Below are 50,349 nucleotides of genomic sequence, written 5' to 3' on the forward strand. Positions count from 1 at the left end.
CGGCTTCCAGCCGTTCTTGCGGATATATTTGCGGCACTGGCCGAGCGCATGGATGTGACTGTGCACGGTCCTGACCTCGTCGCGCCTGACGCCGGGCAGAACCATCAGCTGGAAATGGATCGGCAGGAAATATTCGCCGACGATGTGCAGCTTCGATTCCGGCAGGAGGTGGTGGATGTCGGCGACGCGCCCGGCAATCGTGTTCTCGATCGGGATCATGGCGAGGTCGGCCTTGCCGGTCTCGACCGCATTGAAAGCATCCTCGAAGGTCGGGCACGGCAACGGCTCCATATCAGGGAACATGTTGCGGCAGGCGGTGTCGGAATTGGCGCCCGGCTCGCCCTGGAAGGCTATTCTGTTGGTTTTTTCAGGCATGCCAAATGTCTCAGGTTGACCAGATGTCTCAGGTTGAAAGGATGGTTCTGGCGCGTTCGAGATCGTCCGGCGTGTCGACGCCGAACGGCGCCGACTGCACGATCTCGGCATCGATGCGCATGCCGGCCTCCAGCGCCCGCAACTGCTCGAGCTTCTCGCGCCGTTCCAGCGGCGACGGCTTCAGCGCGACGAAGCGCTCGAGCGCTGAGCGGCGATAGGCATAGAGGCCGATGTGATGATAGAGCGGCCCCTCGCCCCATGGCGCGGTGGCGCGGGTGAAGTAGAGCGCCCGCAGCCGTGTCTCAGACAGCGGCGAGCCGACGATCTTGACGACATTCGGATTGGTTTTTTCCTCGTCGCGGACGATCTCGATGCCGAGCGTGGCGATGTCGACTGTCGCATCCTCAAAAGGCCTCAGCGCGGCATTGATGATGGCCGGATCGATGGTGGGCAGGTCGCCTTGCACGTTGACGATCGTTTCGATCTTGTGCCCGGGATCCAGCGTGGCCAGCGCCTCGAAGATGCGGTCTGAGCCCGATTCGTGGCCCACCCGCGTCATCACCGCCTCGAACCCGTGCGCGCGCACCGCCTCCGCCACGCTTTCAGTATCGGTGGCGACCACCACCCGGCCGAGCCCGGCTTCGGCGGCGCGGCGGGCGACATGGACAATCATCGGGACGCCGGCGATGTCGGCCAGCGGCTTGCCCGGCAGGCGGGTCGAGGCCATGCGGGCCGGGATGAGAATGAGCGTGGACATCGGGTGATGAAGCGTCCGAAAAAGAGGAAGGGAAAAGTGGCAAAAGGTCTCACTGGCAGCGCCCTTATAGGTGTTGCAACGCCAGAGCAAAAGACCTAGTTTCCGCCCGATTTGACCGCCTCGCGGGGTGGTTCACGATTACCGACGGACAGAGTGGACAGATCGGTCCGCCGGAAAAGGGAGCCTGGGGCGTATGGACTCTTTCGAAATCAACAAGCTGATCGGCGGCCTGCTCGGAACCGTGTTCGTCGTCTTCTCGATCGGCATCATATCCGATGCGCTGTTCGCCTCCCCCACACCGGAAAAACCCGGCTTTGCCATCGAGGCGACCGAGGAGCCTGCCGAGGGCGGCCCGGCAGCCCCCGCTGCAGAAGCCAAGCCGATCGCCGACCTTCTGGCCAACGCCAATGTCGAGGCGGGCGCCGCCGTGTTCAAGAAGTGCCAGGCCTGCCACACCGGCGAAAAGGGCGGACCGAACAAGGTCGGCCCCGACCTCTGGGATCTCATCGACCGTCCCGTCGCCGAGCATGCGGGCTTCGCCTATTCGGCCGGCATGAAGGAGTTTTCCAAGGGCGGCGCCGAGAAGTGGACATACGACAACATCAATCACTTCCTCCTCTCGCCGAAGAAGTTCGTGAAGGGCACGGCGATGGGCTTCGCCGGCCTGCCGAAGGACGAGGACCGCGCCAACGTCATCGCCTATCTGCGCACGCTGTCGGACAGTCCGAAGCCGCTGCCGACGGCTGGCGCTTCAGCAGCCGCACCGGCCGAAGGCGCGGCGCCGGCCAAGCCGGCAGAGGGTGAAGCACCGGCCGCCCCTGCGGCGCCTGCTGCTCCCGCACCAGCTCCGGCGCAATAACGCAATTGTAATCGAAACATTCCTTGAAAAAGCCGGGTTCAGCCCGGCTTTTTCAATGGGAAAATCGCATGTGCGGCGACAAAGCCGGGCTGTCGCGGTTTTCATGAGCGTCAAATGAACTAGATTGTCCGCTAACAGCTATCGCGCAGAGGAGAAGGCATGACGGTTGGCCGAACGTTTCTCAGATCGATGCTGGTTGTGGCGGCTTTTGCCGGCGGCCTGCAAGCAGCCTTCGCGGACGAATGGCGCACCACCTCGTCGCTGATCGGCGAATCCAAATATGGCAATAACTTCCAGCACTACGACTACGTCAATCCGAACGCGCCGAAGGGCGGCACGCTGAATTCGGTGGTGCTCGGCACGTTCGACAGCTTCAATCCCTATATCGTCCAGGGTTCGCCGGCAGCCGGTTTTGCCCAATTCGGCGGCGGCTTGCTCTACGACACGCTGATGGAGCAGGCGACCGACGAAGGCAGCGTCAGCCATCCGCTGATCGCCGACGCCTACAAACATCCGGACGACTATTCCTCTGCGACCTACCGTCTTGATCCGCGGGCCAAATGGCATGACGGCAAGCCGATCACCACCGACGACGTGATCTGGTCGTTTCAGGTGCTGAAGGCCAACAGCCCGATGTACAGCCGCTATTTCGAGAATGTCACCGAGGCGATTGCGGTTTCCGACCGCGAGGTGGAATTCCATTTCGACCAGAAGGGCAACCGGGAGTTGCCGAAAATTCTCGGCGATCTCGTCGTGCTGCCGAAGCACTGGTGGGAAGGCACCGACGCCACCGGCAAGAAGCGCGACATCACCAGACCGACCTTGGAGCCGCCGCTCGGCTCGGCCGCCCACAAGATCGCCAGCTTCAAGCCTGGCTCTGAAATCATCTGGCAGAGGGTTCCGGACTACTGGGCTGCCAAACTGCCGGTGAAGATCGGCCGCGAGAATTTCGACAGGCAGCGTTTCAGCTATTTTCTCGACGACAATGCGGCCTGGCAAGCCTTCACCAAGGGCGGACTGCATGACATCAGGCCGGAAAACAGTTCGAGGCGCTGGAACACGGCCTATAATTTCCCGGCAGTCCAGGCCGGCGACGTCATCAAGCAGGAATTCAAGACCGCCTCACCCGAGCCGATGCAGGCCTTCATGCTCAACACGAGGCGTCCGCTGTTTGGGGATCGTCTGGTGCGCGCCGCGCTGACTTACCCACTCGATTTCGAGACCATGAATCGTACCTTGTTCTTCGGTTCCAACACCCGTACCAGCAGTTACTTCCAAGGCACCGAACTGGCATCGAGCGGCCTGCCGCAAGGCAAGGAGCTGGAAATCCTCGAGCAATATCGCGACAAGCTGCCGCCCGAAGTCTTCACCCAGGAATTCAAGCTGCCGGTCTACGATTCGCCACAGGCGGAGCGCAAGTATCTCAAGACTGCGGTCGATCTCTTCGCCAAGGCGGGCTGGGTGATCAAGGGCGGCAAGATGGTCAATGCCAAGACGGGCGAGCCCTTCAAGTTCGAAATCCTCGGCTGGAACGACACCGACCAGGTCCTTTCCAGTCCCTACATCGCCAATCTGCGCAAGATCGGCGTCGACGCCACGCTGCGGCTGATCGACCAGACCCAATACATCAACCGCATCAACAATTTCGACTTCGACGTCACCATATCGCAGTTGGGACAGTCGGATTCGCCGGGCAACGAGCAGCGTGATTTCTGGAGCTCCAAGGCCGCTGACACGCCTGGATCGCGCAACTACGCCGGCATCAAGAATCCGGTCGTCGATGCGCTGGTCGACCGCGTCATCTTTGCCACCGACCGCGACGATCTGGTTGCTGCCACCCATGCGCTCGACCGGGTGCTGCTGTGGAATTACTATGTAGTGCCGCAACACCATCGGTCGGCGGTCTGGATAGCCTACTGGAACAAGTTCGGCATCCCCGAGAAGCAACCGGCCTATAGCGGCGTCGACCAGAATTCCTGGTGGATCGATCCGGATAAGGAAAAGGCGCTGGCGGCAAAATACAAGAGCGGCAATTGATGGCGGCGCTCCCCCGCCGCGCCGCTCTGGCCCGCCGCGACTTTCTGGCCCTGGGCGCCGCTGCCACGGCGGCAGCTTTGCTGCCCGGCCGGGCCTTCGCCGCCGTCGCGACCGGCGTAAAGCTGCACGGCCTGTCGGCCTTCGGCGACCTCAAATATTCCCCAGGTTTCAGGCATTTCGCCTATGTCAATCCGGACGCGGCCAAGGGCGGCCAGATGAATTTCGCACCGCCGAACTCCACCTTCAATCAGAGCTTCCTGACGTTCAACACGTTGAATTCGCTTGTGTTGAGGGGGGAATCGCCGCCGCGCACCGAACTCTGCTTCGATTCGCTGATGGCAAGCGCTCTCGATGAGCCGGATGCGGTCTATGGCCGGCTTGCCGAGTCCGTTACCTTGTCGCCGGACCGCAATGGCTTCCGCTTCAGCCTGCGACCGCAGGCGCGCTTCCACGACGGCTCGCCACTGACAGCGGAGGACGTCGCCTTCGCATTGAAGCTTTACAAGGACAAGGGCCATCCGAACCTCTCCCAGGCGTTGCGTCATATGACGGAGGCGGTCGCAGTCGATCCGGCAACCGTCGACCTCACCTTCAACGGCAAACAGTCGGCGCAGAATATCCTTGCGGTCGTCGCCATGCCGATCGTGTCCAAAGCCTTTTATACGGTCAATGATTTCGATGCCTCGACGATGAAACCGCCGCTCGGCTCCGGACCTTACAAAATAGGGCGCGTGGCCGCGGGACAGACCGTCGAATATGAGCGTGTCGCCGACTATTGGGGCAGGGATTTGGCCGTGAACCGCGGCCTCTACAATTTCGACCGCATCCGCATCGATTTTTACATCAATCGCCAGGCTGCGTTTGAAGCCCTGAAAAAGGGGGACACGCATTTTCGCGAGGAATTTACCTCGCGGGCATGGGCGACCGGTTACGATTTTCCGGCGCTGAAGGACGGCAGGGTCGTCAAACGCGAATTTCCCGGAGAGAAAACGCCATCCATGCAGTCTGTCGCGCTGAACCAGCGTCGTCCGCAATTCCGCGATGTGCGCGTCAGACGGGCGATCGCCAATTGCTTCGATTTCGAATGGACCAGGCGGGTTCTGTTTTACGGCGCCTACGAGCGCTCGCAATCGAACTTCGAACGGTCGGATTACAGGGCCGAGGGCCTGCCCTCGCCCGAGGAATTGGCCCTGCTGGAGCCGTTCCGAGCCGAGTTGCCGCCGGAAACCTTCGGCGAAGCGGTGATGCAGCCTGTCTCCGACGGTTCGGGCCACGACCGCAAGCTGCTGCGCGCGGCTTCGAGACTGCTTGCCGAAGCCGGCTGGAAGCGAGCCGGCAATTTCGTCGTCAATGAAAAGGGTGAGCGGCTGCGGGTGGAAATGCTGGCTGAGGACGATGGCATCGTTCGGCTTTTCACCCCGTGGTCCGAGAACATGAAAACGATCGGAATCGACGCTTCGATCCGGCAGGTCGATTCGACGCAATATGAACAGCGGCAGAGCAATTTCGACTTCGATTTCAACCTGCTCGCATGGTCGATCGGGGCGACGCCGACTGCCGACGGCCTGGAAATCCTCTATGATTCGCGGATGGCGAAAACGCCGGGAATGCGCAATTATCCCGGTACGGAAAGCAAAGCCGTCGACGCGCTGATCGAGGCAGCCGGCAGGGCGCAGAGCCGGATAGAACTGGTCACGGCGCTCAAAGCGCTCGATCGGGTCTTGCGCGCGCGGCTAGACTGGATTCCAACATATTATCTCGCGAATCACCGAGTGGCCTATTGGGACATGTTCGGCTTTCCCGAGCAGAAGCCCGATTTCGGCTTTCCGGTCGAGGCGCTGTGGTGGTTCGACAAGGACAAGGCGGCAAAGATTGGCAAAGCCTGAGATTTTCGCTCAAGCAAGGCAGAGAGCCTGATGGGCGCCTATATCCTGCGCCGCATCCTGCTGATGATCCCGACCCTGTTCGGCATCATGGCGGTGTCCTTCGCCGTCATCCAGTTTGCACCGGGCGGGCCGGTCGAGCAGGTCATCGCCAGGCTGACCAACCAGGGCGGCAGCGATCGGCTTGGCGGCGGCGGTGGTGACGCCGGCGCCACCAATGTCGACGTGGCCGGCGACGTCGGTTCGAAATATCGCGGCGCGCAAGGGCTCGACCCCGAATTCATCGCCAAGCTGGAAAAGCAGTTCGGCTTCGACAAGCCACCGCTCGAGCGCTTCGGCATGATGCTGTGGAATTATTTCCGGTTCGATTTCGGCGACAGCTATTTCCGTGACATTTCGGTGATCGAGCTGATCCTGGAGAAAATGCCGGTGTCGATCTCGATCGGGCTATGGATCACGCTGCTGTCCTACCTGATCTCGATCCCGCTCGGCATCCGCAAGGCAGTCAAGGACGGCTCGGCATTCGACGTATGGACCAGCGGCGTCGTTATCGTCGGCTACGCCATTCCAGGCTTCCTTTTCGGCATACTGCTGATGGTGCTGTTTGCCGGCGGATCGTTCTACGACTGGTTCCCGCTGCGCGGCATCACGTCCGACAATTGGGACCAGTTGTCCTGGCCGGCGCGGATCGTCGACTATCTCTGGCACATGACCTTGCCGCTGACGGCGCTGGTGCTGTCGGCCTTCGCCACCACGACGCTGCTGACCAAGAATTCGTTCCTCGAGGAAATCCGCAAACAGTATGTGGTGACCGCGCGCGCCAAGGGTCTGTCGGAACGGCAGGTTCTCTACGGGCACGTCTTCCGCAACGCCATGCTGATCGTCGTTGCCGGCTTTCCGGGCGCCTTCATCTCGGCCTTCTTCACCGGGTCGCTGCTGATCGAGAACATCTTTTCGCTCGACGGCCTCGGCCTGCTCGGTTTCAGGTCGGTGGTCGAGCGCGACTACCCGGTGGTGTTCGCCAACCTCTATATCTTCTCGCTGCTTGGCCTGATTGTCGGGCTCCTGTCCGACCTGATTTATACCTGGGTCGATCCGCGCATCGACTTCGAGCGGAGAGACGTCTGATGGCCGGGGCCGCAGCCGAAACGGCGCCGGGCCGGATCGCCCGACCCTGGCTGTCGCCGCTCAACCAGCGGCGCCTGCAGAATTTCAGGGCCAACCGGCGCGGCTATTGGTCGTTGTGGATCTTCCTCGTGCTTTTCGTGCTGTCGCTGTTTTCCGAATGGATCGCCAACGACAAGCCGGTCCTCGTTTCCTACAAGGGCGAGATCCTGTTTCCGGTCCTGGTCGCTTATCCCGAGGAGAAGTTCGGCGGCTTTTATGCGGTCACCGACTATCGCGACCCGGTCATCCAGGACGAGATCAATGCCCATGGCTGGATGATCTGGCCGCCGGTCCGCTACTCCTACCGGACCGTCAACAACGCCATTCCCGAGGCCGCACCGACCAAGCCGTCCTGGCTCTATGACGTCAAGACACGCTGCAACCAGTATCCGCAAGGTGCGGCCGACCCCAATTGCGTCGTCGGCAACTGGAACTGGCTGGGCACCGACGACCAGGCGCGCGACGTGCTGGCGCGCGTCATCTACGGTTTCAGAGTCTCGGTGCTGTTCGGCCTGATCCTCACCGCTGGCTCGGCGGTGATCGGCGTGACGGCCGGTGCATTGCAGGGCTATTTCGGCGGCTGGACCGACCTTCTGTTCCAGCGCTTCATAGAAATCTGGTCGGCGATCCCGGTGCTTTATCTCTTGCTGATCGTCGCCGCCATCCTGCCGCCCGGCTTCTTCATCCTGCTCGGGCTGATGCTGCTGTTCTCCTGGGTGGCGCTGGTCGGCGTGGTGCGAGCCGAGTTCCTGCGCGCCCGCAACTTCGAATATGTCAACGCCGCGCGCGCGCTCGGCGTGCCCAACGGCACCATCATGTTCCGGCATCTGTTGCCAAACGCCATGGTGGCGACGCTGACCTTCCTGCCGTTTCTGCTCAGCGGCTCGATCTCGACGCTGACCTCGCTCGACTACCTTGGCTTCGGCCTGCCGCCCGGCTCGGCCTCGCTGGGCGAGCTCCTCAAGCAGGCGCAGCGCAACCTCAACGCGCCATGGCTGGGTATTTCCGGCTTCGTCGTCATCTCGCTGATGCTGTCGCTGCTGGTCTTCGTCGGCGAGGCGACCCGCGACGCCTTCGATCCGCGCAAGACGTTCAGATGAGCGAAGCCCCTCTCCTCTCCGTGCGCAACCTCAGCGTCGCCTTCGCGCAGGAAGGCCGCCAGTCGATGGCCGTCGACCACATCTCCTTCGACATCGCCAAGGGCGAGACGGTGGCGCTGGTCGGCGAATCCGGCTCCGGCAAGTCGGTCACGGCGCTGTCGGTGCTGAAGCTGCTGCCCTATCCGGCCGCCAGCCATCCGTCGGGAAAGATCCTGTTCCAGGGCGCCGACCTGCTCGCCACCGACGAGAAGGCATTGCGCCGCGTGCGCGGCAACAAGATCACCATGATCTTCCAGGAGCCGATGACCTCGCTCAACCCGCTGCACACGATCGAGCAGCAGATCGTCGAGGTGCTGACATTGCACCAGGGGCTGGGGGACCGCCAAGCCAAGGCGCGCACCCTGGAGCTGCTCAACGAGGTCGGCATCCGCGAGCCGGAGAAGCGGCTCGACGCCTACCCGCACCAGCTTTCCGGCGGCCAGCGCCAGCGCGTCATGATCGCCATGGCGCTGGCCAACGAGCCGGAACTGCTGATCGCCGACGAGCCGACGACGGCACTCGATGTCACCGTGCAGGCGCAGATCCTCGAACTGCTTGCGGAGCTGAAGAGCCGCAAGGGCATGTCGATGCTGTTCATCACCCATGATCTCGGCATCGTCAGAAAGATCGCCGACCGGGTCTGCGTGATGACCAAGGGCAAGATCGTCGAGACCGGGCCGACGAAAGAAATCTTCGCCAAGCCGCAGCACAGCTATACGCGGCATCTGCTTGCTGCCGAACCGAAGGGCAAGCCGCCCGCCGCCAACGCTGCCGCCAAGCCGGTCATGACCGGCCAGGACGTCAAAGTCTGGTTTCCGATCAAGAAAGGCTTTTTCCGGCGCACCGTCGACAATGTAAAGGCGGTCGACGGCATCGACGTCGCCGTGCGCGCCGGCCAGACGCTCGGCGTCGTCGGCGAATCCGGCTCTGGCAAGACGACGCTCGGCCTGGCGCTGGCCAGGATGATCTCGTCGACCGGGACCATTCAGTTCAACGGGCGTGATATCAACGAGCTGAGTTTCAATGCCATGCGGCCGCTGCGGCGCGAGCTGCAGATCGTCTTCCAGGATCCGTTCGGATCCTTGAGCCCGCGCATGTCGGTCTCCGAGATCATCGAGGAAGGATTGAAGATCCACGAGCCGAAACTGTCGCCCGATGAACGCGACAAGCGCATCGTCGAGGTGCTCGGGGAAGTCGGGCTCGAACCCGCCACGCGCAATCGCTATCCGCACGAGTTTTCCGGTGGCCAGCGCCAGCGCATCGCCATCGCCCGCGCCATGGTGCTCAACCCGCGCTTCGTCATGCTGGACGAGCCGACCTCGGCGCTCGACATGAGCGTGCAGGCGCAGGTGGTCGACCTTCTGCGCAGCCTGCAGGCGAAGCACGACCTCGCCTATCTGTTCATCAGCCACGATCTGAAGGTCATCCGTGCGCTTGCCAACGACGTCATCGTCATGCGCAATGGCAGGATCGTCGAAGCCGGCCCGTCCGAACAGATTTTCGAACGGCCGCAGACCGACTATACCAAGGCACTGATCTCGGCCGCGTTCAGGATCGAGACGGCGCCGGTCGGCATCGTCAGCGAGTAAGGCCGTACCGCATAGAGGAAAAAAGAATCCGCAATGGAAAAAGGCCGTGTCCTGCTTGCCCTCACCGGTATCCATCCACGCCGTTGGCGCGAACTCTTGTCGGCCGAACGCGAGGTGGTGCTCGAGCCGGACGGCGCCAGCGATCCTTCGATCACCTATGCGGTGGTTTGGAAGCAGCGGCCGAACCTTCTGTCGTCGCTGCCCAATCTGCGCGCTGTCTTTTCGATCGGCGCCGGCGTCGACCACATCTTCGCCGATCCCACTTTGCCCGACGTTCCGATCGTCAAGGTCGTGGCCGACAACCTGACCCAATACATGACCGAATATGTCGTCTGGCGGGTGCTCGATCACCATCGCCAGGGCATGCTCTACCGGTCGCAGCAGCAAAAGAAGATCTGGCACGAGCCGCCGCAGCGGCCGGCCGGCGACATCTCCGTCGGCATCATGGGGCTCGGCACGCTTGGCCGCGCAGCGGCGTCGGTGCTTTTGTCGCTCGGCTTTGCGGTCAATGGCTGGTCGCGCAGCGAGCGGCCGATGGAAGGCGTTTCGACCTATGCCGGCGAGGCAGGATTGATCCCCTTCCTCAACGCCACCGACATTCTGGTGGTGCTTTTGCCGCTCACGCCGCAGACGCAAGGCATCATCAATTACGGCGTGCTGAAGGAGTTGAGGAAACGCAACGGCCTCGGCGGCTCGGTGCTGATCAATGCCGGACGCGGCAAGTTGCAGAAAGACGCCGACATTCTGCGTGCGCTGGAGGGCGGCACGCTCAAGGAAGCGAGCCTCGACGTGTTCGAGGTCGAGCCGCTGCCGAAGACCAGCCGGCTGTGGAGCCACCCGAAAGTGTTCGTGACGCCGCATGCGGCGGCGACCTCCGATCCCGTGCATCTGGTGCCGATCATGCTGCGCCAGATGGCCGCCTTCGAGCGCGGCGAGAAGCTTGAGAATGTCGTGGATCGCAACGCGGGATATTAACCCGGCTTGCCACATTCGCGGCGGGCGATCGACCGGTTCATGGCGTCGATCCGGCCGCTGGCCTGTTCGAGATCGCGCTGGGCCTTGGAACGGGCGTCCGGCGTGAACGGGCCGAGGCCCACCCCGGGATCGGAGAAAGACGGCTTGGCATCCTGCGGAAGGCGGTATTGCTGCGCCAGCCGGTTGCGTTGCGCCAGCAATTGATTGCAAGGCACGCTATCATATTGCAGCGAGGACTGGACATTCGCGTCCTGCCGCTCGGCAATCGAGGTGCCAACGCAGCCGGCCAGTGCCAGGCAAGGTGCCAAGACCACCAAGTTCCAGCGCATGCAAGGTCCTCCGTGTTGGTGTCCTGCCCTTTCGGGCATGTGAATCCAGGCTTTTTCGCAGCCGCCGCCAGGTGTGGCGCAGATGAACGAAAAGCGTCGCCGGACGAGGCCTGATGCGGTTTCGTGATGGAGATCCCGCCGGCAGTTGCCTGTATGCCGAGTCAGCAGTCACTTGCAACAGGCTTCCCGCGCCGGAATTAGCAACTATCTTGGAGCCATGCGCGCCAGCGACCTGCTTCACCCCCGGCCCGAGGGCCTCTATTGCCCACCCGGCGATTTCTTCATCGATCCGGTGCGGCCGGTCAACCGGGCACTGATCACGCACGGCCATTCCGACCATGCCCGTTCCGGCCACCGTTCGGTATTGGCCACACAACCGACGCTTGACATTATGGGGCTGCGCTACGGCGAGGGCTTTGCCGGGACCACGCAAGCGGCAGCACTTGGCGAGACGATTGCGCTGAACGGCGTCGCCGTAACCTTCCATCCGGCCGGCCATGTGCTCGGCTCGGCACAGATCGAGGTTGTGCATCAGGGCTCATGCATCGTCGCTTCGGGCGACTACAAGCGCCAGAGGGACGCGACTTGCGAGCCGTTCGAACCGGTCAAGTGCGACGTGTTCATCACCGAGGCGACCTTCGGCCTGCCGGTGTTCCGCCATCCGCCCGATACCGAAGAGATTGCCCGCCTGCTGAAATCGACGGCGCAGTTTCCCGAACGCGCGCATCTGGTCGGCGCCTATGCGCTCGGCAAGGCGCAGCGCGTCATGCGGTTGCTGCGCGATGCCGGCTACGACAGGCCGATCTACATCCATGGCGCGCTGGCCAGGCTCAGCGACTATTACCAGAGCCAGGGCATCGACCTCGGGACGTTGGAGCCGGCGACCGTCGAAAGCGGTGGCAAGGACGATTTCTCCGGCGCCATCGTCGTCGGCCCGCCACAGGCCTTCGCCGACCGCTGGGCACGACGCTTTCCCGATCCGATCTCGTGTTTTGCGTCCGGCTGGATGCGCATCCGCCAGCGCGCCAAGCAGGGCGGCGTCGAGCTGCCACTGATCATTTCCGACCATGCCGACTGGGACGAGCTGACCGCCACGATCAGGGAAACTGGCGCCGGGGAAATCTGGGTGACGCATGGTCGCGAGGAAGCGCTGGTGCGCTGGTGCGAACTCGAAGGCATCGCCGCCAGGCCGCTGCATCTCGTCGGCTACGAGGATGAGGGCGATTGATGGTGCTCACGGCCGACGTAGCGCTCTTTGGCACCCCCCTCTGGCCTGCCGGCCATCTCCCCCACTTGGGGGGAGATCGGATGTTGCGCCGGCTTTCGCCAATCGCTGACGTTGTAAGACGGGCGGCAAGAACGAAACTGCCAATCTCCCCCCTCGTGGGGGAGATGTCCGGCAGGACAGAGGGGGGCGCGACAGAACGCGACGCTCGGCCATGGTTCTCCTCATGAACCGCTTCGCCGAACTCCTCGATCGCCTCGTGCTGACGCCGTCGCGCAACGGCAAGCTGACGCTGCTGAGCGATTATTTCCGCAGCGTCGAGGATCCGGATCGCGGCCTGGCGCTGGCCGCTATTACCGGCGACCTGACCATCGCGGCGGTCAAGCCGGCGATGCTGCGCATGCTGGTCATGGAACGCATGGACCCGGTGCTGTTCGGCTATTCCTACGACTATGTCGGCGACCTGGCGGAGACGGTGTCGCTGGTCTGGCCGCAATCGCCCGCGGATATCGCCAACCGTGAGCCGACGCTCGCCGAGGTCGTCGCGAAATTACAGGCGGCGAGCCGTTCCGACGGGCCGAAGGTGCTGGCCCGGCTGCTCGACAGCGCCAGCATCTCGGCTCGCTTCGCCATCATAAAGCTGGTCACCGGCGGCCTGCGCATCGGCGTCTCGGCGCGGCTGGCCAAGCAGGCGCTGGCCGATCTCGGCAAGGTCGACGTCGCCGAGATCGAAGAACTCTGGCATGGGCTGACGCCGCCCTATGCCGAGCTCTTCGCCTGGCTGGAAGGCAAGGCAGAAAAACCCAAAAAGACAGCGCTGGCGCTGTTCCGGCCGGTGATGCTATCGAACCCGATCGGTGACGGCGACCTCGAAAAGCTCGACCCGGCCGACTATGCCGCCGAGTGGAAATGGGACGGCATCCGCGTCCAGGCCGTATCGGAAGCCGGCATTCGCCGGCTCTATTCGCGCACGGGCGACGACGTCTCCGGCGCTTTTCCGGACCTCGCAGAGGCGATGGATTTTTCTGCCACCCTCGACGGCGAGCTTCTGGTCGGCGATCCCTTGCAGGCGACCGGCACGTTCTCGGACCTGCAGCAGCGGCTGAATCGCAAGAGCGTGACACCGAAGATCCAGCAGCAATACCCGGCCTTCATGCGCTGCTACGACGTGCTTCAGATCGGCGACGAGGACTTGCGCGCGCGCTCTTTCCGCGAGCGGCGCGGCCGCCTCGAAGCCTTCGTGCAGACGCTCGATCCGAGCCGCTTCGATCTGTCGCCCCTGGTCGAATTCACCGACTGGCAGGCGCTGGAGGAATTGCGCCGCAAGCCGCTGCATCCGGTCATTGAAGGCGTAATGCTGAAGCGCTGGGATTCGCCCTATCTCACCGGCCGGCCGAGAGGCCCATGGTTCAAATGGAAGCGCGATCCGCACACGGTCGACGCCGTGCTGATGTATGCCCAGCGCGGCCACGGCAAGCGTTCGAGTTTCTATTCCGATTACACGTTCGGCGTCTGGTCCGGCCCGGAAGGATCGGAGGAACTGGTGCCGGTGGGGAAAGCCTATTTCGGCTTCACCGACGAGGAACTGAGGCAGATCGACAAATATGTCCGCGACAACACCATCGAGCGCTTTGGCCCGGTCCGCTCGGTACGGGCCGACCGCAGACAAGGCCTGGTGCTGGAGGTGGCGTTCGAAGGGCTTAACCGCTCGACACGGCACAAATCCGGCGTCGCCATGCGCTTTCCGCGCATTTCACGGCTGCGCTGGGACAAGCCGGCGGCCGAAGCCGACCGCATCGAGACGTTGCAGGCGCTGCTCGATTAGGACGGATGAGGGAAGGCAAAAGGGTGCGGGGTCAACGTGCTGCTCTGCCATTCATCACTGCGAGGCTCGAAGACCACGGCATGGATGATCCATGCCGTAACAGTGGTTACGGAGTGCAGCGGTCCAGCGGTTTCGCTCCAGAAATCAAGGGACAATCGAGACGCGGATCTCGTAGATGTCGACCGACTTGCCCTGTTTGTCGAAGTCGGAATTGATGGCGATGGTGCCGGCAGCACCCGGACGCTTGTCGGGAAACCGCACGTCGAACAGATATTCGTTGCGCTCGTGGCCGACCGCGTAGCGCTTGCGGCCGCAGTCGCCGAGTTCGCCGAAATTGCAGTCGACGGAGATCTGCGTCTCCTGGCCCTCCTCGGAGCGGGCGATGATGTCGAACGTGGCATGCTTGCCGGCGAGTTTTTCCAAGACGCCTTGCCCGACGTCGAAGCTGATCGCCGAACCGGAGGCGCCCGACCGGATGCGCAGGAAGGAACCGCTGTCGTCCTGCATGACTTCGGCCTTGGCATCCGAAGGCGCGCTGACAAGCGCCGGGTCGCTCGGCGAAAACACATTGATCCAGTCGCGCTCCGCCTCGCCGGCGTTCAGCGGCGAGGCGGTGTCGCTTGGCGGCGTAAAATCATCGTCCTCCACCGTCGGTTCCGTCTGCGGCGGGGCGGTGTCGAGTTCGGCCGCCGACTTGAAGACGCCGGTCTGCGCAGCGAAATAGAGGCCGATACCGACAGCTGCGAGCAGCGTCACGCCGAGGAAGATCGCGGTGAGAGGCAGGCGGGGGCCTCTCACCCGCCTGTCGTCGCGGTCGGGCAGCACCTCTGCGTCGTCTCCGGTTGATGGAGGCGACAGGTCGATCTCCGGCGCATCGGGAAAAGCCGCTTCGGGCATGATATCGGGAACGACCGGCAGGACGCGCGAGCGCGGCGCGTCGGATGCAGGGGGCGCGTCGGCGGCAAGGTGCACGTCGGAAGCGGGAGACTCCGCCGGACCGTCGACAATGACGTCAGGCGCCGGCGCTGGTTCGGCATCGGCGTCGGCATCCGGTTCGGCCTCAACTTCTGCTGCGCTGTCAGCCGGCTGCTCCACCGCCGGTGCTGCAGCGTCATCATCGGTCTGTGGGCCGACGCCGGGAACCGCCGGCAGGAATTCGGATTCGATTTCGGTGATCTTGGCCTGCACCGCCTTGCGGCGCTTGATGGCGAGTTCCACCGTCACGCCCGGGTTGGCCTGCAGGGCACGATCAAGTGCGGCGAAGGCCGATCGATAGACCCGCTCGCGAAACGCGCGGTCTTCGGCATTGCCTTTCTCGAAGGCATTCCGGATCGCTTTTTCGATCGCGTCCAAGCTGGATCCCTCTGCACCTACGGTCACATGTCATGATCGTTAGCCGCAGGCGATCAATCAATCAACGGGCCAGCGGCCGCATTCTGTCTTCGTGACGCATCCAAAGCTCATTTCGGCGGTTTTCGGTAAAGGAATCAACATTTTTCGCCGATTTCCCGATGCAGCGCCAACGCGACGTCGCGCAACCTGCCGGAGTGGTTTTCGCACAGCCGCATGGCCGATCGGTGCGGCGGTCGCTTATAGGCCCGGAATGAGCCGACACGAAATGCCAAGTCCCATCTTGAATTTGTGGCGGGTTGCGTCTATCACCCAGCGCATCTTGGAGGCCCCGGCTTCCCGGGCCGCTTTAGCTCAGTTGGTAGAGCACATCATTCGTAATGATGGGGTCAGGTGTTCGAGTCACCTAAGCGGCACCAATCTTTCCAAGGGTTGCGGGCCCAAAGCGCTCCTCACCACACCGCAAATTCGAGATCAGGACACATTTCGGGACACAAAACCGAGCGTCGGTGGTGCGTGGGCCAATGGGAGGTCTCGAACGTTCGCAACTGCCTTACATCGAAAAGTAGAACGGGCCTGCCACTCTAGCTTCGCGCCCCCCCAGTTCCGCACTGCAGTCGGACTTGATGTTCGAATTGCCGCTCATCTTGATCGTGTCGGCAACGATTCGCAGGCAGGTGCTGCTAGTTCCGTTGTTACCATTGTAGGTCAGGTCGCCATAGGGGAAGTACAGGACGCCGTTCAGATCAGTGGCGCCATTCCCATTGAACAGGTGGGACGATGTGTTCGCTCGTGCCGACATCATCAGCATGCCGGCATAGTCGCCTGTCTGCGGCGCGCTCAATGACAGCGAGCCGTTGCCGTTCACTGTTATACCGCCATCAGCCATGAAGATGGTCACACCGGCGCCGGTCACTGTGCCTTTGACGGAAAGAGAACCTTCGACATAATAGAGGCCCGGCTCCAGGGTTTTGTCGCCGCTCAGATCGAGATTTCGATACCGCCCTGGACTGACTGTCAAGTCGCCAGCGTTCGGATTAGGATACAAGATTGGTGGTACCGGTTCCACCAGGTTACCCCATGGGTCAGGCAGTCGCCACGCATTGACGCGATTTTGCTCACAATCGGTGATCAGTCCGCTGGTCGCCACTATTCCGCCAGATGATTGAATGCAGTCCGCCTCAAGGGACGCGTCGCCGCCAACATAGATGGAATCCGGAGCCGACGAATTGGAAGCGATAACGCAGCCATCCATGATGACTGTGGTGCTTCCGGCCGCTTCGAAGGCGCGCGGCGCGGCCCGGTTGAGGGCATAGACGCACGCGGTATCACCATTGCTGGACGTAATGCGGGACCGGACGAGAATGTTGGTCGATGACGGTCCATCGCCGCCGATTGAGCGCGGAATGAGATAGGTGTAGTTGAGGCTGGATTCAGTCCTGAGGCTCTGGCTTCCGTCGTTTTCCGTCGCCAGACCGTGATAGACGAGCGAGGGTATGTTATCCGCGCTTGCATCGACCGATGCCAAGTTGGCTTTGAGTAGCTTGTCGCCAAGCGCCTGTAGCTCACCGTCGCTCAGGCCCGAGTTGACCTTAACGGCGATCTCCATGCTTGCTGCATCCAGAGCCGATTGAAGCCTGCTCCTCTCGCGGTTCATGTTCGCGAGATCCACCGCGGCGCCGACTGCTGCAATCATAGGAAGCAGCATGACAACGAGACCGGTCGCAAAGTTACCGCGGCTGTCTCGACAGAACCGTTTCAAAAGCAGAATTTGGTGCATCATGCCGGCAAAATGCATCCCTGCGGCAAAGAAGTTGTTTCATTGATCACTAAACTCTTAAGTAGGACGGAATTCGTCCTCACAGAAAAGCTGCCGGACGGTCAAACCGCTGTCCGGATGGAGGATGCCGCCGTTCCGTGGCCGCGAATGCAGAGCGCTCTCAGCGAGCGGATGCAGGTATCGCTCGACTGTGCACAGCGCGGAACGGTTACCCGTCGCTAATTCTATTGAAAAATAAACATTCGAAATGGGTGATCGCCAGCACCACTCGTGACCAATTCCAGTTTAGAAGGGTAAGTTCTGGCGCTGAACAACATGCCAGATCCGTTCTACGCCACCATTTCGCTCCAGAACCGATCTAGCCAGGCTTCTACAATTATTCACGGTGGACCCCGCGGCGGTCTGTAAGCCAACTGCAATTCGTTGGATCCGGCGACGGTTCGAACGCTGCTACGGCTTGTTCATCAGTGCGAGGTTGGCATCGACCAACGAGGTATCGGTCATTCCTGCCTTGGCCTCCAGAAGCAATTCGCGGGCTTTTTTCTTGTTGCCGCGCAACAATTGCGAATACCCCATATTGTTGACGATGTGGGCCCGGCGGCCGGCAACCACAACAAGCTGATCGTAAGCGCGGTCGGCAAAATCGAAGCGGCCGAGCTGGTCGTAGGAGGCGGCAAGTCCCAGCCATGCCTCGGCATTGTCGGACCGAAGTTCCACCGCCTTGCGGAAGTGCTTTTCCGCCAACCCATAATTGGCTTCGCGGAACTGCGTCTTGCCAGATACGAGATCAGCCCTGCTGATGTCGGTCGTCGCCGGAGCGATCGACGTGGTCTCGGTGACGTCGACGCTGCTCGTCGTGCATCCCGTCACAATCGTCACGACTGCGACCGCAGCCAACGCGGCGAATTTCGATTGCCCCATAATCTGCCCCATCCGGCCGCTTGGCGGGCCGTCTCATCAAGCATAATAGCGGGCTCGGCTTAAGCTTCGGTGGCGGGTTTCGAGCAAATATTAGGAAAGCCGAACATATTGGATTAACTATCGACTGGAGCGGATCAGTCGCCTGCCGTCATTTTCACGATGATCGGGATGATGGCGATCATCAGCACGACTGGCAGGATGCAGACCGTAACCGGCACCGACATCTTTGCCGGCAGCGCGTGCGCCTTTTCCTCAGCTATCGACATGCGCTTGTGACGCATTTCGTCCGAATAAACCCGAAGCGCGCCCGAAAGGCTGGTGCCAAGCTCCTTCGATTGCTGAAGCAGCGTGGCGAAGGAGCGTACCTCGTCGAGGCTCAGGCGATCAGCCAACGATTTCAGCGCATCGTCAAGGCTGCGCCCCGCCCTGAGTTCGAGCGAGACAAGCTGAAGGTTCTGGCTGAGCGAGGGATAAGTGATAAAGAGCTCTTTCGACACCCGCTCGATCCCGGCCTCCATGCTCATGCCGGCGTCCGCGCAGACGATCATCAGGTCCATGAAATCGGGAAAGCCATTGCGGTATTCCCGCATTTTCGTACGGACCTGCGAGGTCAATACAAGACCCGGCAGAAAATAACCGGCGCCACCGGACATGATGATAAAAGTCCAGCGGCTCGGAACTGCCGATTCACCGCCAAACCAGCGGACGACCAGAAACGCAACAACGGCTCCAGCCAGGAAGCCGACAAAGCGGATGACAAAAAAACTGCCGACCGCGCCTGGATCCATGTGACCAGCCTGGATGAGTTTCATCCGCAGCCGCGCAACGTTTTCCGGATCGCTTTTGGCGTAGAATTCATGGGCGGTTTTCATCGCCTTGTCGCGGACGGCGCTGGCGTTCCGTTTCGGCGCGGCGGTCGGCTTGGGTGCCTCCGCAACCTCTGAGACTTCGACCTTGAGCCGGCGCTTCAAGTCGCCGCGTCCTCCACGCGCGGTACTCCATTGCCAGAGGATCGCTCCTCCTCCCACGGCGAGCAGCAAAAGCGCCAGCGACGTCGGGCGAAGGGAGGCAAGGAGACCGATCAGGGTTTCCATGTCAGAATTTGAAGTTCGACATCTTGAACATCATGGCGTTGCCCAGCATTAGCCATGAGATCGAGCCGCCCAACAGATACCAAGTCATCGGCTCGCCCCAGACGCTCTCGTAGAATTGCGGCATCATGACCATGATGCCGACCATCAGCAGCGCCGGTACGGCGGTCAGGATGTAGGCCGACATGCGGCCCTCGGTCGAGATTGCTCGCACTTTGCGCCGCAGCTTTCCGCGCTCGCGGATGATCGACGACAGACCATCCAGGATTTCGCGCAGATTGCCGCCTGAGCTGCTCTGGATCGACACAGCGGTGACGAACAGTGGCAGGTCCTCGTGTCCGACGCGCTCGAACAGCGAATGCAGCGCGGAAACCAGGTCGGAGCCATAGGTCACTTCGTCGGCGATCACGCCGAATTCGGTGCCGATCGGATCGGCCATTTCACGTGCCACCATCGAGATCGCCACCGGAACCGGATGCCCTGCCTTGAGGCTTCGCGTGATGAGTTCCAGAGCTTCTGGAAGCTGCATTCCGAAGATCTTGTGCCGCCGCTTGCGCAGGAACCGCAGGGTCATGATCGGAAAGACCAAACACATGACCGGAAGCACTGCCAGTGCAATGATCAGCGGCAGGCCGTAGGAAACGGCAAACAGGCAGAGGCCAAGCGCCAGACCCGACGTGATCAGCAGAAATTTCGGCAGTGGTAGGACCATGCCGGACTGGATCCGCAGCTCCCGAATCCGGTCGAGCGAAAGCATCGAAGCACCGCCTTCCATCCCACGCTCTTTGCGCAGTTGGATCAGCACCTGCTCTTGGCTGAGCTTTTTCTCCTGCAGCTTCATTCGCCGATTGATCGCCATGCGGCGATCCCGGTGCCCGGCGTAAAGCAGGTAAAACGCTTCGGCGATCATGATGCCGGTCAGACCGGCGCCGGCATAAATCACATAGATGGCGCTGAATCCCTCGAGCATTGATTATTCCTGCTGTCTGCCAGGCTCGAAGTATCGCCCAGGAAATTCGATGCCCATCGCCTTCAGGTCTTCGAGGAAGCGCGGGCGCAGGCCCGTCGCCTCGAAGTGGCCAAGGATCGTCCCGTCCGCTTCCATGCCGGTGCGCACGAAGCGAAATATCTCCTGCATCTGGATCACGTCGCCTTCCATCCCGGTCACTTCGGCGACGCTCGTGACCTTGCGCTTGCCGTCGGAAAGCCGGGTAAGCTGCACGATGATGTCGAGCGCGCTTGCGATCTGGCTGCGGATCGACTGCACGGTCATCGGCATTCCGGTCATGCCGAGCATCTGTTCGAGACGGGAAATCGCGTCGCGCGGCGTGTTGGCATGAATGGTCGCCATCGAGCCTTCGTGGCCGGTGTTCATCGCCTGAAGCATGTCGAAGGCTTCCTCTCCGCGGCACTCGCCGAGGATGACGCGGTCCGGCCGCATACGCAGCGCGTTTTTGACCAGATCGCGCTGCTTGAGTTCGCCGTGACCTTCGATATTGGCCGGCCTCGTCTCCATGCGCGCCACATGCGGCTGCTGCAATTGCAGTTCGGCCGCGTCTTCGATGGTGATCAGGCGCTCGTCTTCGGAGATGAAGGCCGACAGCGCGTTCAGCATCGTCGTCTTGCCGGTGCCGGTGCCGCCGGAAATAATCGTCGTCTTGCGGGCATGGACTGCGGCGGCAAGGATCTCGGCCATGTTCTGCGTGACCGCACCAAATTCAACGAGCTTATGCAGACCGAGCTTATTCTTGGAGAATTTGCGGATGGATACCAGCGGCCCGTCGACACCGACCGGTCGGATGGCGGCATTGAAGCGTGAGCCGTCGAGCATGCGCGCGTCGACCATCGGCTGGGATTCATCGACGCGGCGGCCTACGGCCGCAACGATCTTGTTGACGATGCGTATGAGGTGAGCTTCGTCCTTGAACGGAATATGCACCTGCTCGAGCTTGCCATGCCGCTCGACGAAGCAACTGCGATGGCCGTTGATCAGGATGTCGTTGATGGCTGGGTCTTTCAGCAACGGCTCGAGCGGGCCGAGGCCGACCATTTCGTCGACAATGTCATCCACCAGCGCGTCGAGTTCGGCGACATTGACCGCAAGCCGTTCGCCGCGCGCCTTCTCGGAGACGAAATCATGCACCTGCCGCCGCATCTCGTCGCGCGGCAGGCGCTCGAGCGCTACGAGGTTGATCTCTTCGATCAGCATGCGGTGAATGCGCATTCTGGCGTCGAGGACCTTCGTGGGCTTTGCCGGTCCCACCTCGAGTTTCGGCGGGGCCGGCTTGCGTGTCGTCGGGATGACGACCGGCCGATGCTGGATTGGCGCCTGCTCCTGCCGGCTTTCCGGCGTGGCATCGCGTTTCTGGAGCGTCGAAAATCGGCTGATCACCCGGCTCTCCTCAAAAGACTTTTGCCGAGCCCGAACAGTGAACGCTTTTTCCGCGTTTCCGCCACGACCTCATCAGGCAGGACTATTCGCCTGAGATCGTTGACGACATTCGCGTTGGGGTCGATCTCGTGCAGCGGAACGCCGCGATCGACGGCCTCGCGCACCAGCTTGTAATTGTTCGAGATGCCGCCGACGAAATGCTCGCCGAGGAATGCCTGGACGTCGGCCCGCTTGATGCCGCTTTCGAACAGGCGTTGTTCGAAGCGGTTGACGATGACGTTTGGCTTCACCTCCTTGCCCACCGTCTCATAAACGGCCTGGATCAGCCGCTGCGTATGGCGCAGGCACGGCACGGTCATTTCGGCGACGATGTAGAGCTTGTTTGAGCCCAGCAGCACGGTTTCCGTCCAGGGAAACCACGTGCGCGGCATGTCGATGACGACATTGTCGAAATAGGCGGAGACGAGGTCCAGCATGCGGACAACCACGTCGGCGTTGAACGTGCGCATCTCCGCTGGCCGCGCAGGCGCAGCCAGCACGCAGAGACCGCTCGCATGTTTCGAGAGCATCACGTCAAGAAGCTGGCGGTCAAGGCGTTCCGGCTGATTATCGATTTCGTTGATGTCGAAGCGTGGCTCGAGGTCGAGATATTCGGCGCATGAGCCTTGCTGGAAATTGAGATCGACTACGCAGGTCGACGATCCGCGCGTTACCGAATGGTGGAGCTGGAACGCGGTTTGCAGCGTCAGCGTGGTGGTGCCTACCCCCCCGGCGGCGGGCATGAACGTGTAGATTTGCGACTCGGTGTTCTCTTCGCGCCCCGGTCCCTCAAGCGCGCGAACGCAGGAGCGAACAAGATCGGCGGTGGTCAGCGGCTTGACCAGAAAATCGGCGACCTGAAGCTGAACCAGGATGCGCGCGGCGGACGCATTGAATTCCTGAGTCACAACGATGATTGCAGCGCGCCTCTCGAGCCGCCGCGTAATGCGCTGCAGCGCCTCGATCTCGTTGAGCTTGGCCGCATCCATGTCGACGATCACCGCGCTGCAATCAGCCTCCTGGATTTCGCCGCGTAACTCGGTGACGTTCTTCTCGACCGTAACAAGCGCAACCGCCTCCGACGAGGCGAACGCCGTCCTCGTTTTCTGCACAAAGCTCTTGTCGGTGGAAACAAGCACGATCCGTTTGGTTTTTCCGGGATTTGCCATTCTTCTCGCCCGCGCGTTTGGTGGCCTGATCAGTAACCGGCCGTGGGTTGCGATGCTTTTTCCTCGACCGCTTTCGGGGCCGCGCTTGGCTGGGCGCCGCGGTTTGCTGGCACCCGAAGCCGGGTGCGTTCGACGCCCTCAGGCCACGGATCGACCATCTGCATCACGGTGTCGGCCGCCATCGCATTGCCCGCGCCTTGGGTCAGCCTGTCAAGACGCATCGTCTCCTCGGTGGCACAACCGCTGGCAGAGGCAAGCATTGCGACGGCGCCGATCATTGAAAGCGTTCGCATGCTCATTCCCTTGGGAGATCGAGGAAGTGGCCGACTTTTGTGGCTGGAGCGGCAGCGTCGGTTGCGGTCCCGCCATTGTGGGCGGCGTCGGCGGTTTTCACCTCCTCCACATTGCCCAGAAAATAATCGACATTGCTTGCCGGCAAGGTGCCGTCAGCCGGCGTCAGCGGCTTCTTCGATGGGTCCATCGGCTTAACGAGGTACGGCGTGACGATGATGACCAGGTCCGTTTCGCGCCGCTGATACGCTCTGGAACTGAACAGCGGGCCGAGCACCGGCAACTTGCCCAGACCTGGAACGCGCTGCTGAACCATGTCGTTCTCGCTTTGCAGCAAGCCCGCCATCATGAAACTCTGACCGCTTTTCAGATCGATCGACGTGTGCGCGCGCCGCACCACGAAACCCGGGATGGAGATGTTGCCGATATTGTAGGAAGCCGATCTATCGATCGAGGAGACCTCCGGCTCGATGTCGAGAGCGATCAGGCCGTCGCTGAGCACGGTCGGTGTGAAGTCCAGACTGACGCCGAACTTTTTGTATTCGACTGAGATATTGCCGTCCTCTTCCGAGACTGGGATCGGAAACTCGCCGCCCGCCAGGAAGCTCGCTTTTTCACCCGAGCGCGCAATCAGGTTCGGTTCGGCAAGACGTCGCGCGACACCGCGGTCTTCCAGAGCCTTGATGGCGACATCGATTGACACGCCGTTGGAGAGAAGGCCGCCGATGAGCTGTGCCGCGGGAGCCGCCTTAGAAACCGAAGGAGTGGAGTTGAATGAGACGCGGCCATTGCTGCCGATGTATGTCACGCCGATTTTGGTGCCGAGTTCCTGTCCCACCTGCCGATTGATTTCGACGAAGCGTACATTCAGCTGAACCTGCTGCGACGAGGAAATATTGACCGAGTTGATGACCGTTTCTTCGCCCGAAAAATTGGTGGCGATCCGAGTCGCCTTATCAACCGCCAACGCATCTTCGGCTGAGCCAGACAGAACAAGCCGGCCATTCGCCGAGCTAACCTTTATGTTGGCCCCCGGCACGCTGTCGCGGATGGTGCTGGCCAAGCGGTCGGTGTCGAGCGTCACCTCGATGTCCATCGTACCGACCAGTTTCTTGTTTTCGTCGAAGAGAGCGATGCCCGTGGTGCCGAGATTACTGCCGAGCAGGTAGAAGGAGCGGTCCGTCAGCGGCTTGACGTTGGCGATCTCTGGATCGCCGATGACGATCTCGTAGAACGGCACATCGGTCTTGATCGTTCTGGGCTTTCCCCTGGCGAGCTTGATCGACATGTTTTTGGTCGAGGTAATGTAAACCACGCCGTTGCCGGCCTCAGCGTTTCCAACGCCAACCAGAAAGTGTCCCGCCGCAAACGAGATCGCCAGCAAGGCTATTCCGGCAGCATGCGCGCCGCTCCGACACAAATTGCCCACCCACCCAAACATTGCCTGTCCCCAAAAATCCGGCACCCCTGCCGGTGTCGTGTCACTTGTCCGGCGCAACAACCTGATAGGATTGCGGGTTGGTGCCGCGCGTCACGATCACGGTCTTGAATTTTTGCGCTTCCGGCCCCTCTGCGGCGATCGCCTCGATGACTGCGCCCGCAGCATCCGACGCGCCGGCCGCCACCGAGCCGCCGAATGAAGAGATGGTCGTCAAACCGTCTGTCGAACCACCGCCTTCGCTTGAGGCGCGCAGCGACAGCGACAGCGTGCCCACCGTGCGGGCCAGCGCCACCTTCTGCGCGCCCTCGGCATTGACCTCGATGGTCACAGAATTAGCGATCTGCGGACTGATCTGCCGCTCGTCGGCGCCCTGGCCGACGGTCAGCACCTTGGCGCTCTCGACCACGATCTCGCTGGTCAGCGTCGAACCGGCCGCGCCTTCGGCATTTTTCGCGACTTCGGTGATGGCGCCGGCGTCGCGCGTCAGCACCACGTCGACATGGTCGCCGGGCATAACGAAGCCGCCGACGCCGGCTATTTCGTCGGTGCGGATTGTCACCGCCCGCATGCCGGGCGAAAGCAGGTTCGACAGCGTCGCGCGCCCATTGGGACCCGACAGTTTTGCAAGCAAAAGCGGCTCGTTGATCTCTAGGGGTGAAAGCACGACACGACTTCCCTCGGCCAAAGCTTCGTTGATCGTCGTGAAGGCGCCCTGCGGAAGCGAATCCTGCGGCCACGGAATTTCCGCCAGTTGCGTCCGCTCTAGCGCCATGCCGAAGCGCAGCGGTGCCCTGGCGACGACGATCGTCTGAAACTGCATCGCCGGCGGCGCGGGCGTCGGAACTGCAAGCGAAATCTCTCCGGCACGAGCCTTTGCTTCGCTCTTAATCCAGAGGTCGGCGGCAAAGATCGAGGCCGCGCCGAACACTGCGGCGATGCCGATCATTGTAATGGCTTTGCCCTTCACGCCCGATACCCCAAAATGCACCCTTCTTGTCTTTTGTCTTTGGCCGGACGCTACCGGGCGATTCTGAACAATTAGAAACTTCGCTTATTCGAATTTGTGCTATCGTTGCGTCTGGTTACCGAACCCTTGGACCTTTTTCCGCAATTTGAGTGAGCGCCATTTGCTTTTGGGTCGAACTTCACTTGGCTTCGACGTTTCCGGCACGCCGTCACGTTGTTGGTTACCCCACACGGTCAATGCGGCCAGAAGCAATCGACAGTTTTCATCAGGCCTCTGTGAAATGGTTCGCCATCTAATCTCCGATGGCGTCGCTACCGTGAGCGCCCGGGTCCCCGTTCGGTGATCGGCCTCGTCAAGACCCAGCGCGCCGGCACCGGTGTCTACATCACGGCCGGTGGCAGGACTTTCTGGCGTTTTATCTCGGCGTGACTACACGGAACATGCAGTTGGATATCCGGGCTGACCCATGGCGAAACCGATCTTGTACAGTGACGGTAATAAATTAGAGCGCACGCTTTCCGTCGCCATCTTCTTAATTGTATTTACGTGCGCGATCGTCATCTTATTTTTCAACATTGACTCTATTAGAACGAAAATATCGTATTCAAAATTGTTTTCGGACGAGACAAGGCTTACGATAGCATCGGACCTTTTCTAGCTGTACTAGGATTCTTCTCGCTATTCTCTGTTTCCGTGCTTTCGATGGTAATGATTTTGCTTTTAATTTGGCGCTACTCTACGAAAGTTGCCCACGTCGTGTCTGAAGTATTCCGCGACGACCGTCTTTAACTCGATCACTTTAGATAGAGCCGGCCTCCAAGACTTTGGATGTCACAGCGCGATCAGCCCCAACGTTTCAGAAAATCACGTCGGTGGCTCCGCATGGATCACTGCGACGCTGCCGGTGACAGTCGCAATATCCTTCCGGCTGGCTCGTCGGTCAACGCCATCACCGCGCCGTCGGGAGCCTGCACCACGTCTCGGATACGCCTGCCGAGAGTAAGGACTTCCTCGCCGGCGACCTGCTTTCCGTCAATCCTGACGCGAATGATGCCCTCCGCCGACAGTCCGCCAATCAGCAGGTCGCCTCGCCAATCGGCAAACATGTCGCCGGTGTAGAAGGTCATGCCGGAAGGCGAGATGACGGGCGTCCAGCTATGGATGGAGCCGGCAAACTCCGGCCTCGTCGACGGATCGGGGATGCGTTTGCCGGAATAGTGGCGGCCCCAGCTGACCACGGGCCAGCCGTAATTCCTGCCTGCTTCCGGAATGTTCAGCTCGTCGCCGCCGAGCGGTCCCATTTCCGCCGTCCAGAGCACGCCGGTTTCGGGATGGAGCGCTGCACTTTGCACATTGCGATGGCCGTAGGACCAGATCTCGTCGGCGCCGTTCTTACCGACGAAGGGATTGTCGTCAGGCACAGAACCATCGGGATTGATGCGGACGATCGTCCCGAGATGATTGTTCGGGTCCTGCGCCTGCCGCATCTTGAAGCGCTCGCCGAGCGTGACGAAGAGCTTGCCGTCCGGCGCGAATACCAGGCGGGAACCGTAGTGGTTCCGGCCGGAGACGGCCGGTTCCTGCCGGAAGATCACTTCGAAGTTCGAGAGCGCGCTGCCGTTCTCGTCCAGGCGTCCACGGCCGACGGACGTGGCCGCGCCGCCGCCGCGTTCCTCCGAGTAGGAGAGATAAACCGTCCGGTTGTTGGCAAAGTCCGGATCGAGCGCCACATCCAGCAGGCCGCCTTGTCCGCCGGCGAGGACGTCCGGCACACCGTCGATCGGATCGGAAACGGCCCCGTCGGTCGAGACGAGCCGCAGGCGCCCCGGACGCTCGGTGACCAGCAACGCGCCGTCGGGCAGGTAGGTCGCGCCCCAGGGATGTTCGAGCCCTTCGGCAAAGGTCTCGACCGCAATGCGGCCTGTTTCGCTCTCGACGCTGCTGTCCTGCGCGAGCGAGGGCGCACCGAAGGCAAGAAGAACAGACGAAGCAATGAGTATCCGCAGCATGATTTCTCCATCCGAAGGGAGGTATAGGGAGGAGCCGCCGGCTCCCCGATATAATGACCAACTGCCGATGCGGTTCCAAGCTGGCGAGGCGCGCCCATGTTTTCAGCTATGACCATGTCCTTGCCGACGAGATGAGCCCGGCGCATGTGACACCCTCAGCACGCATCTACAGAAAAAGAAGCCAAATGAGCGCGAACTGAAACTAATTGAGACACAACTGAAACACATCTACGCGCAGGCGACATGCACGCGAAACGCTTTGGGGCGATGGTTCACCCCAAGCCAGGAACGCAGGAGCGTCGCCGATGACACCCGACCAGATCAGACTTGTCCAGGACAGTTTTCGCGAGGTCGTCCCGATCCGCGTGGCCGCCGCGGCGTTGTTCTATGAACGCCTGTTCGCGATCGACGCAGACCTTCGCGCGCTGTTTCCGGTGAGAGACATGAGCAAGCAGGGCGCCAAGCTGATGGCGAGCCTGGGCTTCGTCGTGCACGGGCTGGACCGTGCCGACACCATCCTCCCGACGGTGCGCGTGCTCGCCAAGCGTCACGTGACCTACGGCGTCGAGGAGCGTCATTACCCGATCGTCGGGCAAGCGCTCATCGAGACGCTGGCGGCCGGCCTCGGCACGGCATTTACGCCAGCTGTCCGCGAGGCTTGGGAGGCAGCCTACGGGTTGCTCGCAAGTGTGATGATCGCGGCTGCTCGTGAGGATCAGCTTGCCGCGTGATTTTTTGGGATGCAGCCGCAGGCGACCATCCACCCGAACGACAATTCCAAATGGAGAGAAGCACCATGTTCAGATACACAGCTCTTGCAGCGCTTTGCGTCGTGGCAAGTTCCGCTTCCGCCGGCGAACTCACCGCCCGTCAGGGTGGGACCGTCGATCTCGGCAACTTTCACGGGGTCGTCTACTACACGGAGGCGGATGACGGCTACCGGGTGGTCACCACGATGGCGGCGGGCGAAGAAAGTTTGCCCGTACGCTTCGTCGCGACGCTCACCGAGGGCCAGGCGATGGTGATCTCGGTCCCGGGCGCGTTGGCAGGGGTCGGCCAGGCACTCGAAATCTCGCGCGCCAAAGGCAAGCTAGTCGTCGCGGAGGTGGAGTCCACCCAGTAAACGGGTTGAAAGTTGACGTTGCGACGCAACCGGGTAGTCTGCGCCTGCTTCCGCGTTTTCCAACAGCGCGAAGAGACAAATCGGCACCGTCATTGGGATGGTTATCGTCCTAACCTCGGAGAAACGAGATGCTCAAGGTGCAAAGTGCGGAAGTTCGATTTCGACTTTTTGAGTGTGGACAATTTTTCCTGATCCTGATGGGCGCTGGTCTACTTGCGTCGGCCGCTTTTGCCGATGTCGTCGAGCCAGCGACCCTCGCCGTCGCGGATTTCGAGTTCAGGGATACGTCAGGCGAAGTCAGGGACCAGACCGCCGAACACGAAGCGCGACTGAAGGCATTTGGGGTAGCGTTGCAGGATGGCCTTTCGGAGAAGATCAAGCTCGTCGCGTTACCCTGTCAGGCAGAACAGTGCACCATCAAGGACCCCGGCCTTGTCGATCTTTCGAAACAGGCAAGAACAGCCAGCGCGAAATATCTCCTGATCGGTCAGATGCACAAGATGAGCACGCTGGTCGGCTGGGTGAAGTTTGCAGTGCTGGATTTGAGCAACAACAAACCTATCTGCGATCGATACCTGACTTACCGGGGAGATACCGACGAAGCGTGGCGACGAGCAGCAGAGTTCACGGCACGTGACGTCGAGAAGCACTGCATTCCGTAGGTATCGCGAAAAGCCCGGCGACCGAAACGGATAGCCGACAGCAACGCAATGCAAATGGCTTCGGTGATCAGACCGGCAGGAATGCGACGCCGTCGCGTGTTCGAGTCACGCAAGCGGCACCAATATTTTCAGCGCGTGCCGTCGAGCATGTCGCCCCCGCTCGTGTTCAACGCCGCTACGCGCACGCGCCTGATCCAGTCGGCGGCATCCTCCCGGCCCTTGCGGCCCTTGAGCAGATCGAGCGCCGACAGCACGCGAAGGAACTTGGATTGGGCGCGGGCATGGATGTCGCTGTAGCCTTTGATCAGCCGGCGCCCTGAACCCAGCATGGACTGGGTACCGCAATTGCGGCGTCAGGCGGCCTTCTTCTTCGCCAGCCTCGCCTTGATGCTGGCGACGTCGGCGCGCGGCGTCGCCGCAAACAGCGTCTTGGTGTAGCTGTGCTTGGGGTCGGCAAATACCTCGTCGCGCGAACCATATTCGACGGCCTCGCCGTAATACATAACCATCACGTCGTCGGCGATGTAGCGCACCACCGACAGGTCGTGGCTGATGAAGACATAGGTCAGCTTGAACTCGTCCTGCAGGTCGGCAAGCAAGTTGAGCACCTGCGCCTGCACCGACAGATCGAGCGCAGAGACCGGCTCGTCGAGCACCAAAAGGCTCGGATTGAGCATCAGAGCCCTGGCAATGGCGATGCGCTGGCGCTGGCCGCCCGAGAACATGTGCGGGTAACGGTTGTAATGCTCCGGTCCAAGGCCGACCTTCTTCAGCATCTTCATGGCGAGATCGCGCCGTTCGTCGGCCGGTGTGTCGGTGTTGATGAGCAGCGGCTCGCCCAGCACATCGCCGATCTTCTGGCGCGGATTGAGCGAACCATAGGGGTTCTGGAAGACGATCTGCACCTTGCGGCGCATCTCCTTCGTCAGCCCATCCCTGGCGATGTCGACCTTGTTGCCGTCGATGAAGAGCTCGCCTGCTGTCGCGGGATCGATCAGGGTGATGATACGTGCGAGCGTTGACTTGCCGCAGCCGCTTTCGCCGACGATGGCCAGCGTCTTGCCCTTGTCGACGCTGAAGGAAACGCCCTTGACCGCGTGCACCGTGCGTGAGGGACGAAACAGACCGCCGCCGACATGGTAGTCGCGCACGATGTTCTTGCCTTCGAGAACCGTGGCACTCATGGCGCGGCTCCCGTTGCCGGCTGGGTTGCCGCAGCGGGCCCGTCTCCCGCAGCAGAGGGGGCCGGTTCGAACAGCATGTCGGAAATGGTCGGCAGCCGATCGCCGACGGCGTTTTCCGGCAGCGCCGACAGAAGCGCGCGCGTGTAGTTGCTCTTCGGCTGCTCGAACAGCGACAGAACGTCGGCCTCCTCCATCTTGCGGCCCTTGTACTGGACGATGACGCGGTCGGCGGTCTCGGCCACGACGCCCATATTGTGGGTGATCATGATCAGGCCCATGCCGTATTTGGCCTGCAGGCCGACCAAAAGATCGAGGATCTGCTTCTGGATGGTGACGTCGAGCGCGGTGGTCGGCTCGTCGGCGATCAGCAGCTTCGGATTGCAGGCGATGGCGATGGCGATCATGACGCGCTGGCACTGGCCGCCCGACATCTGGTGCGGGAACGAGTTCAGCCGCTCTTCCGGATCGGCAATGCCGACCAGCTTCATCAGCTCGATGGCACGGGCCTGACGCTGGGCGCGGTCCATGCCCATATGGAAGCGCAGCACCTCCTCGATCTGGAAGCCGGCGGTGAAGCACGGATTGAGGCTGGCGATCGGTTCCTGGAAGATCATTGAGATGTCCTTGCCGACGATCTTGCGGCGCTCGGACGGACTGAGCTCGAGCAGATCGACGCCGTCGAAGGCCATGCGGTCGGCCTTCACCGTCGCCGTGTTCGGCAAAAGCCCCATCACCGCCAGCATCGCCACCGATTTGCCGGAGCCGGATTCGCCGACGATCGCCAGCACCTCGCGCGGCTCGATCGACAGGTCGATGCCTTGCACCGCCATGAACGGTCCGGCGGCGGTATCGAAGGACACGGTAAGGTTCTTGATTTCGAGAAGAGGCATGGTCACGACCTCTTCAGCTTGGGATCGAAGGCATCGCGCAGCCCATCGCCGATCAGGTTGATCGCAAGCACAGTGATCAGGATGGCAAGGCCGGGGAAGGTCACCACCCATGGCGCGCGCAGGATGAACTCGCGTGCCGTGGCCAGCATCGTGCCCCATTCCGGCGTTGGCGGCTGCGCGCCGACGCCGAGGAAGCCGAGAGCCGCGGCCTCGAGAATGGCGTTGGAGAAGGACAGCGTCGCCTGCACGATCAGCGGCGCCATGCAGTTCGGCAAGATCGTCTTCACCATCAGCCTGAGATGACTGGCACCGGCCACCTTGGCGGAGATCACATATTCGCGGTTCTTTTCGGCCATCACTGCCGCGCGTGTGAGCCGCGCGAAATGCGGCTGCAGCACCAGTGCAATCGCCAGCATGGCGTTGAACAGGCCGGGTCCGAGGATCGCCACCAGAACCAGGGCAAGGAGCAGCGACGGGAAGGCCAGGATGACGTCCATGATACGCATGATCAGCGTATCGACCCAGCCGCGGAAATAGCCGGCGAGCACGCCGAGGATGATGCCGCTGGTCAGCGAGAAAACGACGACGACCAGACCGATGAACAGCGAGAACCGCGCTCCGAAAATCAGCCGCGAAAGCATGTCGCGGCCGACCGCATCGGTGCCGAGCAGGAACATCGATCTGCCGCCCTCCTGCCAAGCCGGCGGCGTCAGCAGCGCATCGCGAAACTGTTCGTCAGGCGAATGCGGCGCGACCAGTGGCGCGAAAATCGCCACCAGCACCAGGGCCGAGAACACGACCAGGCCTGTGACGGCGCCGGTGTTCATCGAGTAGTAATGCCAGAACTCGGTGAAGGCGCGTTGCCGGCCGCCGGGCGGAATGGCGGCGGCGGTGGCTTCTGCCGTGGTTTGGTCGGTCATCTCACTGCACCCGGATACGTGGGTTGATAACGGCGTAGAGCACGTCGACGATCAGGTTCACCGCCATGACGATCAGCGCGATGATCAGCAAGCCGCTCTGGACGACGACATAGTCGCGCTTGGCGATCGCGTCGATCATCCACTTGCCGATACCGGGCCAGGAAAATATCGTTTCGGTCAGAATGGCGCCCGCCATCAGCGTGCCGACCTGGAGGCCGATGGTGGTGACGACGGGGATCAGCGCATTGCGAAAAGCGTGAAGCCCGATGACACGGCGCGGCGCCAGGCCCTTGGCGCGGGCGGTGCGGACGTAGTCCTCGCCCAGCACCTCCAACATCGCCGACCGCGTCTGGCGCGCTATGACGGCAAGCGGAATCGTCGCCAGCACGATCGCCGGCAGGACCAGATGACTGGCGGCGGACCTGAAAGCGCCGCTCTTGCCGGAGATCAGGCTGTCGATCAGCATGAACCCCGTCGTCGGCTTGAAGAAATACTGAAGGCCGATGCGGCCGGAAACCGGCGTCCAGCCGAGATAGCCGGAGAAGAAGATGATGAGCAGCAGCCCCCACCAGAAGATCGGCATCGAATAGCCGGTCAGCGCCACACCCATCGTCGCCTGGTCAAACCATGATCCGCGCTTGACCGCGGCGAAGATGCCGGCGGGAATGCCGATGAGTACGGCGATGATCAGCGCGATCGTCGCCAGTTCCAGCGTGGCCGGAAACAGCGCCTGGAATTCACCGAGCACAGGCCGCTTGGTGGCGATCGATATGCCGAAGTCGCCGGTCAGGACCCTGCCGATATACTCGAGATACTGGACGACATAAGGCCGGTTGTAGCCAAACCGCTCGACAAGTTCGGCGTAGCGTTCGGGGCTGACGCCGCGCTCGCCGGCCAGGGCCAGGATCGGGTCACCCGGCAGAAGCCGGACGAAAGCGAACGCCGCCAGCGATATGCCGAACACGGTCGGGATGATCAAGGCGAGCTTGTGGAGGAGATAGCGGAGCATCTTACTTCATAGAACGGCGGCGCCGGAAGTCCAGCGCCGCCGTCCAATTTCTCAGGAGTTATTCGGTGACGTCGACGCCGTCAAACCGATGAATGCCGAGCGGATCCATGACGAAGCCCGAAACCTTCTTGTTCATCGGCATGAAGACCTTGGAATGGGCGATGGTCAGCCACGGGGCCTCACGCTTGAACACGACCTGAGCTTCCTCGTAGATCTTGGTGCGCTCGGCGACGTCGGTGGTCGCCTTGCCCTTCTGCAGCAGAGCTTCGAACTCCTGGTTGCACCAGATCGCATAGTTGGACTGGCCGATGGCGTCGCAGCCGAGCAGGAACAGGAAGTTGTCCGGATCGCCATTGTCGCCGGTCCAGCCGAGCTGGAAGGCGCCGTCACGATCCTTCTGCTTGCCGCGTTCGCGATACTCGGTCCATTCGTAGCTGACGATCTCGGCCTTCACGCCGATCTTGGCATAGTCGGCCTGGATCAGTTCCGCGACTCTTTTGGCGTTCGGATTGTACGGGCGGCTGACCGGCATTGCCCAGACCTTCATCGACAGATCCGTGACGCCGGCGTCGGCCAGCATCTTTTTGGCCGCGTCGGGATCGTACGGATCGTCCTTGATGTCCTTGTTGTAGGACCACATCGTCGGCGGGATCGGGTTTATGGCCGCCTGGCCAGCGCCCTGATAGACCGCATCGAGAATGGCCTGCTTGTTGACGGCCATGTTGAGCGCCTTGCGGACCTCGACCTTGTCGAAGGGCGGCTGCGTCGTGTTGTAGGCCATGTAGCCGATGTTCAGGCCTTCCTGCTCGTCGACCTTGAGGTTTGGGTCAGCCTGCAGGCCGGCGATGTCGGCCGGCGCCGGGTACGACATGATATCGCACTCGCCTGCCTTCAGCTTCTGCGCGCGCACGGCCGGATCGGTCGTGATGGCGAAGATCAGATCGTCGATCTTCTGGCGGCCGCCATAGTAGCCGTCCCATGCCGCATAGCGGATGACCGCATCGACCTGGTAGTCGACGAACTGGAACGGACCGGTGCCGATCGGCTTCTGGGTGAATTGCTGCCTGGTGCCGGCCTTGTCGAGCTGATCGGCATATTCCTTGGAGACGATCGAAGCGAAATCCATGCCGAGGTCCGGCAGGAAAGCGACTTCAGGCTTGTTCAGCACGAATTTCACCGTCAGGTCGTCGACCTTGACGATTTCCTTGAGAAGATCCGGGAAGCCCATGCCGGCAAAATATTCCCAGCCGGTGCCTGCCAGATAGTCGAACCACGGGTTTTCCTTCTTCCACTGGCGTTCGAAGGAGAAGATCACGTCGTCGGCGTTGAGATCGCGCGTCGGCGTGAAGTAGTCGGTGGTCTGGAACTTCACACCCGGCCGAAGCTTGAACGTGTATTCGAGACCGTCGTCGGAAACCGTCCAGCTCTCGGCGAGGCCAGCCGTGATGGTGGTCTTGCCGTGTTCGAACTCGACCAGGCGCGAATAGATGGTGCGCGACGACGCGTCGAAGTCGTTGCCACCGCTCCACGGCGACGGGTCGAAGCCGGCCGGCGACGCCTCCGAGCAGTAGACCAGCTGTTTCGCATTGGCCATGCCGCCGAGGACGCTTGCGGCAAGCAACGCGGCCGCAAAAGTCAGTTTCTTTTTCATGGAGGACTCCCTGATGTTCTTCCAAGCCCCTCTATCAGGCTCGCGAAGCGCGCATATAAGCACCGTTTTTCCGGCTTTGGAACACCCCGTTTGCCTACCCCACGGGAAGCAGAATTTATTTCTGCGCGCTCGCCAAAAAAGAGAAGGAAATGTCAATTACTGCCTTTCACGGTATTGTTAACGACTGCATTTTTTTATTGATATTCAACCCGGCGTTGGTGAGGAACTGCGACCTTCGGCTGGTCGTTGCCGCGGAAGATTTTCTTCCCGTCTTGCCGCAGGGGCAGACTTGCACGGCTGCCGATAGTCGCAATACATAGTTGGCAGGCTGGATTTCCTGGATGCCGGCAGCAGCGAGAACATCTCTGGCATTCGGAGGCAACGCGGCGCGCAAGCAGAGACAATAAGAACAACCGAGGGAGGGACAGGTGGCAAAAGCACCAAGGACGACGGCTCCAGCGAAAGCGAAGGCTAAAACTGCCGCAAAACCGGCCAGCTCCGACAAGCCAAAGGCGCCAACGGCCGTTGCCAAGCCGAAAGCGGCCCCGACAACGGCTTCATCGGCGTCGAAGCCTGGCCCGGCCACGAGATTGCCGAAAGCGGTTGGCGCCGGATCGCCGGAAAAGCCTTGGCTCAAGAGCTATCCGAAGGTCGTTCCGGCCGAGATCGGCGCCGTGCCCTTCGGCTCCATCGGCGACCTGCTCGCCGACGCCTGCAAGCAGTATGCCAGCCGGCCTGCCTTCACCTGCATGGGCAAGACCATCACCTATGCGGAAGTCGAGCGGCAATCGGCCGCCTTCGGCGCCTATCTGCAATCGACGGGACTGCAGAAGGGCGCACGCGTGGCGCTGATGATGCCGAACGTGCTGCAATATCCGGTGGCGATGATGGCAGTGCTGCGCGCCGGCTATATCGTGGTCAACATCAACCCGCTCTACACGCCGCGCGAGTTGGAACATCAGCTCAAGGATTCAGGTGCGCAAGCCATCGTCATTCTCGAGAATTTCGCCAACACATTGCAGGCGGTGATCGCCAAGACGGCGATCAAGCATATCGTGGTCGCGGCGATGGGCGACATGCTTGGCGGCCTGAAAGGGACGATCGTCAATCTCGTCGTGCGCCGCGTGAAGAAGATGGTGCCGGCCTGGTCGCTGCCGGGCCATGTCAAGTTCAACGCCGCGTTGAAGGCAGGCGCCGGCATGAATTTCAAGCCAGTGCATGTCGCTGCCGACGACGTCGCCTTCCTGCAATATACCGGCGGCACCACCGGCATCTCGAAGGGCGCGGTGCTGCTGCACAGCAACGTGCTGGCCAACGTGGCGCAGAACGCGCTCTGGATCGAGGACGCCTTCACGGTCAAGCCGAAGCCGGCGCATCTCAACTTCATCTGTGCGCTGCCGCTCTATCATATCTTCGCGCTGACGGTGAACGCACTGATGGGCATGCAGTTGGGTGGCCAGAACATACTCATTCCCAATCCGCGCGACATTCCCGGCTTCGTCAAACAACTCGGCAAATACCCGATCCACATCTTTCCGGGCCTCAACACGCTGTTCAACGCGCTGCTCAACAATGAGGATTTCCGCAAGCTCGACTTCAAGCCGCTGATCCTGACGCTGGGTGGCGGCATGGCGGTGCAGAGGGGTGTCGCCGAACGCTGGAAGGCGTTGACCGGCTGCCCGGTCACCGAGGGTTACGGGCTTTCGGAAACTTCGCCGGTGGCCACCGCCAACACATTCAGCAATGGCAACTTCACCGGCACGATCGGCCTGCCGCTGCCCTCGACCGAGATCGCCATCCGCGACGACGACGGCAACGATTTGCCGCTCGGCGAAGTCGGCGAGATCTGCATCCGCGGACCGCAAGTGATGGCCGGTTATTGGAACCGGCCGGACGAGACCGCCAAGGTGATGACCAAGGACGGTTTCTTCAAATCGGGCGACATGGGCTTCATGGACGAGCGCGGCTACACCAAGGTCGTCGACCGCAAGAAGGACATGATCCTTGTGTCCGGCTTCAACGTCTATCCGAACGAACTCGAGGAAGTGGTGGCGCTGCATCCGGGCGTGCTCGAGGTGGCGGCGATCGGCGTGCCGGACGAGCATTCAGGCGAAGTGCCGAAGCTGTTCGTCGTCAAGAAGGACCCGTCGCTGACCGCTGAGGTGCTGACCGTCTATTGCCGCGAGAACCTGACCGGCTACAAGCGGCCAAAATACATCGAGTTTCGGACCGAACTGCCGAAGACGCCGGTGGGCAAGATCCTGCGGCGGGCGTTGCGGGGATAGGTATAACTTGCGCAATTGCCTTACTGCCGACGACGCGACGGACACGCTTTCCCGTCCCGATCCGCTGACATTCATCAAGGCGAACATGCGTATCGCCCCTGTTCCCGAGCTTCCCGAAATCCGGCTTTATGCAGCCCATCCAGCGAGCGGTTTGTGGCGGCTCACGCATCAAGAAGGACAAGCAGCCGAGCCGGAAGAAGAAGGAACCGAAGCCGACGAGTACGGGCCCGAGCCGCAGCCACCTTACTGGGCCTATGCCTGGGCCGGCGGCGCGGTGCTTGCCCGCTACATCCTCGATCGGCCGGAGTCCGTGGCCGGGCTTCGCGTGCTCGACCTCGGCGCCGGCTCGGGCCTCGTCGGCATCGCCGCGGCAAAGGCCGGCGCCAGCCAAGTGATCGCGGCCGAGATCGACCACAACGGTGTCGCCGCGCTCGGCCTCAATGCGGCGGCGAACGGCGTTACGATCACGGTGGTCGGCGAGGACATCACCGCTGGTCCGCCGCCGCCGGTGGATGTCGTGGCAGCCGGCGACTTGTTTTACGGGCAAGACCTCGCCGACCGGGTCGTCCCCTTCCTCGACCGCTGCCTGGCGGCCGGCATCGATGTGCTGATCGGCGACCCGGGCCGCGCCTACCTGCCCCGCTCGCGGCTTCGCCTGCTGGCCGAATACCGCGTGCGGGATGTCGGTGAAGTCGGGGACGCCGCCATGAAGCCGAGCGGCGTCTTCTCGTTCGAGCCGGAGCAGCCCTGCGAGTTCAGGTCGTCTCCTTGACTCTTGCCGAAAGAAAGTCGGGCAGGTCGGCAACCGAATCCAGAATGACGTCGGCGATCTGCGACAGCGATTCCCGCGTGCCGGTGCCGGAGAGCACGCCGATCGCCAGACCGCAGCCGCCGGCCCGCGCCATCTCCAGATCGTGGCGATTGTCGCCGACCATGGCGATCGCGGCCGGCCTCAGGCCGGTCAGGTCCGAGAAGGCGAGGATCGTATCGGGCGCCGGTTTCGGATTGGCCACCGCGTCATAACCATAGGCGGCGTCGAACAGCTGCGCGACGCCCAGCGTCAGCAATGTCTTTTCAGCGCCAGTGGTCGAGTCGTTGGTGGCGACGCCGAGCCGGTAGGATTTCCTGTGAAGAACGCCAAGCGTCTCGACGATGCCCGGCAGCGCCACCGCCATCGACGAGCCCTGCACCGACGTGATCTCGTTGAAGCGAGCGACGGCAAGCATCTGGTCTTCGTCGGACAGGCGCGGAAACCAAAGCTCGACGACATCCATGTTGGTGCCGGAGGCAAAGATGGAGTCGGGCTTGAAGCGTTTGGCGGCGAAATCGTAGCCTGCCGCGGCAAGCAGCCTGTCGGCTTTCCAGCGGTCACCCTCCGACGCATCCATCGCCATGAAATCGGCAACGCCGAGCCATGTCGCATTGAAGTCGACAAGCGTGCCGTCCTTGTCGAACAATATTCCCTTGATCTCGGCCAAGCCGCTTACTCCGATCCGCGCAATCGGTGGATGTGTCCCACCAGTCCGGCGGTCGATGCGTCCCGCTTTGCGGCATTCTCCTTGCCCTCCACGACAGGCAGCAGGCCGGTCGCCAGTTCCTTGCCGAGCTCGACGCCCCACTGGTCGAAGGAATTGATGTTGAAGAGCGTGCCTTCGACGAAGACGCGGTGCTCATAGAGCGCGATCAGCCGTCCGAACGTATGCGGATCGAGTTGTCTGTAGAGGATCGTCACTGAGGGCCGGTTGCCAGAGAAGACGCGGTGCGGGGCGATCCTGTCGACTTCGGCGGGCGCCATACCCTTTGCCAGCATCTGCGCGCGCGCTTCCTCCAGCGTGCGGCCCTTCATGAAGGCTTCCGACTGCGCCAGGCAGTTGGCGAGCAGCAGATCGTGGTGATGCTTGAGATCCGGCTCATGGCCGATGGCCGCGGCGAGGAATTCGACTGGAATGAAATCGGTGCCCTGGTGGAGCAGCTGGAAGAAGGCGTGCTGGCCATTGGTGCCGGGCTCGCCCCAGACCAGCGGGCCGGTCGGCGTGGTCACAGTGCCGCCGTCAAGGGTTACGCTCTTCCCGTTCGATTCCATGTCGAGCTGCTGCAGATAGGCCGGCAGTCTGGACAGGCGCTGATCATAGGGAATGACGGCGCGGGCGGGGTATTGGCAGATCACCCTATGCCACCAGCCGATCAATCCCATCAGCGCAGGCAGGTTCCTGGCCAGCGGCGCCGTCTGGAAATGTTCGTCCATCGCGTGCGCACCATCGAGAAAGGCGCGAAAATTCTTCGGGCCGACGGCGATCATCACCGGCAGGCCGATCGCGCCCCACACCGAATAGCGTCCGCCGACCCAGTCCCAGAAGCCGAAGACGCGATCGGACGCGATGCCGAATTTGGCCACCAGGTCCAGCGCCGTCGAGACGGCGGCGAAATGCTTGCCGACCGCTTCCTTGCCCAGCGCCTTCTGCACCCATTCGCGCGCCGTCTCGGCATTGGTCATCGTCTCGATGGTGGTGAAGGTCTTCGAGGCGACGATGAACAGCGTGGTTTCGGCGGAAAGGCCCTTCAGCGTGTCGTGGATGTGGGCGCCGTCGATGTTGGACACGTAATGCGTGCGCGGCCCGTCGTGATAGGGTGCCAGCGCCAGCGTCGCCATGGCCGGGCCAAGGTCGGACCCGCCGATGCCGATGTTGACGATGTCGGTGATCTTCTTGCCGGTGGCGCCGGCGGCCTTGCCGGAGCGCACGGCATCGGCGAAGGCGCCCATCGCATCGAGCACGGCGACAACCTCCGCCTTCACGTCCTGGCCGTCGAGCACGATGCCCTTGCCGTTCAGGTTGCGCAGGGCGGTGTGCAGCACGGCGCGGCCTTCGGTGACGTTGATCCTCTTGCCCGAGAACATCGCGGCGCGCCGGCCTTCGAGATCGGCGGCTCCCGCCAGCTTCTCCAGCAGATCCATCGTCTGCGCATCGACCGCGCATTTCGACCAGTCAAGCAGCAGGTCACCGTCGGTGGCGGAAAATTTTTCGAAGCGCTGCGGATCAGCATTGAAAGCGTCACGCATGTTGCCTGATCCGGCCGCACGATGAGCGCGCAGGGCGTCGAGCTGTTTTTGAAAGGACGATTGATCCACTGCTTCACTCCGAGCCTTGAGATGCCAACATAACAGACCGGATGTTTCCGGCGCGTGTCGTCGCGTCCAAACTATCTAGCCGAAATCCACTGGTTTCAATGCGCAGCGATGACGCACTGCGTCAGGCAGCGATGACGCGTTGCGTCACGCTGGGATGGGGCGTTGCGTCGCGCCGCGATGACGCGTTGCGTCACGCGGGGGAAGGATCACTGGCGTAAATCCCAGTGATCAGAAAAATTGATTGGCGCAACAGCTTGTGCCACCGGTACATTCGACTAGTCCAGCCAAGTGAAAAAAGCTGGCCATCGAGGAACCTCTTCCATGCCACAGCGAAACGACACGGCCATATGGTCCGGCCTGTTCCGGATTTCGGCGGAATCCGGCCAGACCCTGCAGGCGCAGATCCGTCAAGCGATCGTCGCCGCCATCCTCGACCGGCAAATCGCCGCCTCGATGCCGCTTCCGTCCTGCCGGATCCTGGCCGAGAAACTCGGCGTGGCGCGCGGCACCGTGGTGCTGGCCTTCCAGCAGCTCGTCGACCAGGGTTTCCTGGTGGCGCGCGAACGGCGCGGCCATTTCGTCAATCCGGACGTGCTGGCGACGCCGGCCAAACCGCATCAGAAGGCGCCCGACCAAGCCAATGAGATCGATTGGAAGGCGCGCCGGCAGATCGCGGCCAGCGACATGCCGCCGCCAGCCAAGCACGACAACTGGATCAAGTCGTCCTACCCCTTCGTCTATGGCCAGTTCGATCCGGCGCTGTTCCCGACCGCCGAGTGGCGCGAGTGCAACCGCATGGCCCTCGCCGTGCTCGAGATCCGCAACTGGGCGTCCGACATGGTCGACCGCGACGATCCGCTGCTGATCGAGCAGATCCAGGCGCGGCTGTTGCCGCGGCGCGGCATCTTCGCCAATCCCGATGAGATCATCGTCACGCTCGGCGCGCAGAACGCGCTCTACATGCTGGCGACGCTGCTGATGACCAAGGGCTCCAAGGTGGCCATGGAAGACCCCGGCTATCCCGACGCACGCTCGATCTTCCGGTTGGCGGGTGCCGTCGTCACGCCGGTTCCGGTCGACCATTCCGGCATTGTAACCGCTTCTATTCCCAACGATTCCGGCTTCGTCTTCGTGACGCCCAGCCACCATTGCCCGACCATGGTGCCGCTATCGGCGGAGCGCCGGCAGGATTTGCTGGCGCGCGCCAATCGCCACAACCAGATCATCATCGAGGACGGCTATGACAGCCAGCTTCTGGACGAGGCGCCGCAGCAGGCGCTGAAGAGCCTCGACCGTTCCGGCCGCGTCATCTATGTCGGCTCGATGTCGAAGACGCTGGCTCCGGGTCTGCGGCTCGGCTACATCGTCGCCTCGGCCGGGCTGATCTCCGAGCTTCGCGCGCTGCGCCGCTTCATGCTGCGTCATCCGCCGGCCAACAACCAGCGCGCGGTCGCGCTGTTCCTGTCGCTTGGCCATCACGAGGCGCTGGTGCGGCGGCTGTCGAGTGCCTTCGACGAACGGCGCAAGCGTCTGATCCATGCGATTTCCGCCTTCCTGCCTGAGTGGCGCTCGACCGATTCCGCCGGTGGCGCGTCGCTCTGGCTCGAAGGGCCGCGCGGCACCGATTCGCGCGGGCTAGCCGAGGCCGCCGCCTCGCGCAGTGTCATCATCGAGCCCGGCGACCGCTTCTTCGACCGCACCGAAAAGCCGTCACGCTTCATGCGGCTGGGCATCTCCTCGATCGCGCTGCAGCACATCGAGCCCGGCATCCGAGAACTGGCGACGGCGGCCGGGCGCAGACCGGCGGCGGCTTGATGCCTCGTCCGGGCCGGGACCGGCCACCGTTCTTTAGCGCTCTGGCATATGCGACGGGACCGTCTGGCTCATAGGCTGTGCCAATGCCGACGGCATAGTTCGAAGCATAAGGGGACGAAGCGGGCCGATGGTGGACCAACCACCTGGTGGACCAACCACCGCCGCCCGCTTCGCAGCTAAAGGTGGAGTGCCTCCCATGTCAGTGGCTGTTGAGAAGCCGGATACGCCCTCGGACCAACGTTCGCGGCGTTCCGGCGGGCGCGAAGCGCGCCGCGCCATGCGGGCGGCACCACTTGCCGACGACATCAAGCCGGTGCGCGCCGGCCTCGAAGGCGGGAGCTACGGGCCGCTCAACGGAAACGACCGCGAGCGCATTCACGAAGCGGTGCTGACGCTGCTTGAAACGGTCGGCTTCGCCAATGCCATCCCATCCTGCATCGAGGCGCTGACCAAGGCCGGCGCCACGCTCGGCGAGGACGGCCGCATCCGTTTTCCGCGCGCGCTCGTCCTCGATACCATCAAGAAGGCCGCACGCCATTTCACGCTGCATGGCCAGGATCCCAAGCACGACATGCTGATCCAGGGCAAGCGCGTGCATTACGGCACGGCGGGCGCCGCGGTGCATCTGGTCGACGTCGAGAGGCGCTGTTATCGCGAGTCGCTGCTGCAGGACATCTACGACGCCGCCCGCATCGTCGAAGGGCTCGACAACATCCATTTCTTCCAGCGGCCGATGGTGCCGCGCGACATTCCCGATCCGCTCGACATGGATTTCAACACGCTCTACGCCTGCGTGATGGGCACGTCGAAGCATGTCGGCACGTCCTTCACGGTACGCGAGAACGTCAAGCCGGCGCTCGACATGCTCTATGCGATTGCCGGCGGCGAAGAGAATTTTCGCGCGCGGCCTTTCGTCTCCAATTCGAACTGTTTTGTCGTGCCACCGATGAAATTCGCCGAGGACGCCTGCGGCGTACTCGAGGCCTGCGTCGAAGGCGGCATTCCAATCCTATTGCTGTCGGCCGGCCAGGCGGGTGCGACGGCGCCGGCGGCGATCGCCGGTGCGGTGGTGCAAGCGGTGGCCGAGGTGCTCGCCGGCCTCGTCTACGTCAACGCCATCAAACCCGGGCATCCGGCGATCTTCGGCACCTGGCCGTTCGTCTCGGACCTCAGGACCGGCGCCATGTCCGGCGGCTCGGCCGAGCAAGCGGTGCTGACCGCTGCCTGCGCCCAGATGGCGCAATTCTACGACCTGCCGGGCGGTTCGGCCGCCGGCATGACGGATTCGAAACTGCCCGACATTCAGTCCGGTTACGAAAAAGGCATCACCGATGTGATGGCCGGCCTTGCCGGCCTCAACCTTGTCTACGAATCGGCCGGCATGCACGCCTCGCTGCTCGGCTTCTGCCTGGAGAGCCTGATCATCGACAACGACATGCTCGGCCATTGCCTGCGCTGCGTGCGCGGCATCGAGGTGACCGATGAGTCGCTGTCGATAGACACCATCGCCGACGTTTGCCTGAAGGGCCCGGGTCACTATCTGGGCAACGAGCAGACGCTGCGGCTGATGCAGACGGAATATTTCTATCCGGCGGTCGGCGACCGCTTTTCGCCGAAGGAGTGGAACGAGAAGGGCAGGCCCGACATCTTGCAGCGGGCGATCATCGAGAAGAAACGCATCCTCGCCGAGCGCTTCCCGCGCCATGTGCCGAAGCCGGTCGACGACAAGTTGCGCGCCCGCTTCGGCAATCTGATCCACCTGCCGCGCAGCGGCATGGGCGGCTGAGGACGCTTCTCGTCAAAAAATTGTCAGTCGGCGCTCAAACCATAGCGCTCGGCGACCTCGCCACTGATCAGCTTGGCATGCAGTGTCATCAGTATGATTTGCGCATCGAAGCTGTCGCCGGCCTCAAGTGCTGCTTCAATCCGGCGCTCCGCATCCAGCCTACGTTGAAGGCCGTTGGATTGCTCGAATGCTTCCGGTCCGGCAATACAATAGCCAAGCAGCTGTGCCACCGGTGGATAGGCTTGTGGTGGCGGCTCGTCAGGCCAGTGATCCTTCATCAGATTGACGATGGTGAGCTTTGCTCCCTCCGGCACAAGGGCGGGATGAAGGTCGACGCCACGTAACGCGGCGTCGAGTTGCCTGAGGTCGCCTGAACGGCCGAACATTCCGAGGAAGCCTAGGGAGGAGCGCCGTTTCGCCATGATGTTCCTATCCGAACGCCCGAAACCGCAGCGAAGCGCCGGCCGCACGCAGCCGCTAAAGCGCGTCGCGTTTGACCGGGCGCATGCGACGCGCTTTAGGTTGTTGCTTTATGCATGTCGTTATCGCAAAACCGCTGCACACTTTTGCGCGACATGCATTAACCACTCGCTGCCAGCAACAAAACGCCAGCGAGGGCCGATCCCGCAAGCGTCGGCAGCATGCCGATCTTCAGCTTCAGGATGGCGATCATGGCAGCACACGACAGCAGCGCCGCACCCCAGTCGATCGATGAAAACACCGGCACGTCCATCCCAAGACCGACGTTGCGCACTTCGCCGAAGATGACGTGCAAGCCGAACCACAGAGCGAGATTCATGATGACGCCGACGACAGCGGCGGTGATCGCGCCCAACGCCGCCGACAGTGCCTTGTTGCCGCGCAGGGATTCGATATAGGGCGCGCCGAGGAATATCCAGAAGAAGCAAGGGGTGAACGTGGCCCACAGCGTGAGCATCGCCCCAAGCGATCCGGCAAGCAGCGGGCTCAACGATCCGGATTGGCGGAACGCGGCAAGAAAGCCGACAAACTGCAGGACGAGAATGAGCGGACCCGGCGTTGTTTCGGCAAGCCCGAGGCCATCGACCATTTCACCGGGTGCGAGCCAGCCGAAGGACTCGACCGCTGCCTGCGCGACATAGGCGAGGACCGCGTAAGCGCCGCCGAAGGTGACGACCGCCATGACGCTGAAGAAGCCACCGATCTGCGTCCACACACTAGCAGACCCGGTAAAAGCCCAGATCAGAAGAATCGGCCCGAGCCAGATCGGCAACCAGATCGCAATGATGCGCGGCGCATGCCATCGCGTCGGCCTGGTGTGAGCCAGCTCGCCGCGCTCGAACATCATGTCGACCGCGCCCTTGATGTCGGGAACCACATCTTTGCCGTGCGCCGCGCCGGAAAAAAGGGCCGGCGCAACACGATTTCCGATCCAGCCCGTCAGACCGGCAAGCAGGACGATGAGCGGAAACGGCATGTTCAATGCATAGATGGCGATGAAGGCGGCGAGCGCGATCGAAACCATGACCCGGTTCTTCAGGGCACGTCGTCCGATCCGGATCATCGCCTCGATCACGATGGCGAGCACGGCTGCTTTCACCCCGAAAAACAGCGCCTCGACGAGGGGAGCGTCGCCATACAGCGCATAGAGGGTGCTCAAGGTGAGCATCACAAGCGCGCCCGGCGCGACGAACAGGACACCGGCGACCAGGCCGCCGATCGTCCGGTGCAGCAGCCAGCCGATATAGATGGCGAGTTGCTGGGCTTCAGGGCCGGGCAGCAGCATGCAGTAGTTCAACGCATGCAGGAAACGTTGCTCGCCGATCCAACGCCGTTCCTCGACCAATTCCTTGTGCATGAGTGCGATCTGTCCGGCCGGCCCGCCGAAGCTGAGCAGGCCGATTTTCGCCCAGAGTTTTACGCCTTCACGGAAGGATGGCGCAGCCGGCGCTTCGACGGTCTCGCCCGTTTTTCCAGAAGCCCCCGTTTTTTCCGAAGCCCCCGTTTTGTCAGAAGCCCCCTTTTCTTCCGAAGCTTGGGCGCTCATGATGGCTTGCTCGCGCCTGGCCAGTTGTGCGTCTCCTCGGTGGCGTCGCGGCACCATCGGTAAAACGCATCGTAGAGCAGCATGCCCGCCTCCATCTGTTCCAGATCGTCGCGAAACATCCGCGACAGGCCAAGCGAGGCGGCCAGGAATCCGGCTGCCTGGGGAACCAGGTCGAGGCTTGCAGTATCGGCTGCGCGCACGATCATGGCCAAGCGGTCGAGCGCCTCGGATTCGAGCCCGAACTCTTCGATCATCGCGTCGAAGGTGCAGCGTTCGCCCCGGTGAGTCCAGAACACATTGTCGATGTCAAAAGGCACGGCCTGAAAGCGATCCGCAGTGGCCGACACTTCGGCCGCCTCGACAAAGAGGAAGATCGCGCTCGGATCGATGAAGCGCCTGATCAGCCAGGGGCAGGCGATGCGATCGACCTTCGGGCGGGTCCGCGTCACCCACACGGTGCGGCCTTTTTCATCGCGGGGCGGTATCTTGCCGGCGTGAACCAGAAGCCCCTTGGCATCGCGCCATGCTTCGAACCCGCCTTCGAGGGATTCGGCACCGACGCCCTCGTGCCGCAGCCATGCGGCCACGCCTTGCGAGAGCTTTTGTCCTCTTTGGCAGACGACTGCCACTCGGCTGCCGGCGAATTCGGATGCCCAGATCGAGACGGTTTTGAAATCACGCCGGCTTGAGGCCGGCAGCAGGCGCGGATCGGCGTTGTAGTCCTCTTCGATGCGAACATCGATGATCACGGGCGCACCCGGCAGACCAATCAGACGGGAAAGTTGCGATACGGTGATAGCGGTTGTCGACGGCATGGCGTCCACCTCCTTGAGAGAGAAGCTTGGACGCGAACGTTGGGCTGACGCCTCACGGGGTCGTCGCGATGCACCCCTTACCATGATCGTGGATTTGTCGCGCCCGCTTGTCAAGCGCCATGCCTGGAGCAAATGATGCTCTGGCTCCGACGGCCGGATTGGCGGAGCCAGAACATTTCTGGGAGGGAAAACCATGAAGAAGACCTACCACGGCAGTTGCCATTGCGGCGCGGTGCGTTTCGAAGCCGAAATCGACTTCGCCGAAGGCATCCGCAAATGCAATTGCAGCTTCTGCTGGAAACTCGGCTACCGGAAATCCTTCGCAGCCTATGAAGCCGTGCGGGTGACGGACGGCCGCGACCGGATGCGGGAATACAAGGCGACGCCGTCGAACTGGCCGGAAGGTGACATCAACCACTATATGTGCCCGAACTGCGGCGCGAATTTTCTCTCGCGCGGCTATCTCGACTTCATGGGCGGGAATTTCTGGGCGGTGAACGTCGCCTGCCTCGACGACGTCACCGAAGAGGAACTCGCCGCAGCACCAATCGTCTACGAGGACGGCAAGCGCGACAGGCAGGACCAGGCGCCGGAGATCACTGCTTATCTATAGGCGCCGCTGGGGTACGGCTCTTCCTTCTCCCCTTGTGGGAGAAGGCGGCCTCGCGAAGCGAGGTCGGATGAAGGGTGTTCCAGCTTGGCACCGACGGCACTCCGTCCAGCACCCCTCTTCCGTCTCGGCGCTGCGCGCCAATCCACCGCCCGGGGCGAGTCACGGTCCTCGCCCGCCCTTCGGGCCTCACAAGGGGAGAAGGAAAGGAGAGGCGTTCAGTGATTGTCCCGCGGCACGCCCCTGGTGTGCGCCACATCCTGGTATTTCACCGCCGGCTTCAGCACCATTCCTTCGGAAAACTGGTCGACCATGCCGCGCTGGATCTCCTGCCATGGAGTCTGGTGCTTGGGATAGTGATAGCCGCCGCTGTTCTGCAGCTCGGCGCGCCGGCGCGTGATCTCGTCGTCGGTGACGAGAATGTCGGCGGTGCCCTTGCGCAGGTCGATGCGGACGCGGTCACCGGTCTTCAACAGCGCCAGCCCGCCGCCTATGGCGGCTTCGGGCGAGGCGTTGAGGATCGACGGCGAGCCCGACGTGCCCGACTGGCGGCCGTCGCCGATGCAGGCCAGCGCATGAATGCCCTTCTTGATGAGATGGGCCGGCGGCTGCATGTTGACGACTTCGGCGCCGCCGGGATAGCCGATCGGACCGGCGCCGCGCATGAACAGGATCGTGTGCTCGTCGATGCCTTGCGCCGGATCGTCGATGCGGGCGTGGTAGTCTTCGGGCCCGTCGAAGACCATGGCGTTGCCTTCGAAGGCCTCGGGGTCCTTCGGGTTCGACAGATAGCGTTCGCGGAATTCGGGCGAGATGCCGCTGGTCTTCATGATCGCCGAATCGAACAGATTACCCCTAAGATTGATGAAGCCGGCATTGGCTTTCAGCGGCTCGGCGACGGTGCGGATGACGTCGAGATTCTCGTTGACGGCCCCACTGCAATTGTCGCCCATCGTCTTGCCGTTGACGGTCATGGCGTCGGGATGGGGCAACAGCCCGGCCTTCATCAGTTCGGCCACCACCGCCGGCACGCCACCGGCATGGTGATAATCCTCGCCGAGATATTCGCCCGACGGCTGCAGGTTGACGATAAGCGGTATCTTGAGGCCGACCTTCTGCCAGTCGTCATTGTCGAGCGGCACGCCGAGATGGCGGGCGATGGCGTTGAGATGGATCGGCGCGTTGGTCGAGCCGCCGATGGCCGAATTGACGACGATGGCGTTCTCGAAGGCCTGCCGGGTCATGATATCGGAAGGCTTCAGATCCTCATGCACCATGTCGACGATACGTTTTCCCGTCTCATAGGCGATCTGGCCGCGCTCGCGATAGGGCGCGGGGATCGCGGCCGAGCCCGGCAGTTGCATGCCGAGCGCCTCGGCCAGCGAATTCATGGTGGTGGCGGTGCCCATTGTGTTGCAATAGCCGGTGGACGGCGCCGAGGAGGCGACGATGTCCATGAATTCGTCGTAGCCGATTTCGCCGGCCGACAGACGCTGGCGCGATTCCCAGACGATGGTGCCAGAGCCGGTGCGCTTGCCCTTGTGCCAGCCGTTGAGCATCGGGCCGACCGACAGCGCGATGCCTGGAATGTTGACGGTGGCCGCTGCCATCAGCAGGGCCGGCGTCGTCTTGTCGCAGCCGATGGTGAGCACGACGCCGTCGAGCGGATAGCCGTAGAGCACCTCGACCAGGCCGAGATAGGCAAGGTTGCGGTCGAGTGCCGCGGTCGGACGTTTGCCCGTCTCCTGGATCGGGTGGCACGGGAACTCGAAAGGGATACCGCCCATCGAGACGATGCCCTCGCGCACGCGTTTGGCCAGTTCGAGATGATGGCGGTTGCAGGGCGACAGATCCGAACCGGTCTGGGCGATGCCGATCAGCGGCTTGCCCGACATCAGTTCGGCACGCGTCAGTCCGTAATTCAGGTAGCGCTCGAGATAAAGCGCCGTCATCCCCGGATTGTCGGGATTGTCGAACCACTCCTGCGAGCGAAATTTCTTCTTCGTTGTGGGGGCGCCGGCCATCATGGTCTCCGTATTTGTATGACAAATCGATATGACAACGCGCGAGAGCAGGCAAGAGGCACGCGCCATCCGAATCCGGACTTTGGTGCGATAGACATACATCGGGCCCCACGCTAGACGGGATCGGGGTTTGTCAATTTTGTATCCGGGAGATTTTGATGGCTTTGGTGATCGAAGGCGAGGAACGCATCGCCGCACCCCTGCAAAAAGTGTGGGAAGCGCTGAACGACCCGGACGTTCTGAGGCAGACCATTCCAGGCTGCCAAAGCCTCGAAAAGAAGTCAGACACCGAGATGGGGGCGACCGTGGTGCTCAAGATCGGCCCGATCAAGGCGACGTTCAACGGCGAGGTGACGCTCAGGAATCTCAACCCGCCGCATTCCTACACCATCCAGGGCGAGGGCAAGGGCGGCATCGCCGGCTTTGCCAAAGGCGGCGCCGATGTGACGCTGACCGCCGACGGGCCGGAGGCGACGATCCTCAGATATGCGGCCAAGGCCGATGTCGGCGGAAAGATCGCCCAGCTCGGCAGCCGACTGATCGAATCCACGGCTAAGAACCTTGCCGGGCTGTTTTTTTCGAGTTTTGGCGAGATGGGGGGCGGCTGAGCATGCCCCTCCCCCTTGCGGGGAGGGTGGCCCGAAGGGCCGGGTGGGGTCGGTGGCGACGCGCTCCGACATTTCTTTCGTAAGAGGTCGAGGCAGCTGAGGCGGCCCCCCCCCCCCGCGGCGCGCGGCGGCGCGCCCCCCCCCCCCCCCCGGGGGGGCGGCGCCCCCCCCGCGCGCGCAGCCCGGCGCGGCGGCGCGGCCCCG

44 protein-coding genes, 1 tRNA gene and 1 pseudogene (1 of these 46 running past the window's edge) are annotated in these 50,349 nt (G+C 62.2%); 19 read left to right on the plus strand and 27 right to left on the minus strand.

The annotated features are described in order from the left end of the window. Both AC0L14_RS02615 and AC0L14_RS02620 read right to left on the minus strand, forming a co-directional pair. Positions 1–375, minus strand: the 5' portion of a protein-coding gene (locus tag AC0L14_RS02615; protein WP_473748566.1) for a prephenate dehydratase. Its footprint begins 489 nt before the window's first position; only the first 375 of its 864 coding nucleotides appear in the window; it begins with the start codon at positions 373–375; its stop codon lies beyond the left edge, outside the window. A 28-nt stretch (positions 376–403) separates the two neighbouring features. Continuing rightward, positions 404–1,132 (minus strand): 3-deoxy-manno-octulosonate cytidylyltransferase, encoded by a 729-nt coding sequence (locus AC0L14_RS02620; protein ID WP_473483942.1) that lies wholly within the window; start codon positions 1,130–1,132, stop codon positions 404–406. 193 nt (positions 1,133–1,325) lie between these two features. Between AC0L14_RS02620 and AC0L14_RS02625 the strand changes: the two genes are divergently transcribed. From AC0L14_RS02625 to AC0L14_RS02655, 7 genes are all read left to right on the plus strand, one after another. Further along, complete coding sequence (locus AC0L14_RS02625; protein WP_473483945.1) at positions 1,326–1,991, plus strand: c-type cytochrome; 666 nt, start codon at positions 1,326–1,328, stop codon at positions 1,989–1,991. 159 nt (positions 1,992–2,150) lie between these two features. Beyond that, on the plus strand, positions 2,151–4,028 hold the full coding sequence (locus AC0L14_RS02630) for an extracellular solute-binding protein (protein WP_473483948.1): 1,878 nt from the start codon (positions 2,151–2,153) through the stop codon (positions 4,026–4,028). After that, the gene (locus AC0L14_RS02635; protein WP_473748567.1) at positions 4,028–5,914 is read left to right on the plus strand and encodes an extracellular solute-binding protein; all 1,887 of its coding nucleotides are present in this window, start codon (positions 4,028–4,030) and stop codon (positions 5,912–5,914) included. The genes AC0L14_RS02630 and AC0L14_RS02635 overlap by 1 nt, the downstream gene beginning before the upstream one ends. Before the next feature lie 30 nt (positions 5,915–5,944). After that, positions 5,945–7,039, plus strand: a complete 1,095-nt coding sequence (locus AC0L14_RS02640) for a microcin C ABC transporter permease YejB (RefSeq protein WP_473483954.1) — start codon at positions 5,945–5,947, stop codon at positions 7,037–7,039. Then, complete coding sequence (locus AC0L14_RS02645; RefSeq protein ID WP_473483957.1) at positions 7,039–8,178, plus strand: ABC transporter permease; 1,140 nt, start codon at positions 7,039–7,041, stop codon at positions 8,176–8,178. The genes AC0L14_RS02640 and AC0L14_RS02645 overlap by 1 nt, the downstream gene beginning before the upstream one ends. Beyond that, positions 8,175–9,806 (plus strand): ABC transporter ATP-binding protein, encoded by a 1,632-nt coding sequence (locus AC0L14_RS02650; protein WP_473748568.1) that lies wholly within the window; start codon positions 8,175–8,177, stop codon positions 9,804–9,806. Before AC0L14_RS02645 ends, AC0L14_RS02650 begins: the two co-directional genes overlap by 4 nt. 33 nt (positions 9,807–9,839) lie before the next feature. Continuing rightward, positions 9,840–10,781: a 2-hydroxyacid dehydrogenase gene (locus AC0L14_RS02655; RefSeq protein WP_473483963.1), complete on the plus strand. Its 942-nt coding sequence runs from the start codon at positions 9,840–9,842 to the stop codon at positions 10,779–10,781. On the opposite strand, the gene AC0L14_RS02660 is transcribed toward AC0L14_RS02655, so the two are convergent. Next, positions 10,778–11,110, minus strand: coding sequence for a hypothetical protein (locus tag AC0L14_RS02660; protein ID WP_473483966.1), 333 nt, complete (start codon positions 11,108–11,110; stop codon positions 10,778–10,780). The genes AC0L14_RS02655 and AC0L14_RS02660 overlap by 4 nt on opposite strands. A gap of 217 nt (positions 11,111–11,327) precedes the next feature. Here AC0L14_RS02660 and AC0L14_RS02665 point away from each other — a divergent pair, with 217 nt between their 5' ends. Then, the gene (locus AC0L14_RS02665) at positions 11,328–12,338 is read left to right on the plus strand and encodes a ligase-associated DNA damage response exonuclease (protein ID WP_473748569.1); all 1,011 of its coding nucleotides are present in this window, start codon (positions 11,328–11,330) and stop codon (positions 12,336–12,338) included. A 223-nt stretch (positions 12,339–12,561) separates the two neighbouring features. Continuing rightward, positions 12,562–14,160 (plus strand): cisplatin damage response ATP-dependent DNA ligase, encoded by a 1,599-nt coding sequence (locus AC0L14_RS02670; protein WP_473484523.1) that lies wholly within the window; start codon positions 12,562–12,564, stop codon positions 14,158–14,160. Positions 14,161–14,304: 144 nt separating this feature from the next. Here AC0L14_RS02670 and AC0L14_RS02675 read toward each other — a convergent pair whose 3' ends face one another. Further along, positions 14,305–15,513: a hypothetical protein gene (locus AC0L14_RS02675; protein WP_473748570.1), complete on the minus strand. Its 1,209-nt coding sequence runs from the start codon at positions 15,511–15,513 to the stop codon at positions 14,305–14,307. A 340-nt stretch (positions 15,514–15,853) separates the two neighbouring features. Here AC0L14_RS02675 and AC0L14_RS02680 point away from each other — a divergent pair. Continuing rightward, positions 15,854–15,929 (plus strand) — tRNA-Thr (locus tag AC0L14_RS02680). Between the two features lie 134 nt (positions 15,930–16,063). Here AC0L14_RS02680 and AC0L14_RS02685 read toward each other — a convergent pair. The 10 genes from AC0L14_RS02685 to AC0L14_RS02730 all read right to left on the minus strand — a co-directional run bounded on the left by AC0L14_RS02685 (position 16,064) and on the right by AC0L14_RS02730 (position 27,610). Next, positions 16,064–17,293, minus strand: a complete 1,230-nt coding sequence (locus tag AC0L14_RS02685; protein WP_473483974.1) for a TadE/TadG family type IV pilus assembly protein — start codon at positions 17,291–17,293, stop codon at positions 16,064–16,066. A gap of 447 nt (positions 17,294–17,740) precedes the next feature. Next, positions 17,741–18,211 (minus strand): tetratricopeptide repeat protein, encoded by a 471-nt coding sequence (locus AC0L14_RS02690; protein WP_473483977.1) that lies wholly within the window; start codon positions 18,209–18,211, stop codon positions 17,741–17,743. Positions 18,212–18,345: 134 nt separating this feature from the next. Next, positions 18,346–19,305 carry a type II secretion system F family protein gene (locus AC0L14_RS02695; RefSeq protein ID WP_473483980.1) on the minus strand — a complete coding sequence of 320 codons (960 nt, stop codon included), beginning with the start codon at positions 19,303–19,305 and terminating at the stop codon, positions 18,346–18,348. A gap of 1 nt (position 19,306) precedes the next feature. Continuing rightward, positions 19,307–20,272, minus strand: a complete 966-nt coding sequence (locus AC0L14_RS02700) for a type II secretion system F family protein (protein WP_473748571.1) — start codon at positions 20,270–20,272, stop codon at positions 19,307–19,309. A 3-nt stretch (positions 20,273–20,275) separates the two neighbouring features. Continuing rightward, the gene (locus AC0L14_RS02705; RefSeq protein WP_473748573.1) at positions 20,276–21,694 is read right to left on the minus strand and encodes a CpaF family protein; all 1,419 of its coding nucleotides are present in this window, start codon (positions 21,692–21,694) and stop codon (positions 20,276–20,278) included. Continuing rightward, complete coding sequence (locus tag AC0L14_RS02710) at positions 21,691–22,902, minus strand: CpaE/TadZ family protein (protein ID WP_473526113.1); 1,212 nt, start codon at positions 22,900–22,902, stop codon at positions 21,691–21,693. The genes AC0L14_RS02705 and AC0L14_RS02710 overlap by 4 nt, the downstream gene beginning before the upstream one ends. A gap of 29 nt (positions 22,903–22,931) precedes the next feature. Further along, positions 22,932–23,180 carry a hypothetical protein gene (locus tag AC0L14_RS02715; RefSeq protein ID WP_473748574.1) on the minus strand — a complete coding sequence of 83 codons (249 nt, stop codon included), beginning with the start codon at positions 23,178–23,180 and terminating at the stop codon, positions 22,932–22,934. 17 nt (positions 23,181–23,197) lie between these two features. Continuing rightward, positions 23,198–24,634, minus strand: coding sequence for a type II and III secretion system protein family protein (locus AC0L14_RS02720; protein WP_473526115.1), 1,437 nt, complete (start codon positions 24,632–24,634; stop codon positions 23,198–23,200). A gap of 40 nt (positions 24,635–24,674) precedes the next feature. Then, complete coding sequence (gene cpaB, locus AC0L14_RS02725; protein WP_473526116.1) at positions 24,675–25,601, minus strand: Flp pilus assembly protein CpaB; 927 nt, start codon at positions 25,599–25,601, stop codon at positions 24,675–24,677. A gap of 887 nt (positions 25,602–26,488) precedes the next feature. Continuing rightward, complete coding sequence (locus AC0L14_RS02730; RefSeq protein WP_473748575.1) at positions 26,489–27,610, minus strand: PQQ-dependent sugar dehydrogenase; 1,122 nt, start codon at positions 27,608–27,610, stop codon at positions 26,489–26,491. A 305-nt stretch (positions 27,611–27,915) separates the two neighbouring features. Between AC0L14_RS02730 and AC0L14_RS02735 the strand changes: the two genes are divergently transcribed. The 3 genes from AC0L14_RS02735 (at position 27,916) to AC0L14_RS02745 (ending at position 29,395) form a co-directional block, all read left to right on the plus strand. Continuing rightward, on the plus strand, positions 27,916–28,341 hold the full coding sequence (locus AC0L14_RS02735) for a globin family protein (RefSeq protein WP_473636163.1): 426 nt from the start codon (positions 27,916–27,918) through the stop codon (positions 28,339–28,341). Between the two features lie 65 nt (positions 28,342–28,406). Next, a complete protein-coding gene (locus AC0L14_RS02740; protein WP_473748578.1) occupies positions 28,407–28,733 on the plus strand; it encodes a hypothetical protein in 327 nt (108 codons plus the stop codon). Positions 28,734–28,861: 128 nt separating this feature from the next. After that, positions 28,862–29,395: a DUF2380 domain-containing protein gene (locus tag AC0L14_RS02745; RefSeq protein ID WP_473748579.1), complete on the plus strand. Its 534-nt coding sequence runs from the start codon at positions 28,862–28,864 to the stop codon at positions 29,393–29,395. 128 nt (positions 29,396–29,523) lie between these two features. Here AC0L14_RS02745 and AC0L14_RS02750 read toward each other — a convergent pair. From AC0L14_RS02750 to AC0L14_RS02780, 7 genes and pseudogenes are all read right to left on the minus strand, one after another. After that, positions 29,524–29,709, minus strand: a pseudogene (locus AC0L14_RS02750) (indolepyruvate oxidoreductase subunit beta family protein); the annotation flags it as partial. 39 nt (positions 29,710–29,748) lie between these two features. Further along, positions 29,749–30,579 carry a dipeptide ABC transporter ATP-binding protein gene (locus tag AC0L14_RS02755; RefSeq protein WP_473484003.1) on the minus strand — a complete coding sequence of 277 codons (831 nt, stop codon included), beginning with the start codon at positions 30,577–30,579 and terminating at the stop codon, positions 29,749–29,751. Continuing rightward, complete coding sequence (locus tag AC0L14_RS02760) at positions 30,576–31,469, minus strand: ABC transporter ATP-binding protein (RefSeq protein WP_473748580.1); 894 nt, start codon at positions 31,467–31,469, stop codon at positions 30,576–30,578. The genes AC0L14_RS02755 and AC0L14_RS02760 overlap by 4 nt, the downstream gene beginning before the upstream one ends. 2 nt (positions 31,470–31,471) lie before the next feature. Beyond that, on the minus strand, positions 31,472–32,389 hold the full coding sequence (locus AC0L14_RS02765) for an ABC transporter permease subunit (RefSeq protein WP_473748581.1): 918 nt from the start codon (positions 32,387–32,389) through the stop codon (positions 31,472–31,474). A gap of 1 nt (position 32,390) precedes the next feature. Continuing rightward, positions 32,391–33,398, minus strand: coding sequence for an ABC transporter permease subunit (locus AC0L14_RS02770; protein ID WP_473748582.1), 1,008 nt, complete (start codon positions 33,396–33,398; stop codon positions 32,391–32,393). A 58-nt stretch (positions 33,399–33,456) separates the two neighbouring features. Further along, complete coding sequence (locus AC0L14_RS02775) at positions 33,457–35,049, minus strand: ABC transporter substrate-binding protein (protein WP_473748583.1); 1,593 nt, start codon at positions 35,047–35,049, stop codon at positions 33,457–33,459. A 166-nt stretch (positions 35,050–35,215) separates the two neighbouring features. Continuing rightward, positions 35,216–35,686 (minus strand): hypothetical protein, encoded by a 471-nt coding sequence (locus AC0L14_RS02780; RefSeq protein ID WP_473545106.1) that lies wholly within the window; start codon positions 35,684–35,686, stop codon positions 35,216–35,218. On the opposite strand from AC0L14_RS02780, the gene AC0L14_RS02785 reads away from it, so the two are divergent. Continuing rightward, positions 35,640–37,334: a long-chain-fatty-acid--CoA ligase gene (locus AC0L14_RS02785; protein WP_473748584.1), complete on the plus strand. Its 1,695-nt coding sequence runs from the start codon at positions 35,640–35,642 to the stop codon at positions 37,332–37,334. The genes AC0L14_RS02780 and AC0L14_RS02785 overlap by 47 nt on opposite strands. Before the next feature lie 7 nt (positions 37,335–37,341). Continuing rightward, a complete protein-coding gene (locus AC0L14_RS02790) occupies positions 37,342–38,106 on the plus strand; it encodes a class I SAM-dependent methyltransferase (RefSeq protein WP_473748585.1) in 765 nt (254 codons plus the stop codon). Here AC0L14_RS02790 and AC0L14_RS02795 read toward each other — a convergent pair. Next, complete coding sequence (locus AC0L14_RS02795) at positions 38,090–38,812, minus strand: HAD family hydrolase (RefSeq protein ID WP_473748586.1); 723 nt, start codon at positions 38,810–38,812, stop codon at positions 38,090–38,092. The two genes, AC0L14_RS02790 and AC0L14_RS02795, sit on opposite strands and share 17 nt — an antisense overlap. 5 nt (positions 38,813–38,817) lie before the next feature. Then, a complete protein-coding gene (gene pgi / locus AC0L14_RS02800; RefSeq protein ID WP_473748587.1) occupies positions 38,818–40,461 on the minus strand; it encodes a glucose-6-phosphate isomerase in 1,644 nt (547 codons plus the stop codon). Between the two features lie 321 nt (positions 40,462–40,782). On the opposite strand from pgi, the gene pdxR reads away from it, so the two are divergent. Both pdxR and AC0L14_RS02810 read left to right on the plus strand, forming a co-directional pair. After that, positions 40,783–42,276 carry a MocR-like pyridoxine biosynthesis transcription factor PdxR gene (gene pdxR / locus AC0L14_RS02805; protein ID WP_473748589.1) on the plus strand — a complete coding sequence of 498 codons (1,494 nt, stop codon included), beginning with the start codon at positions 40,783–40,785 and terminating at the stop codon, positions 42,274–42,276. Positions 42,277–42,472: 196 nt separating this feature from the next. Next, entirely contained in the window at positions 42,473–44,062 is a 1,590-nt protein-coding gene (locus tag AC0L14_RS02810; protein WP_473526121.1) for a trimethylamine methyltransferase family protein, read from the plus strand. Positions 44,063–44,085: 23 nt separating this feature from the next. Here AC0L14_RS02810 and AC0L14_RS02815 read toward each other — a convergent pair whose 3' ends face one another. From AC0L14_RS02815 to AC0L14_RS02825, 3 genes are all read right to left on the minus strand, one after another. Further along, the gene (locus AC0L14_RS02815; RefSeq protein ID WP_473484024.1) at positions 44,086–44,484 is read right to left on the minus strand and encodes a hypothetical protein; all 399 of its coding nucleotides are present in this window, start codon (positions 44,482–44,484) and stop codon (positions 44,086–44,088) included. A 158-nt stretch (positions 44,485–44,642) separates the two neighbouring features. Further along, a complete protein-coding gene (chrA, locus tag AC0L14_RS02820) occupies positions 44,643–46,088 on the minus strand; it encodes a chromate efflux transporter (RefSeq protein ID WP_473748590.1) in 1,446 nt (481 codons plus the stop codon). Then, positions 46,085–46,903, minus strand: a complete 819-nt coding sequence (locus AC0L14_RS02825; RefSeq protein WP_473748591.1) for a chromate resistance protein ChrB domain-containing protein — start codon at positions 46,901–46,903, stop codon at positions 46,085–46,087. The genes chrA and AC0L14_RS02825 overlap by 4 nt, the downstream gene beginning before the upstream one ends. Positions 46,904–47,096: 193 nt before the next feature. Between AC0L14_RS02825 and AC0L14_RS02830 the strand changes: the two genes are divergently transcribed. After that, positions 47,097–47,516 (plus strand): GFA family protein, encoded by a 420-nt coding sequence (locus AC0L14_RS02830; RefSeq protein WP_473748592.1) that lies wholly within the window; start codon positions 47,097–47,099, stop codon positions 47,514–47,516. A gap of 215 nt (positions 47,517–47,731) precedes the next feature. Here AC0L14_RS02830 and AC0L14_RS02835 read toward each other — a convergent pair whose 3' ends face one another. Then, a complete protein-coding gene (locus AC0L14_RS02835; RefSeq protein ID WP_473748593.1) occupies positions 47,732–49,537 on the minus strand; it encodes an IlvD/Edd family dehydratase in 1,806 nt (601 codons plus the stop codon). Positions 49,538–49,695: 158 nt separating this feature from the next. Between AC0L14_RS02835 and AC0L14_RS02840 the strand changes: the two genes are divergently transcribed. Then, positions 49,696–50,145 (plus strand): SRPBCC family protein, encoded by a 450-nt coding sequence (locus tag AC0L14_RS02840; RefSeq protein ID WP_473748594.1) that lies wholly within the window; start codon positions 49,696–49,698, stop codon positions 50,143–50,145. Positions 50,146–50,349 lie beyond the last annotated feature (204 nt).

It is taken from the genome of Mesorhizobium sp. WSM4841 (assembly GCF_055811515.1).

Coding starts and splice junctions, on each gene's coding strand:
- AC0L14_RS02830 (WP_473748592.1), top strand. CDS start 47,097: ATGAAGAAGACCTACCACGGCAGTTGCCATTGCGGCGCGGTGCGTTTC.
- AC0L14_RS02835 (WP_473748593.1), bottom strand. CDS start 49,537: ATGGCCGGCGCCCCCACAACGAAGAAGAAATTTCGCTCGCAGGAGTGG.
- AC0L14_RS02655 (WP_473483963.1), top strand. CDS start 9,840: ATGGAAAAAGGCCGTGTCCTGCTTGCCCTCACCGGTATCCATCCACGC.
- AC0L14_RS02650 (WP_473748568.1), top strand. CDS start 8,175: ATGAGCGAAGCCCCTCTCCTCTCCGTGCGCAACCTCAGCGTCGCCTTC.
- AC0L14_RS02620 (WP_473483942.1), bottom strand. CDS start 1,132: ATGTCCACGCTCATTCTCATCCCGGCCCGCATGGCCTCGACCCGCCTG.
- AC0L14_RS02825 (WP_473748591.1), bottom strand. CDS start 46,903: ATGCCGTCGACAACCGCTATCACCGTATCGCAACTTTCCCGTCTGATT.
- AC0L14_RS02810 (WP_473526121.1), top strand. CDS start 42,473: ATGTCAGTGGCTGTTGAGAAGCCGGATACGCCCTCGGACCAACGTTCG.
- pdxR (WP_473748589.1), top strand. CDS start 40,783: ATGCCACAGCGAAACGACACGGCCATATGGTCCGGCCTGTTCCGGATT.
- AC0L14_RS02630 (WP_473483948.1), top strand. CDS start 2,151: ATGACGGTTGGCCGAACGTTTCTCAGATCGATGCTGGTTGTGGCGGCT.
- AC0L14_RS02690 (WP_473483977.1), bottom strand. CDS start 18,211: ATGGGGCAATCGAAATTCGCCGCGTTGGCTGCGGTCGCAGTCGTGACG.
- AC0L14_RS02740 (WP_473748578.1), top strand. CDS start 28,407: ATGTTCAGATACACAGCTCTTGCAGCGCTTTGCGTCGTGGCAAGTTCC.
- AC0L14_RS02685 (WP_473483974.1), bottom strand. CDS start 17,293: ATGATGCACCAAATTCTGCTTTTGAAACGGTTCTGTCGAGACAGCCGC.
- AC0L14_RS02635 (WP_473748567.1), top strand. CDS start 4,028: ATGGCGGCGCTCCCCCGCCGCGCCGCTCTGGCCCGCCGCGACTTTCTG.
- chrA (WP_473748590.1), bottom strand. CDS start 46,088: ATGAGCGCCCAAGCTTCGGAAGAAAAGGGGGCTTCTGACAAAACGGGG.
- AC0L14_RS02695 (WP_473483980.1), bottom strand. CDS start 19,305: ATGGAAACCCTGATCGGTCTCCTTGCCTCCCTTCGCCCGACGTCGCTG.
- AC0L14_RS02760 (WP_473748580.1), bottom strand. CDS start 31,469: ATGCCTCTTCTCGAAATCAAGAACCTTACCGTGTCCTTCGATACCGCC.
- AC0L14_RS02840 (WP_473748594.1), top strand. CDS start 49,696: ATGGCTTTGGTGATCGAAGGCGAGGAACGCATCGCCGCACCCCTGCAA.
- AC0L14_RS02730 (WP_473748575.1), bottom strand. CDS start 27,610: ATGCTGCGGATACTCATTGCTTCGTCTGTTCTTCTTGCCTTCGGTGCG.
- AC0L14_RS02645 (WP_473483957.1), top strand. CDS start 7,039: ATGGCCGGGGCCGCAGCCGAAACGGCGCCGGGCCGGATCGCCCGACCC.
- AC0L14_RS02735 (WP_473636163.1), top strand. CDS start 27,916: ATGACACCCGACCAGATCAGACTTGTCCAGGACAGTTTTCGCGAGGTC.
- AC0L14_RS02700 (WP_473748571.1), bottom strand. CDS start 20,272: ATGCTCGAGGGATTCAGCGCCATCTATGTGATTTATGCCGGCGCCGGT.
- AC0L14_RS02745 (WP_473748579.1), top strand. CDS start 28,862: ATGCTCAAGGTGCAAAGTGCGGAAGTTCGATTTCGACTTTTTGAGTGT.
- AC0L14_RS02670 (WP_473484523.1), top strand. CDS start 12,562: ATGAACCGCTTCGCCGAACTCCTCGATCGCCTCGTGCTGACGCCGTCG.
- AC0L14_RS02770 (WP_473748582.1), bottom strand. CDS start 33,398: ATGCTCCGCTATCTCCTCCACAAGCTCGCCTTGATCATCCCGACCGTG.
- AC0L14_RS02755 (WP_473484003.1), bottom strand. CDS start 30,579: ATGAGTGCCACGGTTCTCGAAGGCAAGAACATCGTGCGCGACTACCAT.
- AC0L14_RS02720 (WP_473526115.1), bottom strand. CDS start 24,634: ATGTTTGGGTGGGTGGGCAATTTGTGTCGGAGCGGCGCGCATGCTGCC.
- AC0L14_RS02710 (WP_473526113.1), bottom strand. CDS start 22,902: ATGGCAAATCCCGGAAAAACCAAACGGATCGTGCTTGTTTCCACCGAC.
- AC0L14_RS02765 (WP_473748581.1), bottom strand. CDS start 32,389: ATGACCGACCAAACCACGGCAGAAGCCACCGCCGCCGCCATTCCGCCC.
- AC0L14_RS02715 (WP_473748574.1), bottom strand. CDS start 23,180: ATGATCGGCGCCGTCGCAATGCTTGCCTCTGCCAGCGGTTGTGCCACC.
- AC0L14_RS02640 (WP_473483954.1), top strand. CDS start 5,945: ATGGGCGCCTATATCCTGCGCCGCATCCTGCTGATGATCCCGACCCTG.
- AC0L14_RS02815 (WP_473484024.1), bottom strand. CDS start 44,484: ATGGCGAAACGGCGCTCCTCCCTAGGCTTCCTCGGAATGTTCGGCCGT.
- AC0L14_RS02625 (WP_473483945.1), top strand. CDS start 1,326: ATGGACTCTTTCGAAATCAACAAGCTGATCGGCGGCCTGCTCGGAACC.
- AC0L14_RS02665 (WP_473748569.1), top strand. CDS start 11,328: ATGCGCGCCAGCGACCTGCTTCACCCCCGGCCCGAGGGCCTCTATTGC.
- AC0L14_RS02775 (WP_473748583.1), bottom strand. CDS start 35,049: ATGAAAAAGAAACTGACTTTTGCGGCCGCGTTGCTTGCCGCAAGCGTC.
- AC0L14_RS02660 (WP_473483966.1), bottom strand. CDS start 11,110: ATGCGCTGGAACTTGGTGGTCTTGGCACCTTGCCTGGCACTGGCCGGC.